This window comes from Saccharopolyspora indica, from assembly GCF_027853965.1.
GTDB classification, from domain to species: Bacteria; Actinomycetota; Actinomycetes; order Mycobacteriales; family Pseudonocardiaceae; genus Saccharopolyspora; species Saccharopolyspora indica.
In genome coordinates this window covers 57,672-112,170 of sequence record NZ_JAQGLB010000012.1, presented here as the reverse complement: position 1 = coordinate 112,170, position 54,499 = coordinate 57,672, and the positions used below count along the sequence as shown (strand labels likewise).

69 protein-coding genes (2 of these 69 only partly in view) are annotated in these 54,499 nt (G+C 68.5%); 10 read left to right on the top strand and 59 right to left on the bottom strand.

Features of this window, described 5'->3' with window-relative positions; translation table 11 throughout:
- The 15 genes from OU416_RS24895 to OU416_RS24825 form a co-directional block, all read right to left on the bottom strand.
- Positions 1-17: the beginning of a hypothetical protein gene (locus OU416_RS24895; RefSeq protein WP_270929431.1), read on the bottom strand. The gene continues 118 nt to the left of window position 1, outside the view; 17 of the gene's 135 nt are visible here — the first part of the coding sequence; it begins with the start codon at positions 15-17; its stop codon lies beyond the left edge, outside the window.
- A 7-nt stretch (positions 18-24) separates the two neighbouring features.
- Entirely contained in the window at positions 25-183 is a 159-nt protein-coding gene (locus tag OU416_RS24890; RefSeq protein WP_177247585.1) for a hypothetical protein, read from the bottom strand.
- A 52-nt stretch (positions 184-235) separates the two neighbouring features.
- Positions 236-1,570: a phosphoglucosamine mutase gene (glmM, locus tag OU416_RS24885; protein ID WP_270929430.1), complete on the bottom strand. Its 1,335-nt coding sequence runs from the start codon at positions 1,568-1,570 to the stop codon at positions 236-238.
- A gap of 450 nt (positions 1,571-2,020) precedes the next feature.
- A complete protein-coding gene (gene rpsI / locus OU416_RS24880; protein WP_372907265.1) occupies positions 2,021-2,521 on the bottom strand; it encodes a 30S ribosomal protein S9 in 501 nt (166 codons plus the stop codon).
- Between the two features lie 26 nt (positions 2,522-2,547).
- Positions 2,548-2,994 carry a 50S ribosomal protein L13 gene (gene rplM, locus OU416_RS24875; protein ID WP_093155151.1) on the bottom strand — a complete coding sequence of 149 codons (447 nt, stop codon included), beginning with the start codon at positions 2,992-2,994 and terminating at the stop codon, positions 2,548-2,550.
- Positions 2,995-3,349: 355 nt separating this feature from the next.
- Positions 3,350-3,640: a WXG100 family type VII secretion target gene (locus tag OU416_RS24870; RefSeq protein ID WP_270929429.1), complete on the bottom strand. Its 291-nt coding sequence runs from the start codon at positions 3,638-3,640 to the stop codon at positions 3,350-3,352.
- Positions 3,641-3,695: 55 nt separating this feature from the next.
- A complete protein-coding gene (locus OU416_RS24865) occupies positions 3,696-4,007 on the bottom strand; it encodes a WXG100 family type VII secretion target (protein WP_270929428.1) in 312 nt (103 codons plus the stop codon).
- A gap of 138 nt (positions 4,008-4,145) precedes the next feature.
- The gene (locus OU416_RS24860) at positions 4,146-4,577 is read right to left on the bottom strand and encodes a hypothetical protein (RefSeq protein ID WP_270929427.1); all 432 of its coding nucleotides are present in this window, start codon (positions 4,575-4,577) and stop codon (positions 4,146-4,148) included.
- Between the two features lie 18 nt (positions 4,578-4,595).
- Entirely contained in the window at positions 4,596-6,383 is a 1,788-nt protein-coding gene (locus OU416_RS24855) for a type VII secretion-associated protein (RefSeq protein ID WP_270929426.1), read from the bottom strand.
- 186 nt (positions 6,384-6,569) lie between these two features.
- Positions 6,570-7,391: an ESX secretion-associated protein EspG gene (locus tag OU416_RS24850; RefSeq protein ID WP_270929425.1), complete on the bottom strand. Its 822-nt coding sequence runs from the start codon at positions 7,389-7,391 to the stop codon at positions 6,570-6,572.
- Between the two features lie 12 nt (positions 7,392-7,403).
- Positions 7,404-8,786 (bottom strand): hypothetical protein, encoded by a 1,383-nt coding sequence (locus tag OU416_RS24845; RefSeq protein WP_270929424.1) that lies wholly within the window; start codon positions 8,784-8,786, stop codon positions 7,404-7,406.
- Between the two features lie 22 nt (positions 8,787-8,808).
- Positions 8,809-9,372 (bottom strand): DUF3558 family protein, encoded by a 564-nt coding sequence (locus OU416_RS24840; protein ID WP_270929423.1) that lies wholly within the window; start codon positions 9,370-9,372, stop codon positions 8,809-8,811.
- Positions 9,365-9,775, bottom strand: coding sequence for a hypothetical protein (locus OU416_RS24835; protein WP_270929422.1), 411 nt, complete (start codon positions 9,773-9,775; stop codon positions 9,365-9,367). The genes OU416_RS24840 and OU416_RS24835 overlap by 8 nt, the downstream gene beginning before the upstream one ends.
- A 134-nt stretch (positions 9,776-9,909) precedes the next feature.
- Entirely contained in the window at positions 9,910-10,098 is a 189-nt protein-coding gene (locus OU416_RS24830; RefSeq protein ID WP_270929421.1) for a DUF397 domain-containing protein, read from the bottom strand.
- Positions 10,095-10,937 (bottom strand): helix-turn-helix domain-containing protein, encoded by an 843-nt coding sequence (locus OU416_RS24825; RefSeq protein WP_270929420.1) that lies wholly within the window; start codon positions 10,935-10,937, stop codon positions 10,095-10,097. The genes OU416_RS24830 and OU416_RS24825 overlap by 4 nt, the downstream gene beginning before the upstream one ends.
- 117 nt (positions 10,938-11,054) lie before the next feature.
- Between OU416_RS24825 and OU416_RS24820 the strand changes: the two genes are divergently transcribed.
- Positions 11,055-11,270, top strand: a complete 216-nt coding sequence (locus OU416_RS24820; protein ID WP_270929419.1) for a zinc finger protein — start codon at positions 11,055-11,057, stop codon at positions 11,268-11,270.
- Positions 11,271-11,408: 138 nt separating this feature from the next.
- The gene (locus OU416_RS24815; protein WP_270929418.1) at positions 11,409-11,738 is read left to right on the top strand and encodes a hypothetical protein; all 330 of its coding nucleotides are present in this window, start codon (positions 11,409-11,411) and stop codon (positions 11,736-11,738) included.
- 190 nt (positions 11,739-11,928) lie between these two features.
- Here the strand turns inward: OU416_RS24815 and OU416_RS24810 are convergent, their stop codons facing one another.
- Positions 11,929-13,107 (bottom strand): MFS transporter, encoded by a 1,179-nt coding sequence (locus OU416_RS24810; RefSeq protein ID WP_270929417.1) that lies wholly within the window; start codon positions 13,105-13,107, stop codon positions 11,929-11,931.
- A gap of 96 nt (positions 13,108-13,203) precedes the next feature.
- On the opposite strand from OU416_RS24810, the gene OU416_RS24805 reads away from it, so the two are divergent.
- Positions 13,204-13,533 (top strand): ArsR/SmtB family transcription factor, encoded by a 330-nt coding sequence (locus tag OU416_RS24805; RefSeq protein WP_270929416.1) that lies wholly within the window; start codon positions 13,204-13,206, stop codon positions 13,531-13,533.
- A gap of 110 nt (positions 13,534-13,643) precedes the next feature.
- On the opposite strand, the gene eccCa is transcribed toward OU416_RS24805, so the two are convergent.
- On the bottom strand, positions 13,644-17,756 hold the full coding sequence (gene eccCa / locus OU416_RS24800) for a type VII secretion protein EccCa (protein ID WP_270929415.1): 4,113 nt from the start codon (positions 17,754-17,756) through the stop codon (positions 13,644-13,646).
- A 292-nt stretch (positions 17,757-18,048) separates the two neighbouring features.
- On the opposite strand from eccCa, the gene eccD reads away from it, so the two are divergent.
- Complete coding sequence (gene eccD, locus OU416_RS24795; RefSeq protein ID WP_270929414.1) at positions 18,049-19,488, top strand: type VII secretion integral membrane protein EccD; 1,440 nt, start codon at positions 18,049-18,051, stop codon at positions 19,486-19,488.
- Between the two features lie 11 nt (positions 19,489-19,499).
- The gene (gene mycP, locus OU416_RS24790) at positions 19,500-20,897 is read left to right on the top strand and encodes a type VII secretion-associated serine protease mycosin (protein WP_270929413.1); all 1,398 of its coding nucleotides are present in this window, start codon (positions 19,500-19,502) and stop codon (positions 20,895-20,897) included.
- A 62-nt stretch (positions 20,898-20,959) separates the two neighbouring features.
- Here mycP and OU416_RS24785 read toward each other — a convergent pair whose 3' ends face one another.
- From OU416_RS24785 to eccB, 3 genes are all read right to left on the bottom strand, one after another.
- Positions 20,960-22,336, bottom strand: a complete 1,377-nt coding sequence (locus tag OU416_RS24785) for a hypothetical protein (protein ID WP_270929412.1) — start codon at positions 22,334-22,336, stop codon at positions 20,960-20,962.
- Between the two features lie 2 nt (positions 22,337-22,338).
- Positions 22,339-22,650 (bottom strand): hypothetical protein, encoded by a 312-nt coding sequence (locus OU416_RS24780; RefSeq protein ID WP_270929411.1) that lies wholly within the window; start codon positions 22,648-22,650, stop codon positions 22,339-22,341.
- A gap of 154 nt (positions 22,651-22,804) precedes the next feature.
- Complete coding sequence (gene eccB, locus OU416_RS24775; RefSeq protein ID WP_270929410.1) at positions 22,805-24,391, bottom strand: type VII secretion protein EccB; 1,587 nt, start codon at positions 24,389-24,391, stop codon at positions 22,805-22,807.
- A 174-nt stretch (positions 24,392-24,565) separates the two neighbouring features.
- On the opposite strand from eccB, the gene eccE reads away from it, so the two are divergent.
- Together eccE and OU416_RS24765 are read left to right on the top strand one after the other, a co-directional pair.
- Complete coding sequence (gene eccE / locus OU416_RS24770; RefSeq protein WP_093155180.1) at positions 24,566-25,888, top strand: type VII secretion protein EccE; 1,323 nt, start codon at positions 24,566-24,568, stop codon at positions 25,886-25,888.
- A complete protein-coding gene (locus tag OU416_RS24765) occupies positions 25,885-26,616 on the top strand; it encodes a hypothetical protein (protein ID WP_270929409.1) in 732 nt (243 codons plus the stop codon). Before eccE ends, OU416_RS24765 begins: the two co-directional genes overlap by 4 nt.
- Positions 26,617-26,825: 209 nt before the next feature.
- Here the strand turns inward: OU416_RS24765 and OU416_RS24760 are convergent, their stop codons facing one another.
- Together OU416_RS24760 and OU416_RS24755 are read right to left on the bottom strand one after the other, a co-directional pair.
- Positions 26,826-27,281 carry a VOC family protein gene (locus OU416_RS24760; RefSeq protein ID WP_270929408.1) on the bottom strand — a complete coding sequence of 152 codons (456 nt, stop codon included), beginning with the start codon at positions 27,279-27,281 and terminating at the stop codon, positions 26,826-26,828.
- Positions 27,278-27,844: a DinB family protein gene (locus OU416_RS24755; RefSeq protein ID WP_270929407.1), complete on the bottom strand. Its 567-nt coding sequence runs from the start codon at positions 27,842-27,844 to the stop codon at positions 27,278-27,280. The genes OU416_RS24760 and OU416_RS24755 overlap by 4 nt, the downstream gene beginning before the upstream one ends.
- A 198-nt stretch (positions 27,845-28,042) precedes the next feature.
- Here OU416_RS24755 and OU416_RS24750 point away from each other — a divergent pair, with 198 nt between their 5' ends.
- Entirely contained in the window at positions 28,043-29,005 is a 963-nt protein-coding gene (locus OU416_RS24750) for a helix-turn-helix transcriptional regulator (RefSeq protein ID WP_270929406.1), read from the top strand.
- 56 nt (positions 29,006-29,061) lie between these two features.
- Here OU416_RS24750 and OU416_RS24745 read toward each other — a convergent pair whose 3' ends face one another.
- The 9 genes from OU416_RS24745 to infA form a co-directional block, all read right to left on the bottom strand.
- On the bottom strand, positions 29,062-29,955 hold the full coding sequence (locus OU416_RS24745; protein WP_270929405.1) for a type IV toxin-antitoxin system AbiEi family antitoxin domain-containing protein: 894 nt from the start codon (positions 29,953-29,955) through the stop codon (positions 29,062-29,064).
- Positions 29,956-30,180: 225 nt separating this feature from the next.
- A complete protein-coding gene (gene truA, locus OU416_RS24740) occupies positions 30,181-31,059 on the bottom strand; it encodes a tRNA pseudouridine(38-40) synthase TruA (protein WP_270929404.1) in 879 nt (292 codons plus the stop codon).
- Between the two features lie 17 nt (positions 31,060-31,076).
- Positions 31,077-31,598 (bottom strand): 50S ribosomal protein L17, encoded by a 522-nt coding sequence (gene rplQ, locus OU416_RS24735; RefSeq protein ID WP_270929403.1) that lies wholly within the window; start codon positions 31,596-31,598, stop codon positions 31,077-31,079.
- A gap of 47 nt (positions 31,599-31,645) precedes the next feature.
- On the bottom strand, positions 31,646-32,731 hold the full coding sequence (locus tag OU416_RS24730; RefSeq protein ID WP_270929402.1) for a DNA-directed RNA polymerase subunit alpha: 1,086 nt from the start codon (positions 32,729-32,731) through the stop codon (positions 31,646-31,648).
- A gap of 145 nt (positions 32,732-32,876) precedes the next feature.
- A complete protein-coding gene (gene rpsD, locus OU416_RS24725) occupies positions 32,877-33,482 on the bottom strand; it encodes a 30S ribosomal protein S4 (protein ID WP_093155192.1) in 606 nt (201 codons plus the stop codon).
- 27 nt (positions 33,483-33,509) lie between these two features.
- Positions 33,510-33,914 (bottom strand): 30S ribosomal protein S11, encoded by a 405-nt coding sequence (rpsK, locus tag OU416_RS24720; RefSeq protein ID WP_093155193.1) that lies wholly within the window; start codon positions 33,912-33,914, stop codon positions 33,510-33,512.
- Between the two features lie 25 nt (positions 33,915-33,939).
- On the bottom strand, positions 33,940-34,317 hold the full coding sequence (gene rpsM, locus OU416_RS24715; RefSeq protein WP_093155195.1) for a 30S ribosomal protein S13: 378 nt from the start codon (positions 34,315-34,317) through the stop codon (positions 33,940-33,942).
- A gap of 146 nt (positions 34,318-34,463) precedes the next feature.
- Positions 34,464-34,577, bottom strand: coding sequence for a 50S ribosomal protein L36 (rpmJ, locus tag OU416_RS24710; RefSeq protein WP_010315372.1), 114 nt, complete (start codon positions 34,575-34,577; stop codon positions 34,464-34,466).
- 54 nt (positions 34,578-34,631) lie between these two features.
- Entirely contained in the window at positions 34,632-34,853 is a 222-nt protein-coding gene (gene infA / locus OU416_RS24705; protein WP_009948665.1) for a translation initiation factor IF-1, read from the bottom strand.
- Positions 34,854-35,218: 365 nt separating this feature from the next.
- Between infA and OU416_RS24700 the strand changes: the two genes are divergently transcribed.
- The gene (locus OU416_RS24700) at positions 35,219-35,881 is read left to right on the top strand and encodes a class I SAM-dependent methyltransferase (RefSeq protein WP_333779652.1); all 663 of its coding nucleotides are present in this window, start codon (positions 35,219-35,221) and stop codon (positions 35,879-35,881) included.
- A gap of 221 nt (positions 35,882-36,102) precedes the next feature.
- Positions 36,103-36,705 (top strand): class I SAM-dependent methyltransferase, encoded by a 603-nt coding sequence (locus OU416_RS24695; protein WP_270929401.1) that lies wholly within the window; start codon positions 36,103-36,105, stop codon positions 36,703-36,705.
- 71 nt (positions 36,706-36,776) lie between these two features.
- Here the strand turns inward: OU416_RS24695 and map are convergent, their stop codons facing one another.
- The 28 genes from map to rpsL all read right to left on the bottom strand — a co-directional run.
- Positions 36,777-37,568 carry a type I methionyl aminopeptidase gene (gene map, locus OU416_RS24690; RefSeq protein ID WP_270929400.1) on the bottom strand — a complete coding sequence of 264 codons (792 nt, stop codon included), beginning with the start codon at positions 37,566-37,568 and terminating at the stop codon, positions 36,777-36,779.
- Positions 37,569-37,613: 45 nt separating this feature from the next.
- On the bottom strand, positions 37,614-38,168 hold the full coding sequence (locus tag OU416_RS24685) for an adenylate kinase (RefSeq protein ID WP_270929399.1): 555 nt from the start codon (positions 38,166-38,168) through the stop codon (positions 37,614-37,616).
- A gap of 173 nt (positions 38,169-38,341) precedes the next feature.
- The gene (secY, locus tag OU416_RS24680) at positions 38,342-39,652 is read right to left on the bottom strand and encodes a preprotein translocase subunit SecY (RefSeq protein WP_093155201.1); all 1,311 of its coding nucleotides are present in this window, start codon (positions 39,650-39,652) and stop codon (positions 38,342-38,344) included.
- Positions 39,653-40,013: 361 nt separating this feature from the next.
- Positions 40,014-40,463 carry a 50S ribosomal protein L15 gene (gene rplO, locus OU416_RS24675; RefSeq protein WP_093155202.1) on the bottom strand — a complete coding sequence of 150 codons (450 nt, stop codon included), beginning with the start codon at positions 40,461-40,463 and terminating at the stop codon, positions 40,014-40,016.
- Position 40,464: 1 nt separating this feature from the next.
- On the bottom strand, positions 40,465-40,647 hold the full coding sequence (rpmD, locus tag OU416_RS24670; protein WP_010315387.1) for a 50S ribosomal protein L30: 183 nt from the start codon (positions 40,645-40,647) through the stop codon (positions 40,465-40,467).
- 5 nt (positions 40,648-40,652) lie between these two features.
- A complete protein-coding gene (gene rpsE, locus OU416_RS24665; protein ID WP_270929398.1) occupies positions 40,653-41,264 on the bottom strand; it encodes a 30S ribosomal protein S5 in 612 nt (203 codons plus the stop codon).
- A gap of 35 nt (positions 41,265-41,299) precedes the next feature.
- Entirely contained in the window at positions 41,300-41,701 is a 402-nt protein-coding gene (gene rplR / locus OU416_RS24660; RefSeq protein ID WP_270929397.1) for a 50S ribosomal protein L18, read from the bottom strand.
- A 2-nt stretch (positions 41,702-41,703) separates the two neighbouring features.
- Positions 41,704-42,243, bottom strand: a complete 540-nt coding sequence (rplF, locus tag OU416_RS24655) for a 50S ribosomal protein L6 (protein ID WP_270929396.1) — start codon at positions 42,241-42,243, stop codon at positions 41,704-41,706.
- Between the two features lie 16 nt (positions 42,244-42,259).
- Complete coding sequence (rpsH, locus tag OU416_RS24650) at positions 42,260-42,658, bottom strand: 30S ribosomal protein S8 (protein WP_010315396.1); 399 nt, start codon at positions 42,656-42,658, stop codon at positions 42,260-42,262.
- A gap of 227 nt (positions 42,659-42,885) precedes the next feature.
- Positions 42,886-43,071 (bottom strand): type Z 30S ribosomal protein S14, encoded by a 186-nt coding sequence (locus tag OU416_RS24645; RefSeq protein ID WP_093155208.1) that lies wholly within the window; start codon positions 43,069-43,071, stop codon positions 42,886-42,888.
- A gap of 3 nt (positions 43,072-43,074) precedes the next feature.
- Positions 43,075-43,638 (bottom strand): 50S ribosomal protein L5, encoded by a 564-nt coding sequence (gene rplE / locus OU416_RS24640; RefSeq protein WP_093155210.1) that lies wholly within the window; start codon positions 43,636-43,638, stop codon positions 43,075-43,077.
- A gap of 2 nt (positions 43,639-43,640) precedes the next feature.
- Positions 43,641-43,955: a 50S ribosomal protein L24 gene (gene rplX, locus OU416_RS24635; protein WP_093155211.1), complete on the bottom strand. Its 315-nt coding sequence runs from the start codon at positions 43,953-43,955 to the stop codon at positions 43,641-43,643.
- Positions 43,955-44,323: a 50S ribosomal protein L14 gene (rplN, locus tag OU416_RS24630; protein ID WP_093155213.1), complete on the bottom strand. Its 369-nt coding sequence runs from the start codon at positions 44,321-44,323 to the stop codon at positions 43,955-43,957. The genes rplX and rplN overlap by 1 nt, the downstream gene beginning before the upstream one ends.
- A gap of 155 nt (positions 44,324-44,478) precedes the next feature.
- The gene (rpsQ, locus tag OU416_RS24625; RefSeq protein ID WP_093155214.1) at positions 44,479-44,757 is read right to left on the bottom strand and encodes a 30S ribosomal protein S17; all 279 of its coding nucleotides are present in this window, start codon (positions 44,755-44,757) and stop codon (positions 44,479-44,481) included.
- Positions 44,754-44,996 (bottom strand): 50S ribosomal protein L29, encoded by a 243-nt coding sequence (rpmC, locus tag OU416_RS24620; protein WP_270929395.1) that lies wholly within the window; start codon positions 44,994-44,996, stop codon positions 44,754-44,756. Before rpmC ends, rpsQ begins: the two co-directional genes overlap by 4 nt.
- Entirely contained in the window at positions 44,996-45,415 is a 420-nt protein-coding gene (gene rplP / locus OU416_RS24615) for a 50S ribosomal protein L16 (RefSeq protein WP_093155217.1), read from the bottom strand. The genes rpmC and rplP overlap by 1 nt, the downstream gene beginning before the upstream one ends.
- 3 nt (positions 45,416-45,418) lie before the next feature.
- Positions 45,419-46,255, bottom strand: a complete 837-nt coding sequence (rpsC, locus tag OU416_RS24610) for a 30S ribosomal protein S3 (protein WP_270929394.1) — start codon at positions 46,253-46,255, stop codon at positions 45,419-45,421.
- Entirely contained in the window at positions 46,255-46,671 is a 417-nt protein-coding gene (gene rplV, locus OU416_RS24605) for a 50S ribosomal protein L22 (RefSeq protein WP_177242009.1), read from the bottom strand. The genes rpsC and rplV overlap by 1 nt, the downstream gene beginning before the upstream one ends.
- A 43-nt stretch (positions 46,672-46,714) precedes the next feature.
- Positions 46,715-46,996, bottom strand: coding sequence for a 30S ribosomal protein S19 (gene rpsS / locus OU416_RS24600; RefSeq protein ID WP_093155222.1), 282 nt, complete (start codon positions 46,994-46,996; stop codon positions 46,715-46,717).
- A gap of 18 nt (positions 46,997-47,014) precedes the next feature.
- Entirely contained in the window at positions 47,015-47,848 is an 834-nt protein-coding gene (rplB, locus tag OU416_RS24595; RefSeq protein WP_270929393.1) for a 50S ribosomal protein L2, read from the bottom strand.
- A gap of 29 nt (positions 47,849-47,877) precedes the next feature.
- A complete protein-coding gene (rplW, locus tag OU416_RS24590) occupies positions 47,878-48,177 on the bottom strand; it encodes a 50S ribosomal protein L23 (protein WP_093155225.1) in 300 nt (99 codons plus the stop codon).
- Complete coding sequence (gene rplD / locus OU416_RS24585) at positions 48,174-48,857, bottom strand: 50S ribosomal protein L4 (RefSeq protein WP_093155226.1); 684 nt, start codon at positions 48,855-48,857, stop codon at positions 48,174-48,176. Before rplD ends, rplW begins: the two co-directional genes overlap by 4 nt.
- A complete protein-coding gene (gene rplC / locus OU416_RS24580; protein ID WP_093155228.1) occupies positions 48,857-49,507 on the bottom strand; it encodes a 50S ribosomal protein L3 in 651 nt (216 codons plus the stop codon). Before rplC ends, rplD begins: the two co-directional genes overlap by 1 nt.
- Before the next feature lie 33 nt (positions 49,508-49,540).
- Positions 49,541-49,846: a 30S ribosomal protein S10 gene (gene rpsJ, locus OU416_RS24575; protein ID WP_009948626.1), complete on the bottom strand. Its 306-nt coding sequence runs from the start codon at positions 49,844-49,846 to the stop codon at positions 49,541-49,543.
- A 513-nt stretch (positions 49,847-50,359) separates the two neighbouring features.
- Positions 50,360-51,553, bottom strand: a complete 1,194-nt coding sequence (tuf, locus tag OU416_RS24570) for an elongation factor Tu (RefSeq protein ID WP_093155229.1) — start codon at positions 51,551-51,553, stop codon at positions 50,360-50,362.
- 202 nt (positions 51,554-51,755) lie between these two features.
- Entirely contained in the window at positions 51,756-53,858 is a 2,103-nt protein-coding gene (gene fusA / locus OU416_RS24565) for an elongation factor G (RefSeq protein ID WP_270929392.1), read from the bottom strand.
- 77 nt (positions 53,859-53,935) lie between these two features.
- Positions 53,936-54,406 (bottom strand): 30S ribosomal protein S7, encoded by a 471-nt coding sequence (rpsG, locus tag OU416_RS24560; protein WP_093155232.1) that lies wholly within the window; start codon positions 54,404-54,406, stop codon positions 53,936-53,938.
- Positions 54,406-54,499, bottom strand: the 3' end of a protein-coding gene (gene rpsL, locus OU416_RS24555; RefSeq protein WP_093155402.1) for a 30S ribosomal protein S12. The gene runs 281 nt beyond the window's last position; the window shows 94 of its 375 coding nt (coding positions 282-375); the start codon falls outside the window, past its right edge — the gene reads right to left on this strand; the stop codon is at positions 54,406-54,408. The genes rpsG and rpsL overlap by 1 nt, the downstream gene beginning before the upstream one ends.

The window sequence follows — 54,499 nt, the reverse complement described above, 5'->3', positions numbered from 1 at the left end:
AAGAACTGCCCTCGCATGGCCGGGTCAGCTCCGGTTCCGCCGGTTCACGAACCAGGACCTGCCCTCGTGCGCGGCGTTCACGGCCTTGAGGCCGGCTACCGCGAGTGCGGAGAAGATCACGAGAGCGGCGACGAGCCCGACAGCGACGAGCCCGACGATCATGGCGACAACGATGGCACCCATGTGAGCATGGTCTCACAAAAGCCTCGATGACGAGAGATCTACATCACAAAGTTCACCGGATCGAGGCAACGATTTCGGCCAAACGCTCAGCAGCCGCTTGCGCGCTCTGCTCCGTTTGGGCCTCCACCATCACCCGCACCAGCTGCTCGGTGCCGGACTGGCGCAGCAGGACGCGGCCGGACTCGCCCAGCTCGGCCTCGGTCTGCGCTACCGCCGCGGCCACCTCGGGCGCCGCCACGGCCGCTGCCTTGTCGGCGACGCGGACGTTGATCAGCACCTGCGGCAGCCGCCGCATCACCTTGGCCAGGGACGACAGCGCGGTGCCGGTGGCCGCCACGCGGCCCATCAGGCGCAGCGCGGTGAGCAGGCCGTCGCCGGTGGTGGCGTGCGCGGGCAGCACCACGTGGCCCGACTGCTCGCCGCCGAGGGCGAAGCCGCCGGAGCGCAACTCCTCCAGGACGTACCGGTCGCCGACCGCCGTGGTGCGCAGGGACACGCCGTGCTCGCGCATCGCCAGGTGCAGGCCGAGGTTGCTCATGACCGTCGCGACCAGCGTGTTCTCGGTGAGCTCGCCGGCCTCGTGCATGGCCACCGCGAGGACGGCCATGATCTGGTCGCCGTCCACCACCGCGCCGGCGGCGTCCACCGCCAGGCAGCGGTCGGCGTCACCGTCGTGCGCCACGCCCAGGTCCGCGCCGTGCTCGACCACCGCGGCCTGCAGCACGTCGAGGTGGGTCGAGCCGACGCCGTCGTTGATGTTGAGGCCGTCCGGCTCGGCGTTGATCGCCACCACGTCCGCGCCCGCGCGGCGGTAGGCCTCCGGCGCCGCGGTCGAGGCCGCGCCGTTCGCGCAGTCCACCACGACCTTCAGCCCGTTCAGCGGCTGCGGGGCGGCTTCGAGCAGGTGGTCGACGTAGCGCTGCACCGCGTCGGGCACGTCGCGGACCCGGCCGACGTGGACGCCGGTCGGGCGCTCGACCTGCTCGGCGAGGCGCGCCTCGATCTCGTCCTCCACCACGTCCGGCAGCTTCTGCCCGCCTGCCGCGAAGAGCTTGATCCCGTTGTCGGGCATCGGGTTGTGCGAGGCGGAGATCATCACGCCGAGGTCGGCGCCGAGCTCGGCCACCAGGTGCGCCACCGCCGGGGTGGGCAGCACGCCGACCCGCAGCACGTCGGCACCGGCCGAGGTCAGGCCCGCGGTGACGGCCGCCTCCAGCATCTCGCCGCTGGCCCGCGGGTCGCGGCCGACCAGCGCCACGCGGCGTTTCGAATCGTCCCGGTCGTAGAGCACCCTGGCCGCCGCAGCGGCCACCGACATCGCCAGTTCCGGGGTCAGGTCGGCGTTGGCCAGTCCACGCACCCCGTCGGTGCCGAACAACCGAGACATCAGCAGCAAGTCCTCCTCGTACATCGGCGTGGCCGCGAGCCCAAGCCGGGGACCGTCAACACGTTCAGGTGAGCAGGTTCACGAAAGCGGAACTCTCCACGAGAGTCACCGCAGGTTTCCTCGAACATATTCATCTTGGTGGCAACCGCAGCCGCGACACCCAACCGGGGCACACCACAGGAGGTGTCGCATGCGCCGCCAGGCGCATAACCCACCCTCGCAACCCGCACCGCCGCGGGTTCTCAGGCGTCGTCTGGCGAGGACAGCCCGTTCGCCGTGTATTGGACATACATAAGAACGGGATTCCGCAGACCAGGCGGCGCCTGAGGTTCCGCTACCCGCACCGCTACGCAAAACGAGCCTGGAATCTCACACCCCGCAAATACGACTGCGGGAGCAGCCGCGTCCGGTGTGGACTCGACTGCTCCCGCAAATCGTGTGAGGTTCGCGTCAGCGCTTGCTGAACTGCGGCGCCTTACGGGCCTTCTTGAGGCCGTACTTCTTGCGCTCCTTCTCCCGCGCGTCGCGGGTGAGCATGCCGGCCTTCTTCAGCGCCGGGCGGTCGTCGCCGTCGTAGGCGACCAGCGCACGGGCGATCGCCATGCGCAGCGCACCGGCCTGACCGGACGGGCCGCCACCGCGCAGGGTGGCCAGCACGTCGAAGTTCTCCAGGCGCTCGACGGTCACCAGCGGTTCCTTGACGATCTGCTGGTGGACCTTGTTCGGGAAGTACTGCTCAAGGGTCTTGCCGTTGAGCTTGAAGCCGCCGTTGCCCGGCACCAGCCGGACGCGGACCACGGCCTCCTTGCGGCGACCGACGGTCTGCACGGGGCGACCGGTCGGCACCGGCAGCGGAGCCGGGGCGGCTTCCTCGGCCTCGGCCTCGACCTCGACCTCGGTCTCGACGACCTCCGCGGTTTCCTCCGCAGCGGTCTCCTCCGGGGCGTTCACTGCCTCTTCCTGCTGAAGTTCGTCAGTCACTTCTGGACCTTCGCCTTAATCTCGAACGGCTGCGGGTTCTGGGCCTGGTGCGGGTGCTCCGAGCCGGCGTAGACCTTGAGCTTCTTGCCCATGGCGCGGCCGAGCTTGTTCTTCGGGAGCATGCCCTTGATCGCCTTTTCCAACAGCCGCTCGGGGTGCTTCTCCAGCACCTCACCGAAGGACTGCTTGCGCAGACCACCGGGGTAGCCGCTGTGCCGGTAGTGGAACGCCTGGTCCCGCTTGTTCCCGGTGAGGGCAACCTTCTCCGCATTGATGACGACGACGAAGTCGCCGGTGTCCACGTGCGGTGCGTAGGTCGGCTTGTGCTTGCCGCGCAGCAGCGTCGCGGCCTGAGTTGCCAACCGGCCGAGCACAACATCCTCGGCGTCGATCACGTGCCAGGCGCGGGTCACCTCGCCGGGCTTCGGGCTGTACGTGCGCACGGGTCTACCTCGTCGTCGTTCGCGTCGGAATCGTCAGTGCGGAGCCCGTCTCGATCACGTCGGTCGGTCCCTTGTCGGGGAACCGGCACGTCCGTCAGCACCGGCGCCGGGACCGTGATCCGCAGATCCGATCCTCTTGCGCGAGCTGCAGCCGCGCACCGCACAACAAAGAATGAGGGTACTTGGTGGCTTCTGGCCCGGTCAAAACGGGTCCTCGGTAGCGGGGGACGAGGATGCTGACCTGGCAGATCGCCGACTACAGGATAGCAATGCCCGGATCCCGCCTCGGCAGGGCCCGGGCACAGCACGCGGCCCCGGCGGATCGCCGGGGCCGCGGAACGCTCAGCGCGTGAACTCAGCCACCGAAGCGGCCGGCGTTCTTCTTCTCACCGGCCTGGAAGGCCTCGTTGGCGGCGCCAACGGCCATGCCCATCTTGGCGGCGGTCTCCTGCATCTTGGCGGCTTCCTGGTCCCACTCGCGCTGCGCGGTGTGGTAGGACTCCTGCGCCTCGCCCTCCCAGGTGGCGATCAGCTTCTGGATCTTGCTCTCCAGGTCGTCCAGCTCGCCCTGGATCTTCTGGGCAGCCTGCTGCAGGTCGTCGGAAGCCTGCTGCAGCTCCGCGAAGTTGACGTTAATCTCGCTCATTGCGTTATCCCCTCAAATGCCTCTGAAGAATGTGGAGTGTGCGTCTGCGGAAGCGTCAGCCGTCGAGCAGGCTGGTGATCTTGGAGATCTCCTGGGCCTGGTCCTCCTGGGTCTGCGCGTAGTCCTGACCCGAGGACTGCACGTTCTGGCCCAGCTCGTCGAGCTTCTGGATGATCTTCTTGCCGCTCGCCTCGTACTGCTCCATCAGCTTGCGGAAGACGTCCGCAGCCGCGCCCTTCCAGTTCGCGACCGGGCCCTCGAGCTGGCCCTGCAGCTGCTGGAGCGCCTGCTCGACAGCGTTGCGAGCCTCGTCGATGTCAACGGACGCCTGCTGGATCGCCTCGACGTCTGCACCAATTCCAGCCATCTCTGGATGACCCCCTTCAAACTCGTCAGCAAGTTCGGATGAACCTACGACGCAGACATTGCCACGATCGGTTCCACGTTGTCCTGGATTTCCGGGGAACCCGTTGCTGATGTAAACGCCGCGCGCGGAACCCGCAGGTCATCGCATGATTTGCGCTTGTGAAAAGTCGAGATCGCTACCGTCGGACGGCGTTTGCTCTTGCGATTTCCCGGTCTTCGGCGTCTTCTCGTCGGCAACGGCGGTCTCTTCGGCGGGAATCGGTCCGGTCAGCTCCGGCACTTCCAGGCCCATCCGGTTGCGGTGCGCCAATGCCTCAGCGCGCTGCTCGCCGTCACCGGTCCGCCCGGCGCGCTCGGCGAGTTCTTCGGTGTCCCGCCGGAAATCGGCGGTGCGGCGGTGCGCATCGGCGCGGGCGCGCTGCCCGCGGCCCACCGCGGCGGCGAGCTCGGTGCGGAATTTGCGGACGGATTCTGCTGCTGCGTCCATGTCAAAGCGCCTTCCCCGCCCGGCTTTGCGCGAGCGAATTCCTTTTGCGCGCCGGAGCTGGAAAGCGAGCGGCGTGATCGACACCGCGATTTGCGCTTCTGCTCAGCCGACCGCCAGCGTTCGGACGACCTGCTCGCACGCGCTGCGCACGTCGTCCCGGCCCGCCGGGCTGTACTTGCAGCCGACGCTCATCTTGTACTGCCCGCGGTAGAGCGTGAACCACTCGACGGTCGTCTCCGGCAGGTTTTCCTGGTAGTACACCACTGTCTGGCCGCCGAAACTGGCAGATGCGTCGAATTTGGCGAACGGCTTGCCCTGCGCGACGGACTGCTCGTACTCGGTGCGCAGCATCTGCACCGCGCGGGCCCGCTCGGTGTCGGTGTCGAAGCCGAGGCGGCCTTCCTCGACCGCGATCATCGAGCCCTGCACGCCGTCCGCGGGCTGGAGCAGCGTCTGGAACTTCGACGCGTCGCCGCCCGCCTGCTCCCAGTCCCCGGGGTAGCTGAACGCGTAGTCGTAGGCGGTCACCTGCTGCGCGGCGACCGCGTCCGTCCCGTTGCTGGTGAGCAGCAGGGCGACGACGGCGCCGACGGCGAGCACCGCGACGGCACCAGCGCCGATCAGCCACGGCAGCTTGTTCTTGGCGCCGCGCTGCGGCTTGGCCACCGGCAGCGTGGTGTCGCTGCCGCCGATCACGACCGTGCGGGCGCGGCTGAGCGAGTCGCTCGTGGTGACGACACCGGGCGCCGCGGAGTGCACGGGCATCGAGCGGACGGTCGTCGTCCCGGCCCAGGCGCCTGCGGGCGCCAGGCCTCCGGTGCGCTCCGGGTCGAGCCGCACCGCGCGCAGCGCACCTCGCGCGACGACGGTCTCCGGCTGGTCCAATGTGGTCGGCACGACGCCGGTTCGCTCGTGGATCAGCCGCGATACCAACGGGATTCGGCTCGATCCGCCGACGAGGAACACCCCGGCCAGCTGCTGGCGCTGCACCTGGCCCTCGCGCAGCGTGGTGAGCAGCAGGTCGGCGGCCTTGCCCAGCGGGGCGGCGATCAGGGATTCGAGGTCGACGCGGGTGACGTGCGCGTCGGAGAACGGCGGCGGCATCGGCACGTCGGTGTAGGTGTGCCGGGACAGCGTCTCCTTCGCACCGCGCACGTCCTGGCGGACCACCCGGCGGCGCCGCCGGTCGGCCATCTCGCGGCCCTCGACGAGCTTGGCCCAGGCCTCGGGATCGGCGCCGGAGACGAGGTGGCCGATGTGCTCCAGCAGCGCCTGGTCGATGTCCGCGCCGCCGAAGTTCGGCTCGCCGCGGGTGGCCAGCACCTGGAAGGACGCGCCCTGCTTGCGCACCACGCTGGCGTCCACGGTGCCGCCGCCGAGGTCGAGCACGGCGAGCGCGCCGCCGTCGGGCAGGCCGTGGCCCGCGGAGTGGAAGACCGCGGCGGCGACCGGCTCCGGCACGAGCACGATCTCCTTGCCGAGACCGGTTGCGGCCTGGCGCAGTTCGCCGGTGCGCACCGATCCCCAGTCCGCCGGGTGGGTCAGGACCAGCAGGTCCACGGCGGCACCACCGGCGAAGCGGCGGGCTTCGTTCACCGCGCGCTGGAGCACCGAGCGGATCACCTCGCCGACCTTGAGCACGGTGCTGCCCAGCAGCAGCTCGCCCTCGTCGATGCGGCGCTTCGGGTGCGGCTCGAAGCGGGCGGGGTCGACCGCCGCCTGGCGCTCGGCCTCGTGACCGACGAACAGCGTGCCGTCGGCCGCGGCGAACACCGCGGACGGGACCAGCGGCTGGCCGTCGATGACCACGACCTGTGGTTCAGCGCCGCCGACCGAGACCACCGTGCATGTGCTCGACGTGCCGAAGTCGATCGAGACGTGCAGGGACACCCAGAACTCCTTCACCGTCGCCGGAGCACCGCCCCGGCGACGTCGTCGTCCGACCGCCGATCGCTCGGCGCGCCGACTCCCCCAGATCACCCTAGAGGTTAAGGGTGCGAACGCACCAACAGTGCGCCACCGGATGCGACGCGGCCGCCCCGGAATCTACCGGACATTCCGGACGAGGTGCAGGTGTCAGGCCGCGGTGCGGACCTCCGCGACGCGGTTCTCCAGCGCCTTGCCCAGGTCCGGCGGCGCGAGCGGGGCCAGCACCAGCTCGGCCCCGACGCCGGGCCGCTGCTGCTGGGTCATGCCGTAGCGGCCGTCGGGCTCGCGCGCGTCGAACCACTTGAGCACCTGGGAGCGGCGCATCCGGCCGTTGCGGTCCCGCATGTTCACGGTGAACTGCCCGTCCCGGAGGTGCTGCTCGGCGAGGAGGGAGCGCAGCGCATCGGCAGCCGACTGATTGCGCCTGACCGGCGCTGCCGACTGCATCATGTCCACCTCGTCGAAGCTCTCGTCCGACGCGGCTTTCTGCTCCGCGAGCTCGGCGCACGGAACGGCCAGGCGCGGGCGCTTCCCGGGCGGAGCCGGCGGCATGCCCTGCAGCGCCGCCGCGACCAGCGAAGTCCGCGGGTGCACGGAGATGCGCAGGTCACCGCCGTAGCTCTGGGACTCGCCGGAGTCCTGCACCAGCAGCAGCGCACCTTCCTCGCTGGCCACCGACATCAGCCGCACCGGCGAATCGGTGGTGTCGTCGGGCAGCCAGAGCCCTTCGATCCACAGCCCCGGCTTGGCCAGCTGCGCGAGCACCTGACCGAAACGCGGCGCGAGACCGGTTCCGGCGATCAGCCCCGCCGCCTGCATCTCGGGCAGCGCCCGCTGGCGCAGCACGGCCCGCTCCTCCAGCGTCGCGCCGTGCGAGCGCACCGCGATCGGGAACGGGTACTCGTCGAAACGCCCGATCTCCCAGCAGAAGTCGAACCACAGCGGTGGCAGCAGCCAACGCTCGGACACGCTTTACCCCCGTCAGTTGCCCCAGTCGCCGAAGACCGGCGGAGCGGTCCTCGGCATGTCGTCCAGCCAGATGTCGTCCTGCTCTTCGAGCCAGCTCGGCCGGTCGTGCTCCTGGTCCTCGCTGCCCTGCCCGCGCTGACCGGCACCGGCGCCCATCCCGCCACCGGCACCACCACGCGCACCAGCGCCGCCCGCGGCAGCGCCACCGAAGCCGGCACCGGCTCCGGCACCGAGACCGCCCATGCCCGCACGGCCTCCTGCGCCCATGCCGGGACCACCGGCACCGGCACGACCGCCAGCACCCATGCCACCGGCACCGCCGGGCCCACGGCCGCCCGGGCTGCCGAGGCCACCGGGCCCGCGACCACCAGGGCCGCCAGGCCCGCCACCGGGCGGCATCGCGCCGAGGAAACCGCCGCCACCACCGGGCGGAGTGCTACCGGGCGGCGGAACGTTCAGCCCCGGCCCGGGGAGGTTCGGCTGCCCGGCCCACTGCGAGCTGCTCTGCGCCGGAGGCGTGTAGCCACCACCCGGCAGGCCACCGCCGCCGGGAATGCTGCCGCCACCCGGAACGCTGCCACCGCCGGGAACGCTCCCGGTGGGCTGCCCGGAAATCCCGGACGGCGTGGAGGAAATCGCCTGCTGGTTGCTCCGCCCCTGATCCGGCGGCGGAGGAGGGTTCAGCGGATCGACCGGCGGAGGGAACGTCGGAGTGCTGGAGTCGACCGACTCGTAACCGGAGGCGTAGACGTTCTGCACGAGCTGACGGGCCTGCTGCGTGGCCTCCCGCTGCTCCATCATCTGCTGAGCGCCATCGACCAGGCCGCCACCGGGCATGATGGCGGTCCGAAACCCGTTCCGGAGCCCGTCGAACTCCTTCGGAGGTTCCAGGGTGGCCTTCGTCTGCCCAGCAGCGTTCCCGGCTTCCTGGATCTTCAGCCCGGTACCGCGAACGGCATCGCCGAACTGCTGTCCCCACTCTTGGAGCGGCTTGGCAGCGCTGAGGCTGGCCTCCGCTGCCTCACCTTGCAGCTCATCACCAGCAGCCTTGCGGGTCTCCGGCTCCAGATCAGCGAAGATCTCGGCGAGCTCCTCGCCGAGTTTCACCCAGTCCTGACCGTTGGTGTTGATGTCCCCAGGCATCAACGACTGCCCGAGCTGGTTGTACAGCCGGGCGTGATCCCAGTCGTTCCAGTTGTCGCGCTGGGCGATCGAGGCCGGGTCCGTGCCCTGAATGTTCAGACCCTGCTGCTGCTCGGCCAGCTGCTGCCCGCGCTTCTGGCTGGCAGCAGTCGCGGCCTCCGAGATGAGACGTCGCTGCTCCTCAGCCCGCGTCTCACCTATCCCCGTGACTCTGGAGAAGCCATCTCCAACAGCCCCGAAAACGTCAACCATGCCGTTCCCCCTCGGCTAACCCCTACTGCGGAAGCTTCTTCTCGACGACCTGCGCGATCTCGGTCGCCTGGGCACAGGTCTCTTCGTCGCTGCCAGGAATCGTGTTGGAGCTATAGGTGACATCGACGATCACGGATCCGCTGCCGAGGTACATCATCTGGCGGCAGACGCCCTGTCCCTTACCGCTCAGCGCGATACCGGTGAAGCCCTTGTGCGATCCAACCTGGTTCGGCGTGAACACGTCGAAGCTGTTCTTCCGCTGTTCCCAGTAGGCTTCGTCCGAGTCCATGCCCTTCAACACGCCGAACATGAACTTCTCGCCCTGGTAGTCACAGCCCTCCTCCTTCGAGGAGCCACTGGCGGGTTCACCATTCGGGTCTCCACCGAACGAACGGATCTCCTCCGGCGTGAGAGCCGTGCACGGATCAAAGCTCGCCAATGGGTTCGAACCGGACCCATCGGACGTGGGCTCTCCCTGCCCACCACCGCCCGGGGTTCCACACCCGGCGAGCATGACACCAGCGATCGCCAACGCGGATACGGCTGCGATTCGTGTTTTACGCATACCCACCATCAGATCAGACACTCCGCCTCACGTTGTGAGCGCTCTCGTCGTCGGCGTTCGTCATCTCACGTGCCGAATCACGGAACGCTTGCGCCATGTTGCGCAAGATCTCCTCCGTCTTACGAAGGATCGGGAGCAGCCCGGCATCCGGCGCACTCTCCGGCCCGGTCACCTTCTCGTTGAACTTCCGCTCAAGATCCCTGCCGATGAAGCAGTCGCCGTAAATGCCGTTGACGATCAACCGCTGCGCATCGCTGGTCTTTCGCCGAAGGTCATCGGCCTTGTCGTCGTAGATCTTGGCCACGCGCTCGGCGGCGTCCGGCGTCATCCTGACCTTGCCGCTGTCGACTGCAGCGCGCAGGCCTGCGGCCTGTCCTGCGAGCGCGCTGGCGCCGGCGGCGAAGCCTTCCATCCCCGTCGTCACGGAGTCCCCTCCCCGTTCGTGATCAGTGCACGTCACACGCTGGTGTGATCACGACAGCAGAGAGTACAAGAGGCCCACCCTGAAGTGGACACCGTTCGCGGAACTTCCCTCACGAACGACTCAGACAGCCCACCTCACCAGCGACGATCCCGCAACCCTGAGACGAACGTCGCCCACTGCCTCCGAGGAAACGCCAACACAGCCCCACCGGGATCCTTCGAGTCCCGAACCCCAACAACCTCAACCCCACCAGCCACCTCAACGCAGTTGCCTTGCGGGCCGCTGTAACTCGACACCCGCCAGCCAGCTAACTCAGGCGTCATCCTGCCTCGCTCTCATACCGATTCGCGTACTCACGCAGTATCTCGCGCGAATCAGCTTCAGAGGAGGCCACCTTCACCACACGTTCAACAGCATCCGAGAACAACGCGACGTCGTCAGGCTCGTCGAGGAAGGCACCAGAACTACGGGCCTCGACGTACACGACCGGCCTTGCCTTAACGAACTCGAACAAGACGAAGGTCCCGGCCAGGCCTGCATGAGCTCCCAAGGCCAAGGGGATGACCTGCACGCTGACGTTCGGCTGCGCACTTGCCGATGCGATGTGAAGCAGCTGGTCAGCCATCACGCTCGGGCCACCGACCGGTCGCAGCAACGCTGCTTCATCGATGAAGCAGCGCAAGTCGGCAGGATCGCGTTTACTCAAGATCCCCTGGCGCACCTGCCGAATCGAGACCAGGTCGTCGACCTCATCGGGGTCCACGCCCGCCGCTTCCATGATCGCCCTTGTATACGCACGGGTTTGAAGCAACCCGGGAAGCATGCTCAGTGTTACGTCGGTGATCCGCGTGGCTCGTTGCTCCGCATCGATGAGCGCCGTCAATTGCTGCGGAAGCTCGCGACCTAGTTCCCACCATGCAGGTTGATCTATTTCGCGGGCCATCTTGAGCAGGCGTTCGCGATCCGAACCCGTAACCCGGAGGACGGCGAGGATCGCCGACACGTCGGACTCGGAGACCCCCTGCTTGGCATTCTCAACGCGGCTGACCTTCGCCTCGGACCAGCCGATCTGCTGTCCGACGAGCTTCATCGACAGACCGACTTCGTTCCGCGCAGCGCGGAGTTCCTTGGCTAGGGCGCGAGCTCTCGGCGTATTCGACACGCGAACACCTTACGGCTCCCCACCTGGGTTTTCGATCCACCCAATCGTGGATCTTGCAAGACTTGCACCACCAACGACAGACTCTAAGTATCGCCGAAAGACCGAAGGGAGCCGAGGATGTCGGGCTACTTGAAGTACGTGTGGCGCCCGGTCACAGGAGGCCGCCACGCTTTCCCCATCGCAGCAACGAAAACCCCACCGGACGAGCAGGCCGAGGCCTACTGCGGAGCGAAGACCCCAGCCGCCGAACTCCACGACCGCTCCGAAGTGGACTGGGTCCGAGAGAAGTCCTGCATGAAGTGCTGGCACCACCTCGCCGACAAAGGCCCCTGACCCCACACCCCTCCCACGACAGCCAGGCCGCACACAGGCCCCGCGTCAATTTCGTACGAAATTGACCGTCACCCGGGTGAACGTCAATTTCGTACGAAATTGACCACCGCCCCCACCACGGAAGGACACCCACCCGCCATGTTCTGGATCCAGCTCAGCACGTTCCTGCTGTTCAACGTCTTCCTGATCGCCCTCATCGCTACCCAGGTCCCGTTCGGGGGCTTGAGATTCGCCACCGGCCAGCACGCCGGGACAGGGGACGGTGAGTACACGGTGTGGCACCTCATCGCCGACGTCGAAGCCGAACGCCACCGCACCACCACCGACAGCGGTGCTCATGCACGTCGCCGCGAGCAACCACCCATAACGCTCGAACCACCAGCACAACCCGGAACCGGGCCCGAGCTTCAGTTCCCCGACATCGACCCCGACGACCAACCCACCGGACGCCACCACCTCCGCAGGTAAAGGCTCGTGAGTGCGTAACAGCGTTCGAACACTGTTACGCACTCACGACCCCCACCACCTCACAGAACCCCGACCCCGAAGCCGGGTCGGTGCGGCACGACATCCCCCGGCCACCGCCGCACCGGCCCACCCCGGCGGCCGGGCGCGAACCCCTCCCCGCGCCCGGCCGCCGCCCCCGAGGTGGCCGAACTTATTGCGTCTTGGCCGGGAGGGGTCCCGGTTGTGCCAGATTTGGGGTTTTCGCCGGTGAGGTGGTGGTTTTGACGGCTACGAGGAGGCCCAACAGGGCGATCGCCGCTGCTGTTGGGGCCAGCCAGGGCGTGCCCGCTGTTGCCAGGACCGTTCCGCCGATCGCCGAGCCGAGGCCCGCTCCGACGTAGATCGCCGAGCCGTTCAGGCCGAGGGCCACCGTCGGGGCGTCCGCGGCCAGCTCGAACAGTCGGTGCTGCTGGGGCACCATCAGCATTCCGCTGAAGGCTCCCGCGCCGAAGCCGATCAGCAGGGTTGTCGGGAGCGCCAGCGCGGCCCAGTTGAGCAGGGCGAACATCAGGGCCATGCCCGCCAGCGCGAGCAGCAGGACCCGCTTCGGGCCGAAGCCGTCGGTGCCGCGGCCCGCCAGCGAGTTGCCCGTCACCTGGCCGATGCCGAAGGCCACCAGCACCCAGGACAGCATCGCTCCCGGTGCCGCGGAGCCGAGCAGCACCGGCAGGTAGGCGAAGACGGTGAAGCTGGCGAACATGCCGACGACCGTGATCAGCAGGACCTTCACCACCGCCGGGCGCACCAGGACCGCGAGCCGCTCGCGCAGTCCGACCACCGGTAGCCGCACCTGCGGCAGGACCGGGATCGCGACGGCCACCAGCACGCCGACCACGCCGATCGCCCACATCACCGCGCGCCAGCCGAACCACTGCCCGCCGAGCACTCCGAGCGGCACCCCGAGCACCGTCGAGGCGGTCATCCCCGCGGCCACCGTCGCCAGCGCCCGGCCGCGCTGCTCCGGGGCGGCGAGCGCGCCGGCCACCGCGTAGGCGTTCGCCTGGAACGCCGCCGCGCCGAGCGCCGCCAGCACCCTGGCCACCGCCACCACCGCGAAAGTCGTGCCGAGCGCCTGCCCCGCCATGCCGACCGTGAACAGCGCGAGCCCGCCGCCGAGCAGCACCCGCCGGTCCCAGCTGCCGGTCACCGACGCGATGACCGGCGAGCCCACCGCGTAGGTCACCGCGAACAGCGTCGTCAGCTGACCCGCCATCGATTCGGAAACCCGGAGATCCCGGGCGATTTCGGACAGCAGCCCGTTGAGGATGAAGCCGTCCGCGCCGACCGCGAAGGTGCCCACGGCGAGGACGAGCAGCGTGCTGAGGCGCAACCGATCGTTTGATGATCGTCGAATCGTCACGGGGGTCGATCATGCTGAACCATTCGATGCTTGTCAAACAATCGAAGGGAAGTAGGCTCGGCGCTCGTGACCCGCACGCTCCCGCAACCCGGCCGCAACGATCTCGACATCCTGAAGGTGCTGCACGCGCTGGCCGATCCGGTGCGGCTCGAACTGCTCCACACCCTCAGCCGCGAGACCGAACCGTCGGTCTGCTCGCTGGACGCCTACGACGTCGACGTCAGCGCACCGACGCTCTCCCACCACTGGCGAGTGCTGCGCGAAGCGGGCCTGACCACGACCTTCGTCAACGGCCGAAACCGCTGGGTGGAGCTGCGCCGCGACGACCTGGCCGCGCGCTTCCCCGGCCTCCTCGAAGCCGTCCTCGCAGGCTTCGAGCTCCGTCAAGAGCCGTGAGTGGTTTGTGGGGCTATAGCACCACAAACCACTCACGGACCCACCGCCGAACGCAAGGAGCCCTCCCCAGCCGAGGCCGGGAAGGGCTCCTTGCGATCAGACCGTGACGATCACTCCGGCGGGATGAACGCCGTCTGGATCATCTGCGGGCCACCGCGCAGGCTGCGGGACACCAGGGTGCCCCGGCCCGGCGGGAGCTGGCGGGACTTGATGTTCGCCACCAGCTGGCCGTCGTCCTTGTTCGCGCTCATCGCCAGGCCCGGGGCCGACGTCTCGCGCATCTTGCCGATCAGCGGTTCGTACAGCGCACGTCCTGCACCACCGGAGTTGCGGGCCAGCACGATGTGCAGACCCACGTCGCTGGCCGTCGGGATGAACTCCGCCAGCGGCGCCAGCGGGTTGTTGCCCTGCGGTGCCACCAGCTCGTAGTCGTCGACGATGACGAACAGCTCCGGACCCTTCCACCAGGAGCGGTTCTTCAGCTGCTCCTGCGTCACGTCCGGGCCGGGCAGGCGCTTCTTCAGCGATCCCACCACGTCCTTGACGTTGCCCTTGAGCTGGTCGGCGCCCACCGCGTACTCCAGCAGGTGGCCGGTGTTGAGGAAGCCCAGCATCGTGCGCCGGTAGTCGACCAGCAGGATGAGCGCTTCCTTCGGCGTGTACCGCTCGGTGATGCCCCGCACGATCGTGCGCAGCAGGGCCGTCTTACCCGATTCCCGCTCACCGAACGCGTAGAAGTTCGGCTCGGCGGCGAAGTCCAGGTAGACCGGGTGCAGGCCGTCCTCGTTGATGCCGATCGGCACCAGCTTCGGGTTCGGCTGCTGCTCCGGACGCGGCAGCTGCTGGTGCGGCAGCATGTCGGGCAGCAGGCGGACCTGCGGCGCCGGGCGGCCCTTCCAGGAGCTCTTGACGCGGTTGACCATGTCCGCGACGCCCTCGGAGACGTCGTCGTTGTACAGCTCCCAGCCCATCCGCGGGTTGCGGAGCGGCTTGCCCTCGTCGGCCTCGCGCTTGACCTGCTCGAGCTCGGCACCGACGCGGTCACCGATCTTCTCGCTGTCCACTCGGGGCAGCGCGGTGAGGAAGTGCAGCTTGGAACCGTGCATACCGCGACCCGGTCGGCCCTGCGGCACCTTGACCGCGAACTTGCGGTCCACCTCGGACTCGCTCGGGTCACCGAGGCGGAGCTCGATGCGGGTCTGCATCAGGTCCTTCATCGCCGGGCGGATCTCCGCCCAGCGAGCCGCGGTCACGAACACGTGCACGCCGTAGGCCAGACCGTTGGCGGCCAGGTTCAGCACGTCCTGCTCGAGGGCCTCGAACTCCTCGCGGAAGGTCCGCCAGCCGTCGATGATCAGGAAGGCGTCGCCGAACGGGTCGTCCTCGAACTCACCGCGACGGCGCTTGTTCCGGTAGTCGTTCATGCCCTCGACGCCGTGCTGGGCGAAGCGGCCTTCGCGCTCGGCCAGCATCGTCTTGAGCTCGGCGATCGACCGGCGCACGGTGTCCTGGTCGCGGCGGGTGCCGTAGCCACCCATGTGCGGCAGGTTGCGCAGCGCACCGATCGAACCACCACCGAGGTCGATGCAGTAGAACTGCACTTCCTGCGGGGTGTGGGTCAGCGCCATCGAGGCGATCATCGCGCGGACCGTGTTCGACTTGCCCGCACCGACACCGCCGACGATCGCGCCGTGACCGCCCTGACCGCTCAGGTCGAGGATCATCGGGTCCTGGCGCTGGTTGTACGGCACGTCGATCAGGCCGACCGGCACCTGGAGCCGGCCGCTGCCCGCGTAGCCCGCCGCGGTGTAACCGCGGTCGTCGGTCTGCTGCAGCGGCGGCAGCAGGGTGTCCAGCGTCGGCGGGGTGTCCAGCGGCGGCAGCCAGACCGCGTGCGCGGGCGGGCCCTGGCCGTGGACCTTGTCGATGACGATCTGGAAGTCGGTCGGGTCGAGGTCGCTCTTCTTCTCCTCCTTGACCTCTTCGACGACCGGCTTCTCCGGCTCCTTCGGCTTCTCCACGTAGTCCGGGATGAAGAAGCGCGGCATCTTGTCACCGGTGACCGGCGACGCGCCGCCCTTGAGCGCCGGGCGGCGACCGCTGGTCTGGTGCAGGTGCCCGGACACGAACGCGGCGCGGAACCGCTCCATGCCGTTGGGGTGCTTCAGGTAGCCGTGACCACCGGTGGCCGGCAGGTCAGCGGCGTCCGGGACGCCGATGGCCGCGCGGGATTCCGCCGCGTTGAAGGTCTTCAGACCGATCCGGTACGACAGGTGCGAGTCCAGACCGCGCAGCTTGCCCTCTTCCAGCCGCTGGGAGGCCAGCAGCAGGTGGACCTGCAGCGAACGGCCCAGTCGACCGATCATCACGAACAGCTCGGCGAAGTCCGGCTGCTGCGAGAGCAGCTCGGAGAACTCGTCGATGACGACGAACAGCGCGGGCAGCGGCTCCTGGCAGCGCTCGTCGCCGGCCTCGCCCATCTTCCGGTAGTCCCAGACGTTCTTCGCGCCCGCCTTGTTCAGGACTTCCTGGCGGCGGTTCATCTCACCGGCCAGCGCGTCCGACATGCGGTCGATCAGCGAGCCGTCGCCCTCGAGGTTCGAGATGTTCGCCGACACGTGCGGTGCCGGGTCGAACCCGTTGAAGGTCGCACCACCCTTGAAGTCGACCAGCACGAAGTTGAGCATCGAGGAGGAGTGCGTGGCGATGAGGCCGAGCACGATGGTGCGCAGGAACTCGGACTTACCGGAACCGGTCGCACCGATGCACAGGCCGTGCGGGCCCATACCGCCGGAGGCGGTCTCCTTGATGTCCAGGTGGACGATCTCGCCCTGCTCGCCGGGGCCGATCGCGACGCGGTAGAGGTCGTCGCGGGACCGCGGCCGCCAGGCCTCGTTGAGGTCGAAGGTGACGACGTCACCGGCCAGGCCCAGCTGCTCGATGTAGTTCAGCGGCGTGGTCAGCGGCTCGTAGCCACCGCTGTCGGCGTCGGCCGAAGCACCGGCGCCACCGGCGACCCGGTACGGGGCCATCTGGCGGGCCAGCGCGGCGGCTTCCTCCATGGTCAGCGAGTCCGGCTTGCCGAACCACTCGACACCGCTGCCACCGCGGGCACCGATGCGGTCCTCCTCGACGACCATCCGCATGCCGCGGCGCGCGGTGAGCTGGCCGAGCAGGTCGGACAGGTCGATCATGGTGACGCCGGCCAGGCCGCCCTCGACGTAGAGCGCCTCCTCACGGCTGATCTCGGCGTCGTCGATGATGATCACGATGTGCGGCTGGCCGTCCGGCGGCGCCGCGTTGCGCTGGAAGCGCGGCCGCTCGGCGAGCTGCTCGGAGAGCATCTGCTCCAGCGCGGCCAGCGAACCGGCCATCAGCCGCATCTGGCCGATGCCGTCGGTCTCGGTCGGGTGCTGGGCGTGCGGCAGCCACTTCACCCACTCCCACTCGGTGCGCGCGCGACCGCTGCTGGCGACCGCGATCATCACGTCGTCGGGGGTATGGAAGGTGGCCAGCTGGCACACCATGGCGCGGGCCAGCGACCGCACGAGCTCCTTGTCGCCCTGCAGGCCGACCGCGGCGAAACCGCGCAGCGAGGTGGCGATCGGCAGCTCCGGCACCAGCGAGTGCGCGCGGACGAAGCGGCGCAGCGCCAGCGTGGTGATCGGCTCCAGCTCGTCGACCGGGCCGGTCTGCGGCGGCACCAGGCGGGTTTCCAGCCGCTGGGAACCGCGACCCACGCGCACCTGGCAGAAGTCGTTGTCGTTCGGGCGTCGCTCCCACATGCGCCGGCTCGGGCCGGCCGCCAGCGACCACAGTGTCTGCGGGTCGGGGTGCACCCACTCCCGCGCCAGCCGCTGCTCGTCGGCGGCTTCCCTGGCGCGGTCGCGCATCTGACCGAGGTACCGCAGGTAGTCCTTGCGGTCCTCGTTCATCTCGGCCTTCTTCTGGCCGCCTTCCTTGCCACCCCCGGCCATCATCCCGAACGTTGAGATGAGCATCATCATCGGCATCATCATCATCATCGGGTTGTTCTGCGCCCGCTGGAGCATGAAGACCATCATTCCCAGCGAAGCGACGATCATGACGGCCGGCAGGACCTTCTGGACGATGTTGCCCGGAATCGTCCGCGGGATCTCCGGCGGTGGTTCGAGGTGCACCTCCCCGCCCGGTGGCCTGGGAGCGGCCAGGCGTGGCGTTCGCTTGAACTGCAGCGTGCTCACCGGACGCAACAACCTTTCCGTGTCAAACGTGCTCTCGATGTCGCGCCCAGCATTCTGCACAGCTGCGGCGCCACCGGCGGCGGGGTGGGAGTCGGACGTGACCAAGCAGATATCAAGTCGTTGGCACGAGTTCCGCCAAACCCGTCACCCCTCGACGGTCGGTGTGGCCATACTAGGGGCGCTCTCCGGCCAGGCGGGTCGGTTTCGCAAAGAAAAACTCGCCTTGGTTGGATCGAGCCCCAGACGACAAATGAATGCACGGCAATCAACCTTCAGGGAGTAGGGGGCCCAAGTGGCGACCGGGACCACGGTGTTCAGCCGCGTGACGGTGGTGGCACCTACAACTCGCATCGACCTGGCGCTGCCTTCCGACGTGTCGGTGGCAGACCTGCTGCCGATGCTGCTGGAAATGGCCCGCGAGACGACGCCCGACGGCGGTTCGCGGCACGGGGGCTGGGTCCTGGCACGGCTTGGCGACAGCCAGGCGCTCGAACCGAACCAGTCGCTGTCCGCGCAGGGCATCGTGGACGGCGACATGCTCCAGCTGCGGCGCGGCGCGGACAACCCGCCGCCGCCGCTGTACGACGACGTCGTGGACGCGCTCGCCGAGGCAGAGCCCGGTAGCTACCGGCCCTGGACCAAGGAGACCGCGGCGAAGGTCGGGCACACCGCGGGTGCGCTGGCGCTGATCGGCGCGGCCGCGGCGATCGGGCTGGCCGGCCCGGCCGGGCTGCTGCACAACAACATGGACCTCACCACCGCGGTGGTGTACCAGATCGTGGCCGCCGTGCTCGGCGGGATCGTGGCGGTCTTCGCGACCGGCGTCGGGTCCATGGTGACCCGCGCGTACGCCGCGCCGACCACCGGAACCGTCATCGCGGCGGCGGGCGGTCTGCCGTTCGCCTTCGTGGCCGGTTTCAACATCGTGCCCGGCAACGCGCTGGAACCGAGGCTGCTGCTGGCCAGCGCGCTGATGCTGATCTTCGCGTCGGTGTCGATCATGATCATCGGCGCGGGCATCGTCACGTTCATCGCGGCGGCCACCGCGGGCGCCTTCGGCACCGTGGCCTTCATCATCGGCACCCTGGTGCCGCAGGCCAACACCGCGGGCATCGCCGCCGGTGTCGCGGCCGTCGGCCTGGCGGGCATCTCGCTGCTCCCGCGCATCACCATCCAGCTCGCGAAGCTGCCGCTGCCGCACGTGCCGGGCAGCGCCGAGGACCTGAAGGAAGACACCGGGTTCCCGGACTACCGGATGATCGAGCGGCAGACCGGCCTGGCGCACCAGTACATGACCGGCCTGATCGTCGGCTGCGGCATCGTCGCCGCCCTCGGCGCGGTGGTGGCCGCGGTGTTCAGCCCGATCTGGGGCGCGGCGTTCGCCGTCGTGGTCTCCGCGGTGCTGCTGCTGCGCGGCCGCAACTACGCCAACGGCAGCCAGGCGATCGCCCTGCTGTTCAGCGGTCTGCTGTCCTCGCTGGGCGTCACCATCGGCCTGCTCGCGCAGGTCGGCTCGATGCCGATCGCGGTGGCCTGGGTGTTCCCGCCGCTGCTGCTGCTGGGCGTGCTGTCGATCATCTTCGGCGTGGTGTTCCCGAACCGCCGGTTCTCGCCGGTGCAGCGCCGCATGGTGGACATCCTGGAGGCGGTCCTGATCGCCCTGGTGCTGCCGCTGGCGCTGGCCGCGATGGACCTCTACATGTACATCCGCGACCTCAACATCAACTTCTGAGGGACGGCTCGATGCGCTCAAGGTTCTCCCGCAGCACGCTGCGCACCTCCGCGCTGCTCGCCGCGGTCGGTGTGTTCGCGTTCAGCGGGCCGACAGCACCTGCCGCGGCGCAGTCCCTCGTACCGCCACCCCTGGACCTGTCCCAGCGGACCGGCAGCGAGGTGGCACAGCGCAACTACCCGCAGAAGCAGGCCTGCATGCAGGGCAACCCCGGCGGCGGCATGATCGAGGAGAAGCCGTGGAGCCAGCGGGTGCTGGGCTACGAGCGGGCCCACGAGCAGGGCTTGCTGGGGCAGGGCAAGACCGTCGCGGTCATTGACACCGGCGTGAACACCCACCCCCGGTTGCCGAACTTGCGCGACGGCGGAAGCAGCGTTCCCAAGGGCGGAGCGCTCACGGACTGCGACGGCCACGGCACGATCGTGGCGGGCATCATCGCGGCCGCTCCGGACCCGACGAATCAGACCGCCTACGTCGGGGTCGCGCCGGAGGCGTCGATCCTGTCCATCCGGCAGTCCTCCAGCCTCTTCATCGAGGACGAGACCAACAAGACGATCGGCGACACCGAGACGATGGCGCAGGCCATCAACAAGGCGACCAAGGAAGGCGCGGATGTCATCAACATCTCGCAGTCGTCCTGCCAGCCGATCTCGCAGGCTGCCGACGCCAGGAACCGGGGCAACCAGCAGCTGCAGACAGCGGTCAAGGAGGCCTACGAAGCGGGCATCGTGATCGTCGTCGCGGCTGGCAACGTCGGTGGCACGTGTCAGAAGAACCCGACCGGCAGCCCGACGACCGCGGTGCTTCCGGCCTGGTTCGACGACTACGTGCTCACCGTCGCCTCGGTGAACGAGCAGGGTGCGCCCTCGGAGTTCACCGTGCCAGGGCCGTGGGTGGATGTGGCTGCGCCGGGTCAGAACCTGATCACGCTCGACCCAGGTGCGAACGGCACGGGTCTGGCCAGTCAGATCGCGCACGGCCAGGACGGCCAGATGGGCCCGATCGAGGGCACCAGCTTCGCCGCCCCGTACGTGGCCGGTCTCGCTGTGCTGATCAAGGAGAAGTTCGAGAAGGAGGGCAAGCCCCTCACGGCCGAGCAGATCATGGACCGGATCAAGGAGACGGCGCTGCCCGCAGGTGGCGCCGGGGGCCGCAACGACATCGTCGGCTACGGCACCGTCGATGCGGCGGCGGCGCTGGGCGAAGTGGTTCCGTCCGAATGGCCGGGCTACAAGGAGCCGCAGCAGAAGCAGGCGCGGCTGGGTGCCGACGTGATCCCGCAGAAGGACTACCCGGCGCTGATCATCGCCATCGGCGGTGCGGGTGCGGGAATCGCGGCGATCGTGTTCACGGCGTTCCTGACCAACGCGGTCCGCAACGTCCGAGCCCGGACCCGCGGCAACCGCTAGCAGTCCCGAACGCAGAACGGCCCGGCGTCCGATGTGGATGCCGGGCCGTTCTGCGTTCCGGGTCAGCCTCGCCGCTTGGGCGGCGGGGCGTCGCCGACCGAGGCGGTGCCGGTCTTCGGCTTGGGCGGCGGCGCGTCACCGACTGATGCCGTGCCGGTCTTCGGCGGCGGCGCGTCGCCCACGGATGCGGTCTTCGGCTTCAGCGGTGGCACGTCGCCGACCGCGGCCGTCCTGGGCTTGGGTGGCGGGGCGTCGCCGACCGCTGCCGACTTCGGCTTCTCCACGCCGGGCGCCTTCGGGTGGAGGGCGTCGTCGATGGACTTGCGCGGCTTGTCCGATTCGAAGATCGACGGGATGTCCAGCTTCCCCTTGCGGGCCACCGGTTCCGCGGGCTTCTGGTCGCCCGGGGGCGCGCCGAAGACCGCCGGGGCCGTCGTCGGCGGCGTGCCGAACAGCTCCTCCGGGTTGGACTTCAGCCGGGACTGGTTCTTGCGCTCCTGGCCACCGCCCTGAGCGCCGCCCATCATCCCGCCCATCATGCCCATGGGCATCATGCCGCCCATCATCCCGCCACCAGCGGCGACAGCACCGCCCGCGGCGACCGCGCCACCGGCAGCGGCAGCCGCGGCAGGCGGGGACGCCATCGAGGGCTCCCCGGCCGCGGTCCGGCCGCCCGGCTCCAGCGGCGGCGCTTCGGCGGCAGCGGTTCCAGCACCGCCACCACCGACCGCACCAGCCCCGGCTCCGGCACCACCGCCGCCACCGGCACCGCCGCCTGCGGAGCCACCCGCCGATGCCGCGTCCGTCTTCGCCGGTTGCTCCGGCGCGGCGGGTGCGGTGAAGTCCCAGGCCTGCGCGGGCATCCGCTTGTCGAACTGGACCGATCCCGTCGAGCGACCGGCCTCCAGATCCTCGCAGAACCGGGCGAAAGCCCGATAGGTGTCCGAAATGGACTCCGCGAGCTCCAGCGCGGGTCTGGCCAGCTCGCCCAAGTGCTTGCGGGCCCGCTCCGGGCCGCCCTCGGGCGCCAGCAGCGCCGACGTCACCGAGTCCGCCGCCTCCGCGATCAGCTCGCCGAGGTCGTCCACCTGCTCCTGCACGCCCTCGACGGTGTGCTCCATCACCTCGGCCAGCGCGCGCATCGCGTCGATCAGGTCGTTGCCCGCCAGGCCGACCTCGCGGATGTGGCCGAGGAAGGCATCGGCGTCCGCGCCCTGCCAGGACGAGTCGATACCGCCGAGCCGGCCCTGCACGTCGGCGGTCGTCCGCTCCAGGACGTCGGCGTTCTCCCGCCAGACGCGGGCCGCTTCGCGCAGGTCCTCGTGGTGGCCGACCAGATCCGCCAGATCGGCGGGGATGGAGTTGGCGAACTCCAGCTCGCGCGCGATGCGCGCCAGGTAGTCGAGGTGCTCGGCCACCGCGTTCTTGTCGCGCACCATGCTCAGCTCCCCTGCTTCCGGATCTCCACGGCACCGTCGTCATCGCCACCGGAGTGGAAGTCCACGACCTCGCGCAGCTCGTCGCCCGCGCGGGTCAGCGCCTCGCCCGCGCGGCGGCTCTCGTCCACCAGCAGCTGGAACAACCGCTGGTAGGACTCGGCGGCACCGGCGTTGCGCCCGAGCTCGCCGAACGCCTCCGGGGCCAGCTCCGCGGCGGCCAGCTTCTGCGGTGCGGTAGCGATCTCCTCACCGGCGGTGCGCACTTCCCGCGCGTAGGTCGCCAACCATTCGACATCGACCCGGATCCCCGCCATCCGGTACCTCCCGCTCACTCGCTGCTCAGCGGCCCGCAGCCTCGGGCCCTTATAGCAATCCGCCCGCAGCTACCGTTGCTGCGGGCGGATCGCTTGTTCTCTCGGACGTTGGAGCGTGCCTGTTCGGTTCCCTTCCTCCGGTGGTGCCGGAGGATCAGCTACCGGCCTGGGCCACTCCTGCTTGCTGCTGCCCCGGCTTCTGCGGCGGGCGGTTGACGCCCGGACCGACCGGAACCGCGTCGTAGGTCATGCTCGCGTTGGCCGGGTCGAGGAAGTCGCCCTTGGGCAGCACCCGCGTCAGCCAGGACGGCCCCGCCTTGATGTCCCCGGCACCGCCGATGACGCCGAGCCCCTGGGCGGTGCCGACGTCCTTGATGCCGTACTGCACGCCCTGGTCGGCGACCAGGAAGATCGGGCCGCTGTCCGCGCCGGCCTCGTTCGAGGCACCGCGCACCACGGCCGCCTTGCCCGCGGGCATGTAGAAGTAGTCGACCTGCGGGCCGGTGCCGTCGTACTGCGCGAGCTTGACGGCCGCCTTGGCAGCCGGCGTGCCCTTGTTCAGGGTCGCCGTGATGTTCTGGTTGCCGTTGACGTTCTTCCAGCTCAGGCACGAGGTGTCGGACTGCTGGAAGGTGACCGGGGAGGGCACCGCCACCGGGAAGCCCGACAGGTTGAGCTGTTCCTCCGAGTCGGCCTCGGAGGCGTCGGTGACCGCACCGGTCATGTTCGGGATGTCCTGGCGGCTGGTCTTGCTGGCGTGCAGCACCGCCGCCGCGCCCTCGCTGATCTTCTGCTTGCCGCTGGGCAGCAGCAGGTAGAACTCGTCGGGCTGGCCCGGAACGGTCCGCGCGACCACGTCACCGACCTTGCGGTTGCCCATGTAGCTCAGCGGCTGGCCGTCGTTGGGGACGTCCGGCACCTGCAGCGCGGGCACCTCCGGGATCGCGTTGAGCATGTTGGTGCTGATGGTCCGCGGCGTCGCGCCCCGCAGCCCGTACATGTCGAGCACGGTGGTCTCGTTCTGGCGGATCAGCGACTTGACCACGTGCGTGTGCGGCTGGCCGGGCAGGTTCTCCACCCGGTAGATCAGGTAGTCCCGCTTCGAGGTCTGGTCCCTGACGTACAGCGACTGGTCCAGGCCCAGCTCGGTGCCGTGGTTGCCGTCACCGCCGATCACCGTCGTCTGGACCTTCGTCTCCGCCTCGACACGGGCGTCGTTGAGGGTGTCCTTGACCTGGCCGACGTCGCAGATGGCCCACGACGGCTCGGCGATGTTCTTCGCGTCCGGCAGGTAGGTCGGCGCGTTGACCAGGCCGGTGAGCGAACCGCGCGGGAAGTCCCCCAGCGCCGATTCCTTCACCACCGTGGTCGGGACCGCACCACCGCCCTGCGAACCGCCCTGGGCCATCACCAGCAGTTTCGCCGATGCCACGTTGAGCATCGGGATGAGCCGCTTGTCCGCCTGCTCGTCCGAGGTGACGACGAAGACGGCGCCGGTCTCCTTGCCGATGATGATGGAACCCGGTTCCGGCACTGATCCCTTGCCGCCGAACAGGCCCCACACCAGGAACCCGATGCAGCCGATGGCGGCGAGCACAGCTCCGGCGACCGTGGCCCGCTTGTGCGAACCCATCGGATCGTGGAGCATCACCGCGTCTTTTCGGACCAGCGCCGACTCCATGCGGCGCAGCACGAACCGATACGCCTGAACCTGTGACTTCGTTGTGGGTGTTGATGCCATTCTTCGCCTACAGCTCTCCCGTCCGAGGTACGGTTTCGCAGGATAGTCGCAGAGAGATGCCGAATGGGTGCGGTTCGACCGAGTCCGTCAGTATTCTCTTCACGCGGCGATCGAAGATTCGCGTCCCAGCGCGCCGAGTGCCGCACCTACCTGCGAGGGGGAGAGACCGAACGGATGTCCGTGACCACGCAACATCCGGCCCAGCCGAAAGCTCCCGGGCCCGCCAATCCGCCCCGCGCACGCATCCGCGCGCGGCGGCGGCGCATCAACGGCGTAACGCTCGGCGGCATCCCTGCGGCCAACATCGTGCTCATCGAGGTGGGCCTAGCCGTCGGGCTCATCCTGACGATCATCGGCGCGAAGCTGAACCTGGTGCAGGTGCTGCTCCCGGTCGGCGGCGGATTCGCGCTGCTGTGCCTGATCATCGCGCTGCTGCGGCGGCGCGGTCGCTGGTTCACCCAGTGGTTCGGGCTGGTGCTCGAGTACCGCGGGCGCAACCACACCCGGGTCTCGCACCCGGCCGACGTCGACGCCATGGAGCCGGCGGAGGACAAGAACGGCGACGGCATCATCGGCCCCGACGAGAACCACCGCGTGGCGCTGCTGCGGCTGGTCGTCGAGGACCTGGTGATCGCCCGCAGCCAGGACCACGACCGCAACCCGGTCGGCATGTCCTGGCACAACGGCAAGTGGACCGGCGTGCTGATGGTCGAACCGCCGCCGTCGCTGCTGAACCCCGTTGACAGCGCGCCGAACCTGCCGCTGGGCGTGCTCGCGCCGTGCCTGGAGGACCGCGGCGTCGTGCTCGACGCGATCCAGGTCATCTGGCACTGCTACCCGGGCAGCGCGGCGCTGCCGTCGAACTCGCCGGCGCTGAACTCCTACCTGGAGGTCCTGGGCCGGCTGCCCGCGGCGGCGCGGCGCACCACCTGGATCGCGGTGCGGCTGGACCCGCAGCGCTGCGCCAAGGCGATCGGCGAGCGCGGTGGCGGCATCCTGGGTGCGCAGCGCGCGCTCATCGGTGCGATGTCCCGCGTGCGCAACGCGTTGGAGCGGCAGGGAATCCCGAGCCGCCCGCTGGACCCGGACGAGCTGCTGCAGGCCGGCATCTCCTCGGCGGAGCTGCACAACGTGCTCGGTTCGCAACGCCCGGTGGGCCTCAAGGAGCGCTGGGACGGCGTGACCGCCGGTGGCGTCGGCCACTCCAGCTACGCCATCACCGGCTGGCCGAACCAGATGAACGACAGCCTGAACGCGCTGACCGGCATCCGCGCGCTGTCCACCAGCATCGCGCTGTCCATCTCGCCGGTCGGCGAGGAGAACGAGGTCGGGCTGCGCGGTCTGGTCCGGGTCAGCGCCCGCACGCCCGCCGAGCTGGACACCGCCGACGAGCGGCTGAAGGCGATCAGCAACCGCCTCGGGCTGACCCTGACCCCGCTGCGCGGCTCGCAACTGGCCGGCTACGCAGCGACGCTGCCGCTCGGAGGTGCGGCATGAGCCGAAGCAGAACGATCGATGTTCCCGGAAACAAGGCGGCGGCACCGGAGTTCCTGGTCACCCCGGAAACCCTGGACGCCATCAGCCCGTCCGGCGACCGGGGCGGGGTGATCATCGGCTCCAACCCGCAGAACGAGGCGGAAGCGGCGTCGATCCTCCGCCCGCACCCGACCCGCATGGTCACCGTCGGCGGCCTGTACCTCGCGCGGCAGCTGGCGCTGCGCGCGATGGCCACCGGCGCGTGGGTGATCGTGGCCACCGGGCGCCCGGGCGCGTGGAAGGCGCTGGAGCGGGCCGCCGGGCAGACCCCGGACGGCAAGCCGGTGCCGCTGGTGCAGATCCGCAGGCTGGCCCCGTTCGACCTGCCGCGGTCCTCTGAGGACACCCCGCTGCTGGTGATCCACGACGGCGGTGCGGTGCCGCAGGAGCTGTTCCCGCCCCGCGCCCCGTGGCAGACCACCATGTACGTGCTGCCCTACCTGCACCCGCAGGTGAGCAGCGGCACGGCGGCGAACACGGCGGACCTGGTGCTGTTGCAGCGCCTCCCGCTGAACCAGGCGCAGCTGGCGCAGCGCATCTGGAGCCTGATGAACAACCAGGTGCAGCAGATGACCCAGCTCAAGGACGACCAGGTGATCGCCCTCGGCAACATGACCTGGACGCTGATCCGCCTGGTGACGAACAAGAAGGAGCAGGAGATCCTCGGCCCGATCCGCCGCGGCGACTGACCTTCCGCACCGAACGACGAGGAGCCCCGACCGCACCGGTCGGGGCTCCTCGCTTTGCACCCACCACGACGACCACCCGCTCCGCCGTCCGCACGCTCCGTCGTCGGAGGTGACGCGATTTCAATGGAAATTCGACGTCCGATTTCCATTGAAATCGCGGAAGTTCACGACACGCACCGGTGTGTCGGTGGTCCCAGCGGGAACCGCGGTCAGTCGAGGCAGAACTCGTTGCCCTCCGGGTCGGTCATCACGATGTGGCCGTACTCGAACGGCGGGGCGGGCTCCTGGCGGGCGACCCGGCTCGCACCCAGCGCGACGAGCCGGTCGCACTCGGCTTCCAGCGCCGACATCCGCTCCTCGCCCTGCAATCCGGGCGCCGCGCGGACGTCGAGGTGCACACGGTTCTTGGCGACCTTGTTCTCCGGCACCTGCTGGAAGAACAGCCGGGGGCGGCGGCCCTCCGGGTCTTCGGCCGCCGACCTCGAATTGCGCTGCTCGGCCGGGACGCCGGCCCGCTCCAGGAACTCGTCCCACGCGGCCAGCGGGTCCGCGGCCCGTTCGGCGCCGGGCGGGCCGGGGATGACGTAGCCCAGCGCGTCGCGCCAGAAGACCGACAGCGCACGCGGGTCGTGGGCGTCGAAGGTGATCTGGAACTCGTGGCTCATCGGGTCGATCCGTTCTCGTGCAGGTAGAGGTCGCGCAGCAGGCTCACCTCGGACAGGTGGTGGATGAGTTCTCGGTTGATGTGCAGCACCAGCTCCGCCATCGAGCGCTCCGCGAACGGCCCTTCCGCCGGACCGCACGGTTCGGCGAGGCCCGCCTCGCCGAGGGATTCGACCCCGGCCAGCCAGGCGGCGACCTCCGCGTCGAGCTGGTCCAGCGCTTCGGCGGCGGTCGTCGCGTACTCGAACGACTCGTAGTCGGTGGGCGTGCGGCCGAAGTGCGAGGCGTTGCGCATCGCGAGGACGCCGACGATCACGTGCCCGAGCCGCCAGGCGATGGTGGTGAACGGCACCGGCACGGGTTCCGGGAAGGCGAAGTCGATGGTCATCGCGCCCGAACCGGCCTGCATCTGCGCGGTGCCGGTACCGCGCGGGCGCACGTTCCAGCAGTCGGCCACGGGCTCCCAGAAGTACTCCTCGTCGGTGAGCCCGTCGAGACGCGGCCGCAGCTGCGCGTTCCAGTGCCAGGTCAGCTGGTCGCGCAGGAGAGGGTTCCAGTCGGTCATGGAGGAATGGTCGCCGATATCACGGACAGGTGCTGTCCGTGATACGTGCGAGGATTTGCACATGGCACCCCACGTGTCAGCCCGAGTCGTGCTCAACCGCACCTCAGGGGACCGTGACGCGACCCAGCCCCAAGAAACCGCAAAACGCGAGATCGATCCAGACGCGACCACCACTGAAAATCGCGGAGAGGCGGGACTGTGACGACCGAGCGGGTGTTGCGGTTGCTGGGGCTGCTCCAGCGGCGGCCGTCGTGGACCGCGACCGAGCTGGCCGCCGAGCTCGGCGTCACCGATCGCTCGGTGCGGCGCGACGTGGAGCGGCTGCGGGCGCTCGGCTATCCCGTGCACGCCACGGCAGGCGTCGGCGGCGGCTACCAGCTCGGTGCGGGAACCCGGCTGCCGCCGCTGCTCTTCGACGACGAAGAGGCGATCGCAACGGCGGTTTCGCTGCGCCTGGCCTCGGGCGGCACGGTCGCGGGCACCGGTGAGGCGGCGTTGCGCGCGCTGACGAAGCTCGACCAGGTCATGCCGCCGCGGCTGCGCGCCGAGGTCCGAGCCGTGCACGGCGCGACCGAGACGCTCGTCGGGCCCGGCGCCGAGATCGACGCGGAACTGCTGGTGACCCTCGCCCGCGCCTGCCGCGACGCGGTCCGCGTGCGGTTCCGCTACACCGGCCGCGGTGGCGATGACAGCGAGCGCACGGTGGAGCCGGTGCGGATGGTGGCCACCCGTCACCGCTGGTACCTGATGGCCTTCGACGGCGACCGCGACGACTGGCGCACCTTCCGCCTGGACCGGATGCGCGACGTGGCGGCGACGACCTGGCGCTTCCGCCCGCGGGAGCACCCGGACCCGGCGGCCTACGTCCAGCACTCCACCTCCGAAGCGCCGTACCGCCACCTGGCGCGGGTGCGCCTGCGGGCCACCGCCGCCCAGGTCCGCGAACGGGTGCCGCCCCAGGTCGCGAAGGTCGAGGACGCCGAGGACGGCTGGTGCACCCTCACCGCGGGCGGCAACGACCTCAACTGGCTGGCCATGCACATCGCCTCCCTCGGCCTAGAAACCGAAGTCCTCGACCCGCCAGAACTCCGCGAAGCAGCCGCACGCCTGGCCCACCAGCTGACCGCCATGGCCGCCAACCCGCACTCCCCAACCAGCTGACCGGCGTCATCGGTGTGGCAGTTCTGCCTAAAACTGCAACACTTACTCGGCGTGTTTCAGGTGCCAGTTTCAGGCAAAACTGACGGCTCACGAGCACGGACCGCGGCAGTGACCTGCTGGATGATGCGATCCGCCGCGTTCGCCAGGTCATCTGCGGTCACCACGATGACGTGCCAACCGCTGTCCCGCAGCCACCGGCGTCGACGTTGGTCCCGCTGAAACTGCACCGGGTCGGCATGCCAAGCACCTTCGTACTCAACCACCACTCGAGCCTCCTCGAACCCGAGATCGGCCCTCAGCTCGGTGCCGCCCGGTCCCGAGATGGGCAACTGCGGAACCGGATCGAGCCCAGCGAGGACGAACATCACCCGGAGCACCGACTCCGGTATGGACTCAGCTCGCCCATCCAACAGTTCGAAACCTTTTCTGGCGAGTACGATTCCGTCGTCGCGCCTTCCTCCCAGGAACCTGCCCACAGCTCTTTCCGTGATCAGACCTGAATGCAGCAATGCATCGCAAAGGGCGACTCCCTGATGCAACGAATTCCGCGCGAGAAGGTCGAACGCGGTTCGCTCCAGGGTAGCCAAACGGACTCCTGCCCACGGAAAGTGCTCGAATGGGTAGCGGCGTACGTCCCAGGTTCTGACCCCGTGAAGGCGCTTGCAGCCCTTGACCAGGACCTCGACCGGATCGTGCGGGCGCGCCAACGCCACGCCGTGCAACGTCGCTGCTGAGCGCCCGGTGATCACAGCTTCGGGCGGAAGCATCATCGCCGCGGCCTTGCATCGGAGCTCATGCGTGAGCGGCGTGTCAGCTGTCCGGTAGACGCCGTGCAAGACGCGCCGGAACGGCCCCTTTCTCAGATCCCTGTCCGTAAGACCGGCCTCGATTGCCTCAGCGCGAGTGAACAATCCACGGGTACGGCCGATTGCCGTCGTGTTGATAGCCATGCAGGCCAGAGTCCACGAATTTCAACAACAGCGCGACGACCTTTCGCGAATCTGTGGACTACCTGCCCCTCTGTGGATAACTCGCAATACTCGAACGGGTCACACAAACAGTTTTGCCTAAAACTGCCACCCCAGCATCCCGCTAGTGCACCCGCAGTTTTGCCTGAAACCGACCGCAGACCCCGCCTCGGGGCCTGCGGCAGTTTCGGGCAAAACCGGCTGCCGTCAGGGGCGGGTGCGGACGGCTCGGGTTTGGGTGGCTCGGGACTCGAGGTCTTCGTCCGGGGGGTAGTCGACCGCGGTGAGGGTCAGGCCGTGGGCCGGGGCCACCGCCGTGGTGCGGGTTTCCGCGCCGAGGACCTCGGCCGGCCAGGGGGTGTTGCGGCGGCCGTCGCCGACCATCAGGAGGGTGCCCACCAGGCTCCGGACCATCGAGTGGCAGAAGGCGTCCGCGCTCACGTGCGCGACGATCAGGTGGTCGTCGACGCGCTCCCACTCGAAGCGCTGGAGCTCGCGCACCGTGGTCGCGCCTTCGCGCGGCTTGCAGTACGCCGCGAAGTCGTTGAGGCCCAGCAGGTCCTGGGACGCCGCGTTGAGCGCGGAGACCTCCAGCGGGCGGTTCCAGGCGAGGGTGTCGCGGCGGCGCAGCGGGTCGACGCCCCAGGGCGCGTCCGACACCTGGTAGCGGTAGTGGCGGCGCAGCGCCGAGAAGCGGGCGTCGAAGGCGGTCGGCACCACGCGCGCGCCCAGCACCCGCACGTCCGCGGGCAGGATCCGGTTCCACCGGTGCACCATCCGCGCCAGGTCCGGAACGCCTCGCGCGTCAACGGGAACCCGGCTGGCACCGGGCTCGTGCGGGACCACGTCGAGGTGCACGACCTGGCCCGAGGCGTGCACGCCGGAGTCCGTGCGGCCGGCCACCACCACCGAGCGCGGCACCGAGCGCCCAGGCGGCTGCTTCGCCAGCGCGTCCTCCAGCAGTCCCTGCACGGTGCGCTGGCCCGGTTGCTTGGCCCAGCCGCAGAAGTCCGTGCCGTCGTAGGAGACGTCGAGGCGCACGCGAACGAGCCCGCCATCCCCAGCGGGGACGACGGGCTCGTTCACAGCACTGCGTGCCGGAATCAGGACTCGTCCTTCTTCTCGGCAGCGGTGTCCTCGGCCTTGGCCTCGGTCTCGGCGGTCTCCGCCGGAGCCTCGGTGGCCTCGGCCGCGGGGGCCTCCTCCACCTTCGGCTCGTCCTTGGCGAACTTCGTGCCGCGAGCGGCCTCCGCCTCGGTGGTGACCAGCTGCTCGGTCACCAGCGCGATGACGGCCATCTTCGCGTTGTCACCCTTGCGCGGCATCGCCTTGACGATGCGGGTGTAACCGCCGGGGCGGTCCGCGAAGTGCGGGCCGATCTCCGCGAAGAGCTTGTGCACGACGTCCTTGTCGCGGACGGTCTTCAGGACCTCGCGACGGTTGTGCAGGTCACCCTTCTTGGCCTTGGTGATCAGCCGCTCGGCGAGCGGCCGCAGCCGCTTCGCCTTCGCCTCGGTGGTGGTGATCCGGCCGTGCTCGAACAGCGCGGTGGCCAGGTTGGCCATGATGAGCCGCTCGTGGGCCGGCGACCCGCCGAAACGCGGACCCTTGGTCGGGGTGGGCATCGGTTGCTCCTCTCAGGGCGCGCCGGAACCCCGGACGCGCAACACAGCTACAGCTGCTCTGTCTCCGCGTAGTCCTGACCGTCGTCGAAGCCGTTGTCCTCGACGGCACCGCCGACCGAACCGATGGTGGTCTCCTCCTCGGAGGACCAGCCCTCGGCCGGGTACTCGGCAGCCGCGGCGGACGGGTCGAACCCGGGCGGGCTGTCCTTGAGCGCGAGCCCAAGGCCGGCCAACTTCATCTTGACCTCGTCGATGGACTTCGCACCGAAGTTGCGGATGTCCAGCAGGTCGGCCTCGCTGCGCGAGACCAGCTCGCCGACGGTGTGGATGCCCTCCCGCTTGAGGCAGTTGTAGGAGCGCACCGTCAGGTCGAGGTCCTCGATCGGCATCGCGTAGGCCGCGATCGTGTCCGCCTCGGCGGGCGACGGGCCGATCTCGATGCCCTCGGCATCGACGTTGAGCTCGCGGGCGAGCCCGAACAGCTCGACGAGAGTGCGACCGGCCGACGCCACCGCGTCACGCGGGGTGATGGACGGCTTGCTCTCGACGTCGAGGACCAGCTTGTCGAAGTCCGTGCGCTGCTCGACACGGGTCGCCTCGACCTTGTAGGTCACCTTCAGCACCGGCGAGTAGATCGAGTCCACCGGGATGCGGCCGATCTCGGCGCCGGTCTGCTTGTTCTGCATCGCGGGGACGTAGCCACGACCGCGCTCGACGACGAGCTCGATCTCCAGCTTGCCCTTCGCGTTCAGCGTGGCGATGTGCAGATCGGGGTTGTGCACCGTGACACCCGCCGGCGGCACGATGTCCGCGGCGGTGACCTCACCCGGCCCCTGCTTGCGCAGGTACATGGTCACCGGCTCGTCTTCCTCGGAGCTGACGACCAGCTCCTTGATGTTCAGGATGACGTCGGTGACGTCCTCCTTCACACCCGGAATCGTGGTGAACTCGTGCAGCACACCGTCGATGCGCAGGCTGGTGACCGCCGCCCCCGGGATGGAGGAGAGCAGCGTGCGGCGCAACGAGTTGCCCAGGGTGTAGCCGAAGCCCGGCTCCAGCGGCTCGATGACGAACCGGGAACGGGTCTCCGACACCACCTCTTCGGACAGTGTGGGTCGCTGGGAGATGAGCACTTGACTTTCCTTTCCTCACGGCGCCCGCTATTTGACGCCGATGGAATGGCGTGCCCGCGAAGTGCGGGCCGGTGGCGGATTCCTGCACCGCCACCGCTGGCTGCGAGCCGCCGACGACCGCAGCGGCGGTCGTCGGCGGGACGCGTCACTTCGAGTAGAGCTCGACGATGAGCTGCTCGGTGACCGGGGTGTCGATCTGCGCGCGCTCCGGGCGCTGGTGCACCAGGATCCGCAGGTTCGAGGGCACGACCTGCAGCCAGGCCGGGACCGGACGGTCGCCCAGGGTTTCCTTGGCGATGATGAACGGCGTGGTGCCCATGGACTTCGACTTGACGTCGATGATGTCCCACTTCGAGACCTGGAAGCTGGGGACGTTCACGCGCTTGCCGTTGACCGTGAAGTGGCCGTGGCTGACGAGCTGCCGCGCCATCCGGCGGGTGCGGGCGAGTCCAGCGCGGTACACGACGTTGTCCAGCCGGGACTCCAGCAGCTGCAGGAGGTTGTCACCCGTCTTGCCCGGGCGCCGGTTGGCTTCCTCGTAGTAGTTGCGGAACTGCCGCTCCAGCACGCCGTAGGTGAACCGCGCCTTCTGCTTCTCCTGGAGCTGCAGCAGGTACTCGGTTTCCTTGATGCGCGCGCGCCCGTGCTGCCCCGGCGGGTACGGACGGCGTTCGAACGCCTGGTCACCGCCGACGAGGTCAACCTTCAGACGGCGGGACTTGCGGGTCGCGGGACCGGTGTAACGAGCCATCTTTGTTCCTTACTCCTTTCCCGCGACTCAGACCCGACGACGCTTCGGCGGGCGGCAACCGTTGTGCGGCTGCGGGGTGACGTCCTGGATGGTGCCGACCTCGAGACCGGCCGCCTGCAGCGACCGGATCGCCGTCTCGCGACCCGAACCCGGGCCCTTGACGAAGACGTCGACCTTCTTCATGCCGTGCTCGGCGGCCTTGCGGGCCGCGTTCTCGGCGGCCATCTGCGCGGCGAACGGGGTGGACTTGCGGGAGCCCTTGAACCCGACGTGGCCGGCGGAGGCCCAGCTGATCACCGCACCGGTGGGGTCGGTGATCGAAACGATCGTGTTGTTGAACGTGCTCTTGATGTGCGCCTGGCCGTGAGCGACGTTCTTCTTTTCCTTGCGCCGCACCTTCTTGACGGCACCAGCGCGCTGCTTGGGTGGCATAGCTTTAGCTGACTCCTAGCGAGGCTTACTTCTTGGCCTTCTTCTTGCCGGCGACCGTCTTCTTCGGGCCCTTGCGGGTGCGGGCGTTGGTCTTGGTCCGCTGCCCGTGCACCGGCAGGTGACGGCGGTGACGCCATCCCTGGTAGCACCCGATCTCGATCTTCCGGCGGATGTCGGCCTGGACCTCGCGGCGGAGGTCGCCCTCAACCCGGTAGTTGTTCTCGATGAAGTCGCGCAGCTGGGTCAGCTGCTCGTCATCGAGGTCGCGCGGCTTGGCGTCGGGCGAGACACCGGTCGCGGAGAGAATCTCCTTCGCGCGGGTCTTGCCGATGCCGAAAATGTAGGTGAGCGCGATCTCCATGCGCTTGTCGCGCGGGAGGTCGACTCCAACGAGCCGTGCCATGCGGCTCCTTCTCCTTTGTCCGTCCAGGTCTGCTCCCACCCCATCCCCGCGCAGCGGGGCCCCGGCCTGGTCCGGGGGTCAGCCGACCCACTCACGGGCCGACAGGTGGAGGGAGATCCTCGATTGTCGTTGTGCGACTGGTGCGCTCAGCCCTGACGCTGCTTGTGTCGGGCGTTGTCGCAGATCACCAGCACCCGCCCGTGACGGCGGATGACCTGGCACTTGTCGCAGATTCGCTTCACACTCGGCTGGACCTTCACGGTCGTGCTCTCCTGCTCGAACGCGTGTCCGGGATCCCCCGGACACCGTGGAGGTCACTTGTAGCGGTAGACGATGCGCCCACGGGAGAGGTCGTACGGCGAGAGCTCCACCACGACCCGGTCCTCGGGCAGGATGCGGATGTAGTGCTGGCGCATCTTGCCACTGATGTGTGCGAGGACCTTGTGGCCGTTCTCCAACTCGACGCGGAACATCGCGTTGGGGAGTGGCTCGATCACCCGGCCCTCGACCTCAATGGCCCCGTCTTTCTTGCCCATGTCCTCCGCGTTTCGTGACGGTGACGGTTTGCGGACCTAAGTCCCTGCCGCCGATACCGGAGGCCCCGGCACCCGCGACGGACGCACACCCGCCCCCGGTCCGCAAACACCGCAGAAGCCCCCGTCCCGCACACGTGGGAACGGATACCCGGGCACAACGAACCGACGCCAGGAGCGCGCCGATGTTCCATCGTACGCGCCGCCGATTCACCCCTCACATCGGGGCAGCTCAACGCGGCTGCATGCACTCTGCGTCACCATCCCGTGACTCGTCGTCGCGACGACGGCTTGCGGGGGCGCTCCCGGTCTCACTACGTTCGATCAGTCGTCGACACCGCGGTCGAGCCCCGGACCCGAGGAGCAGCGTGACACCCCAGCAGGACCGACACGACCCGCGCACCGCGCCGTGGCTGGACCGGGCCGCGCAGACCGCCAACCACAAGCTCGGCGAGTACCGGACGTTCCTGCGCACCGCGGTGCGCAACCCCAGGATGGTCGGCGCGGCCACCCCGACCTCGGCCGCCGTCGCGGCGACCGTCGCCCAGGTGGTGCCCACCACCGGCACGCCCGTGGTCGTCGAGCTCGGCCCCGGCACCGGCTCGCTGAGCAACGGCATCCACGCCCGCCTGCCGCGCGGAGCGCGGCACCTCGGCATCGAGCTCGGCGAGGACATGGTCGAGCACCTGCGGGAGCACAAGCCGTGGCTGGAGGTCGTGCACGCCGACGCCGGCGACCTGCTGGCCCTGCTGGACAAGCTCGGCATCGCCCAGGTCGACGCGGTGATCAGCAGCATCCCGTGGTCGCTGATGCCCGGCGAGGCCCAGGACCACGTCCTGCACCAGGCCGCGGAGGCCCTCTCCCCGCAGGGCGCCTTCACCGCGCTCACCTACCTGCCCGCCGACCAGACACCCGGCGGTCGCCGCTTCCGCAACCGCCTGGAGCACGTCTTCGACGAGGTGCTCACCCACACCACCTGGCGGAACCTGCCCCCGATCCTGCACTACATCTGCCGCCGCCCGCTGCGGTGAACGCCGCCCGGGCAGGGCACGTCCCCGGGCGCGGTGCGGGATGACCCGGATGTTCGCGGGTACCCATCAGCGCATGCTCGAAGGACGCCCCGGACGCCGAACACGCACCGCGAGGGACCGACTCCGCTCCGCCATCCCGAGCGACTGGCCGCGTGCGGTTGCACCGCGCGGAGCCCAAAAGGGTTAACGTCGCGGCGTTCCACTGGATGGTAGGAGTAGGCGTGAGCAAGCGTAAGAAGCTGCGCGAGTACTGGACGTTCCTGAACAGCGCAGCTCGTCAGCCGGCCACGGTGGGCGCGGTGCTGCCGACGTCGCGGTACGTCGCGGAGGCGGTGGCCGCCGTGGTGCCCAGCTCGGGCACCCCGACCGTGCTGGAGCTCGGGCCGGGCACCGGCGCGCTCAGCGGGCCGATCCAGCGGAGGCTGTCCGAGGGCGCCCGCCACCTGGCCGTCGAGATAGACCCGAAGATGGTCCGGTTCCTGGAGCGCACCAAGCCGTGGCTGGAGGTGATCGAGGGCGATGCCACCCACCTGCGCAAGATCCTCGACGCGGCGGGCGTCGACAAGGTCGACGCGGTGATCAGCAGCATCCCGTGGACGCTCCTGCCGCCGGAGAAGCAGCGCGAGCTCCTGCACGAAGCGGCCTCGGTGATGTCGGCGGACGGCGTGTTCACCACGGTCACCTACCTGACGACCCTGTGGCGCCCGCCGACCAAGGCGTTCATCGACGCCCTGCACGACACGTTCGACGAGGTCATGCCCCGCTCGACGGTCTGGCGCAACGTCCCGCCGGCCCGCGTCTACGCCTGCCGCCGCCCGAAGTGAACCCGCGGCCCCGCGATTTCAATGGAAATCGGACGTCGAATTTCCATTGAAATCGCGGGGAGGCGGAACTGTCAGTTCTCGGGGGCCGTGAGGACCCAAGGGCCGTCGTCGGTGATCGCCACCGTGTGCTCCCAGTGCGCCGCGCGGGAGCGGTCGGCCGTCACCACGGTCCACTCGTCGTCGAGCTCCTCGGTCTCGGCCGTGCCGAGGGTGAGCATCGGCTCCACCGCGATCGCCATCCCGACGCGCAGCTTCGGGCCGCGGCCCGGCTTGCCGAGGTTCGGCAGGAACGGCTCCATGTGCATCTGGGTGCCGATGCCGTGACCGCCGTACTCGGCGATGATCCCGTACTCCCGCCCGTCGGCCTTCGCCGCGGCGCGCGCCGCGGTCTCCACCGCGTGCGAGATGTCGGTGAGCTTGTTGCCCGCCCGGACCTGCTCGATCCCGGCCCACATCGACGCCTCGGTGGCCGCCGACAGCGCGCGGTCGTCCTCCCCGACCTCGCCGATCGCCAGCGTCACCGCGGAGTCGCCGTGCCAGCCGTCCAGGATCGCGCCGCAGTCCACCGAGAGCAGGTCGCCCTCGGCCAGGACCTCGTCGCGCGACGGGATCCCGTGCACGACCTTCTCGTTCAGCGAGGCGCAGATCGACGCCGGGAAGCCGTGGTATCCCTTGAAGGAGGGCACCGCGCCCGCATCGCGGATCGTCTGCTCGGCGAGCTCGTCCAGCTCACCGGTGCTCGCCCCGGCCTTGGCCTGCGCGGTCACCGCGGCCAGCGTGCGGGCGACGACGAGTCCCGCCGCGCGCATCGCCTCGATCTCGCCACGAGACTTGAGCTCGATGCCCTTCCCCCGACGCAACAACGCACTCACCTTCACAAAGAGTCTTCGGATCGCCTTCGACCCGGTTCAGCTGCGGTCGCGGAGCGCTTCCAGCGCGCGGGCGGTGATCTCCTCGATCGAGCCCACCGCGTCGATCTTGATGATCCGGTCCCGGTAGTAGTCCAGCAGCGGCTCGGTCTCCGAGCGGTAGACCGCCAGCCGGCGGCGGATGACGTCCTCGGTGTCGTCGGAGCGGCCGCGCGCCAGCATGCGCTTGACCAGCTCCTCCTCCGGGACGTCGAACTGCAGCACGGCGGTCAGCTCGGTGCCGTCCTCGGCCAGCATGTCCCGCAGCACCTCGGCCTGCGCGGTGTTGCGCGGGTAGCCGTCGAGCAGGAAACCCTTCGCGGCGTCCTCGTCGGCCAGGCGGTCGCGCACCATCTCGTTGGTGACCTCGTCCGGCACCAGCTCACCGACGTCCATGTAGCTCTTGGCCTTCTGGCCGAGCGGCGTCTCGTTGCCGATGTTGGCGCGGAACAGATCTCCGGTGGAGATGTGCGGAACGCCGAGCTGCTCGCTCAGCACCGCGGCCTGGGTGCCCTTGCCCGCACCGGGCGGGCCCACGAGAACCAATCGCACCAAGGGTCTGCCTCCGAATCAATCCGATCGCACGCCAACTCCTGACGAGCGCTGCGCGGCGCCCACCTGCCTGCGAGCGACCGCTGCTCAACTCCGCGCACGGGCCGGCACGGCACCGGGCCATGCCGGAAACTGCGGTATCCGGGCACGACAAAGTCGTGCCCGGACCGCTCAGCTTACCGGAGGAATCCCTCGTACTTGCGCTGCGTGAGCTGGCTCTCGATTTGCTTCACGGTGTCCAGACCGACGTTGACCATGATCAGCACCGCGGTGCCGCCGAACGGGAAGTTCTGGTTCTGGCCGCTACCGGTGATGCCGAGGAAGAAGTTCGGCAGGATCGCGATGATGCCCAGGTACAGCGCACCGGGCAGGGTGATCCGGGAGAGCACGAAGTTCAGGTACTCGGCGGTCGGCCGGCCCGGGCGGATGCCCGGGATGAAGCCGCCGAACTTCTTCATGTCGTCCGCGCGCTCTTCGGGGTTGAACGTGATCGACACGTAGAAGTACGCGAAGAACACGATCAGCGCCATGTACAGCAGGATGTGCACCCAGCTGGACGGATCGACGATGTAGGTCTGGATGAAGCGCGCCCACCAGCTGTCCTGGTTGCCGGCCAGCTGACCGATCAGCTGCGGCAGGTACAGCAGGGAGGAACCGAAGATGACCGGGATGACACCCGCCTGGTTCACCTTCAGCGGCAGGTAGGTGGAGGTGCCGCCGTACATCCGGCGGCCGATCATGCGCTTGGCGTACTGCACCGGGATCCGGCGCTGGGCCTGCTCGATGAAGACCACGGTGCCGATGATCACGACCGCGAAGCAGCAGACCACCGCGAACACCAGGCCGCCGTGCGACTGCAGGATCGCGCCGCCCTCGGCCGGGATGCGGGCCGCGATGGAGACGAAGATCAGCAGCGACATGCCGTTGCCGATGCCGCGCTCGGTGATCAGCTCGCCCATCCACATCAGGACGGCGGCACCGGCGGTCATCACGACCACGATGGTGATCAGGTTCAGCACCGAGTCGTCCGGGATCGGCGAGACCGAGCAGCCCTGGAACAGCTGGCCGCGCACGGCGAGCGCCACCACGCCGGTGCCCTGCAGGACCGCCAGCGCGATCGTCAGGTACCGGGTGTACTGGGTCAGCTTCGCCTGGCCGGACTGGCCTTCCTTCTTCAGCTGCTCGAAGCGCGGGATGACCACCTGCAGCAGCTGGACGATGATGCTCGCGGTGATGTAGGGCATGATGCCCAGCGACAGCACCGAGAGTTGCAGCAGCGCACCACCGCTGAAGAGGTTGAGCAGGGAGTAGACGCTCTGCGAGCCGCTGCCCTCGATCTGCTCGATGCACTGCTGGATGTTCGGGTACGACACCCCCGGCGACGGGATCGTGGCGCCGAGTCGGTAGAGCACCACCATGCCGAGGGTGAACAGGATCTTGCGGCGCAGGTCCGGCGTCGCCAGAGCCGAGCGGAAGGCGCCGAGCACGCGAACCTCCTGTACGCGAGCCGGTCGAAACCGGCCGGGGAAAGATGCGGCAATTTCCGCAGCACCCGTTCATCACGGCACTGCCGGGGCGACTCTAGCAGGCCTGAGCCCTGCCACGTTCGGCGACCGAAGCCTCACGCGTGATCACTGCGTCCGCCCACGGCGAACATCATCACCGGACACGCCGCGAACGGGGGAAAACCCTGCGCCCCAACGGCTTCCGATGCGGTCCGGAAGCGCGGGAAAGGCACTTCCCCGCCGAGAGCGCCGGGAAGAAACACCTTTCGCACATCACCTGTTCGGGAAAAACGGTGAGGGCCGGTCGACTTCTCGTCGACCGGCCCTCATCGTCGTTGCTGCGTCAGCGGTCCAGCTTGGTGGCCGAGCCGCCCGCGGCGGTGATCTTCTCCTGGGCGCTGCCGGTGAACGCGTGCGCGGTCACGTCGAGCTTGATGCCCTCGAGGTCCCCGTCGCCGAGGATCTTCACCAGTTCGTTCTTCTTGACCAGGCCCTTGGCGACCAGCTCGGCGATGCCGACGGTGCCGCCCTCCGGGAACGCCTCGGCCAGCCGCGCCACGTTCACACCCTGGTACTCGGTGCGGAAGCGGTTCTTGAAGCCGCGGAGCTTCGGGAGCCGCATGTGGATCGGCATCTGCCCGCCCTCGAAGCGCGGGGAGACGTTCTTGCGGGCCTTGGTGCCCTTGGTACCGCGACCGGCGGTCTTGCCCTTGGAGCCCTCACCGCGGCCGACGCGGATCTTGTCCCGCTTGGCACCCGGGGCCGGACGCAGGTCGTGCAGTTTGATGACCATGTCAGTCGACCTCCTCGACCGTCACCAGGTGACGGACGGCATTGATCATGCCGCGCACGTTCGAGTCATCCGGACGCACGACGGACTGACGGATCTTGCGCAGCCCGAGGGAGCGCATGGTGTCGCGCTGGTTCTGCTTGGTGCCGACCAGACCACGCACCTGAGTGATCTTCAGCTGTGCCATGTCGATCAGGCCCCCTGCTGCGCAGCACGGGCACGCAGGATGAACGCCGGAGCGACGTCCTCGAGCGGCAGGCCGCGGCGAGCCGCGACCTCCTCCGGCCGCTGCAGCTGCTTCAGCGCGTCGACCGTGGCGTGCACGATGTTGATCGGGTTGTCGCTGCCCAGCGACTTGCTCAGCACGTCGTGGATGCCGGCGCACTCGAGCACCGCGCGCACCGGGCCACCGGCGATAACACCGGTACCGGCGCTGGCCGGACGCAGCAGCACGACGCCGGCCGCCTCCTCGCCCTGCACCGGGTGCGTGATGGTGCCGCCCAGGCGCGGGACGCGGAAGAAGTTCTTCTTCGCCTCCTCGACGCCCTTGGCGATGGCCGCCGGAACTTCCTTGGCCTTGCCGTAGCCGACACCGACCATGCCGTCGCCGTCGCCGACGACGACCAGCGCGGTGAAGCTGAAGCGCCGACCACCCTTGACGACCTTCGCGACGCGGTTGATGGTCACGACGCGTTCGAACTGCGGGGTCTTCTCTTGGGCCGCCCCGCCACGGCCGCCGTCGCGGCGGTCCCGGCGGTCCTTGCCGCCGGACTCCCCGCCCTCACGCCGAGTGCGTCCAGGCATCAGGCGTCCCTTCCGTTCTCGTTCTTACCCACTTGTCAGAACTCCAGTCCGCCGTCACGCGCGGCGTCCGCCAGCGCAGCGACCCGACCGTGGTAGTCGTTGCCGCCGCGGTCGAAGACGACCTTCTCCACGCCGGCTTCCTTGGCGCGGGCTGCGACCAGTTCGCCGACCTTGGTGGCCTTGGCCTTCTTGTCGCCCTCGAGCGCGCGGACGTCGGTCTCCAGGCTGGTCGCCGACGCCAGGGTGTGACCCTTGGTGTCGTCGATGACCTGGGCGACGATGTGGCGCAGCGACCGGGTCACGACCAGCCGCGGGCGCTCGGCGGTGCCGAGGATCTTCTTGCGGATGCGCGTGTGCCGCTTGGCGCGGGCAAGCCGACGCTTGGTCGAGATGTCCTTGCCCACCGGCTTGCGCTTGGTAGCTGTCGTCTCGCTCATGGTCACTTACCCGTCTTCCCGACCTTGCGGCGGATGTTCTCACCTGCGTAGCGGACACCCTTGCCCTTGTACGGGTCCGGCTTGCGCAGCTTGCGAATCCTGGCCGCGATCTCGCCGACCAGCTGCTTGTCGATGCCCTTGACCGAAATCTTGGTCGGGCCGTCGACCGCGAACTGGATGCCCTGCGGCGGTTCGATCACGATGGGGTGGCTGTAGCCGAGGGAGAACTCGAGGTTCGATCCCTTCAGCAGCACGCGGTAACCGACGCCGTGGATCTCCAGGCCCTTTTCGTAGCCCTGGCTGACCCCGATGACCATGTTGTTCACCAGGGTCCGGGTGAGCCCGTGCAGCGACCGGCTCTCCCGCTCGTCGTTCGGGCGCTTGACCAGAACCGCGCCATCCTCGTCCCGCTCGACGATGATGGGTTCCGCGACCTGGTGCTCAAGCGTGCCCTTGGGGCCCTTCACCGTCACCGACTGGCCGTCGATGGTCACCTCGACGCCGGAGGGGACGGTGATCGGCAGCTTTCCGATGCGCGACATTGCCGCTCCTCCTCCCTTACCAGACGTAGGCGAGGACTTCCCCGCCCACGCCCTTCTTCATGGCCTGCCGGTCGGTCAGCAGACCGCCGGAGGTCGAGATGATGGCGACGCCCAGGCCACCCAGCACCTTGGGCAGGTTGGTGGACTTGGCGTAGACCCGCAGACCGGGCTTGGAGACCCGGCGCAGGCCCGCGATGCTCCGCTCGCGGTTCGGGCCGTACTTGAGCTCGACAACGAGCTGCTTGCAGTTCTCGCCCTCTTCGACGCGGGAACCGGACACGTAGCCCTCGCGCTTGAGGATCTCGGCGATGTTCGCCTTCAGCTTGGAGTGCGGCATCACGACCTCGTCGTGGTATGCCGAGTTTCCGTTGCGCAGACGCGTCAGCATGTCTGCGATCGGATCGGTCATCGTCATGACCTGCTCAACCTTTCTCGTCTGGTTCCGATGGACCCCGACCGGACACCGCCCGGGGGCGGAGTGTCTGGATCCTGGCCTGGACGAAGTTCTGGGTCTCCGACCGCGGTGGTCGGCCCCTTGTCATTTCGCGTGCAAGCACGGCTCACGCCGCGGAGCGTGGGCATCAGCCCTGGTAACGCCTGCTGAGGGTACCGGTAGCCGGCATCACCCCAGCAGGCGGGCACTCACCAGGAAGACTTGCTCACACCGGGCAGCTCGCCGGCGTGCGCCATCTCGCGGAAGCACACGCGGCACAGGCCGAACTTGCGGAACACCGCGCGCGGACGCCCGCAGCGCTGGCAGCGGGTGTAGCCGCGAACGCCGAACTTCGGCTTCTTCGAAGCCTTGATAACCAGCGCCTTCTTGGCCATCGCTCAGTTCTCCTTGAACGGGAAGCCCAGGTGCTTCAGCAGCGCCCGGCCCTCCTCATTGTTGGTGGCCGTGGTAACGACGGTGATGTCCATGCCGCGCGGACGGTCGATGCTGTCCGGGTCGATCTCGTGGAACATCGACTGCTCGTTCAGGCCGAACGTGTAGTTGCCCCGGCCGTCGAACTGCTTCGGCGACAGCCCGCGGAAGTCGCGGATACGCGGCAGCGCGATGGTGACCAGGCGGTCCAGGAACTCCCACATGCGGTCGCCGCGCAGGGTCGCCCGCGCGCCGATCGGCATGCCCTCGCGCAGCTTGAACTGCGCGATGGACTTGCGGGCCCGCCGGATCTCCGGCTTCTGACCGGTGATGATCGTCAGGTCGCGGACCGCGCCCTCGATCAGCTTGCTGTCCCGAGCGGCGTCGCCAACACCCATGTTGACCACGACCTTGACCACGCCCGGCGTCTGCATCACGTTGGAGTAGTTGAACTCCTCGTTCAGCGCCTGGCGGATCTCCTCGCGGTAACGGGTCTTGAGCCGCGGGACGATCTTCTCAGCGGTAGTCATGATCAGATGTCCTTACCGTTACGACGAGAGATGCGAACCTTCTTGCCGTCCTCACCGATGCGGTAGCCGACTCGGGTGGGCTTGCCGTCGGAGTCCACGACCATCACGTTGCTCACGTGGATCGGCGCTTCCTGGGTGACGATGCCGCCGGACTGCGCGCCACGCTCGGTCCGCGAGACCTTGGTGTGCTTCTTGATCCGGTTGACACCCTCGACCAGAACTCGCTGCTCCTGCGGCATGGCCTTGATGACCTTGCCCTTGGCGCCCTTGTCCTTGCCGGAGATGACGACGACCGTGTCGCCCTTCTTGACCTTCATCACAAGACCTCCGGCGCGAGCGAGATGATCTTCATGAACTTCTTGTCGCGCAGTTCGCGGGCCACCGGCCCGAAGATGCGGGTACCGCGGGGCTCGCCGCCCGGCTTCACCAGCACCGCAGCGTTCTCGTCGAACCGGATGTACGAACCGTCCGGACGACGGCGTTCCTTCTTCTGCCGGACGATGACGGCCTTGACCACATCGCCCTTCTTCACGTTGGCACCGGGGATGGCTTCCTTGACGGTCGCCACGATGATGTCCCCGAGGCCCGCGTAGCGGCGACCCGACCCACCGAGGACACGGATCGTGAGGATCTCCTTGGCCCCGGTGTTGTCGGCGACGCGCAGTCGCGACTCCTGCTGGATCACGTCTTTCTCCTGACCCTAAGTACCCGGGCTCGGTTGCCCGAGCACACTCTGGCGCGCCAAATTGCCGACCTGACGCGCGCGGTCAACTTCCGGCACGAAGCCCGGCCGGCCACTGGGTTGCCCCAGGCGGCCGACCGGGCCGCGAACCTTCGTCTTTACTTGGCCTTCTCCAGGATCTCGACCAGTCGCCAGCGCTTGCTGGCCGACAGCGGCCGGGTCTCCATCAGCAGCACGCGGTCGCCGACACCGGCCGAGTTGGCCTCGTCGTGCGCCTTGACCTTGCTGGTCTGCCGCATGACCTTGCCGTAGAGCGCGTGCTTCTTGCGGTCTTCGAGGGAGACCACGATCGTCTTGTCCATCTTGTCCGAGACGACGTAGCCCTCGCGCACCTTGCGGCGGTTGCGCTCCACGCCCTGTCCTTCTTTCTCGCTCATGCCGCGCCCTCCTCAGCGCCTTCGGGGGAAACCGTCAGGCCCAATTCGCGCTCGCGCATGATCGTGTAGATCCGGGCGATGTCCTGCCGGACCGTGCGCAGCCGCCGGTTGTTGCTCAGCTGACCGGTGGCCATCTGGAAGCGAAGGTTGAACAGCTCCTCCTTCGCCTCCTTCAGCCGCTGGACGAGCTCCTCGTCGTTGAGTTCGCGGAGCTCGGAAGCGGTGACACCCGCTGCCATCAGAAGTCACCACCCTCGCGGGACACGATCTTGCACTTCATCGGGAGCTTGTGCGCCGCACGGGTCAGCGCCTCGACCGCCGTCTTCTCGTTCGGGAAGGTCAGCTCGAACATGATGCGTCCGGGCTTGACGTTGGCGACCCAGGACTCCGGCGAACCCTTACCGGAACCCTGACGGGTTTCGGCGGGCTTCTTGGTCAGCGGGCGGTCCGGGAAGATGTTGATCCACACCTTGCCGCCACGCTTGACGTGCCGGGTGATCGCGATACGGGCCGACTCGATCTGGCGGTTGGTCACGTACCCGTGCTCGATCGCCTGAATGCCGTACTCACCGAAGCTGATCTTGGTGCCACCCTTGGCGAAGCCCTTGCGCTTCGGTGCGTGGCTCTTGCGCCACTTCACCCTGCGTGGGACGAGCACTTCTCAGCCCTCCGTCTTCTCTTCAGCCGCCGGAGCCTGCTGCTGCTCGCCCTCCGCGGCCTTGTCGGCCTTGGCGGACTTGTCAGCCGCGCCGCGGTCCGCACCGGCACCCCGGCGACGACCGCCGCGGTCGGAACGGCCACCGCGGTCACCGCGGTCGCCGCCGCCGCGCGGCGGACGAACCTCGGACTGCTCCTGCTTCTGCTTCAGGCCACCGACCAGCTCGCCCTTGTAGATCCACACCTTGACGCCGATGCGCCCGAAGGTGGTGCGGGCCTCGAAGAAGCCGTAGTCGATGTCCGCGCGCAGCGTGTGCAGCGGAACCCGGCCCTCGCGGTAGAACTCCGAGCGGGACATCTCCGCGCCGCCCAGGCGACCGCCGCACTGCACCCGGATGCCCTTGACCTGCGGCGAGCGCATGGCCGACTGGATGGCCTTGCGCATCGCGCGCCGGAAGGACACGCGGTTGGACAGCTGCTCGGCCACGCCCTGCGCGACCAGCTGGGCGTCCGCCTCGGGGTTCTTGACCTCGAGGATGTTCAGCTGGACCTGCTTGCCGGTCAGCTTCTCCAGCGCACCGCGGATGCGGTCCGCCTCAGCACCGCGGCGGCCGATGACGATGCCCGGCCGAGCGGTGTGGATGTCCACGCGGACCCGCTCGCGGGTGCGCTCGATCTCGACCTTGGAGATCCCAGCGCGCTCCATGCCGCGAGACAGCTGCCGGCGGATCTTGACGTCCTCCGCCACGTACTCCGAGTACTGCTTGTCGGCGTACCAGCGGGACTTCCAGTCCGTGGTGATGCCGAGTCGGAAGCCGTGCGGGTTGATCTTCTGACCCACTACCGGGCACTCCCCTTCTGGCTCTTTCGGGACTTCGCCGCCGCCTTCGGCCGGGACTCGACCTCGACCGTGATGTGGCTGGTCCGCTTGCGGATCCGGTACGCGCGACCCTGCGCACGCGGCTGGAACCGCTTCAGCGTCGGCCCCTCGTCCACGTACGCGTGGCGCACGACCAGCGTCTCCGGGTCGAGGGAGAGGTTGTTCTCCGCGTTGGCGATCGCGCTGGCGAGCACCTTCGACACCGGACCGCTGGCGGTCTGCGGCGCGAACTGGAGCACGGCCAGGGCATCGGCGGCACTCCGGCCCTTGATGAGCTCGACCACGCGGCGCGCCTTCATCGGCGACACGCGGACGAACCGGGCCCGCGCCACTGCGTGCGGGAACTCCGCAGCAGTGGAGTCGGTACGGGCTGTCATCCTGCTACCCCTTGCTCTTACTCGTTCGTGTCACAGACCCGCCTCAGCGGCGGCGCGACTTCCGGTCTTCCTTGACGTGGCCCTTGAAGGTTCGGGTCGGGGCGAACTCGCCCAGCTTGTGCCCGACCATCGCCTCGGTGACGAACACCGGGACGTGCTTGCGGCCATCGTGCACCGCGAAGGTGTGCCCCAGCATGTCCGGAATGATCGTGGACCGGCGGGACCAGGTCTTGATCACGGTCTTCTTGCCCGACTCGTTCAGCGCGTCCACCTTCTTGAGCAGGTGGTCGTCCACGAACGGGCCCTTCTTCAGGCTGCGTGGCATGTTTGCTTACCTCCCTGCTCAGCGCTTCTTGCCGGTACGGCGGCGGCGGACGATGAGCTTGTCACTGGGCTTGCGGAGGCGGGTACGCCCCTCCGGCTTGCCCTTCGGGTTGACCGGGTGGCGACCACCGGAGGTCTTGCCCTCACCACCACCGTGCGGGTGGTCCACCGGGTTCATGACCACACCGCGGACGGTCGGGCGCTTGCCCTTCCACCGCATGCGGCCGGCCTTGCCCCAGTTGATGTTGGCGTGCTCCGAGTTGCCGACCTCGCCGACGGTGGCCCGGCACCGCGCGTCCACGTTGCGGATCTCGCCCGAAGGCATCCGCAGCTGGGCGTACGGACCGTCCTTGGCCACCAGCTGCACCCGGGTACCGGCCGAGCGAGCGATCTTCGCACCCTGTCCGGGGCGGAGCTCGATCGCGTGGATCACGGTGCCGGTCGGGATGTTGCGCATCGGCAGGTTGTTGCCCGGCTTGATGTCGGCCTTCGGGCCGCTCTCGATCCGGTCGCCCTGCTTGATGTGGTTCGGCGCGATGATGTAGCGCTTCTCGCCGTCCGCGTAGTGCAGGAGCGCGATGCGCGCACTGCGGTTCGGGTCGTACTCGATGTGCGCGACCTTGGCCGGCACACCGTCCTTGTCGTTGCGGCGGAAGTCGATCAGGCGGTAGGCCCGCTTGTGGCCGCCGCCCTTGTGCCGCGTGGTGATCTTGCCCTGAGCGTTGCGGCCCGCCTTGCGGTTCAGCGGCCGCACCAACGACTTCTCCGGCTCCGACCGGGTGATCTCGGCGAAGTCGGACACGCTCGAGCCACGACGTCCCGGCGTCGTCGGCTTGTACTTGCGAATGCCCATGGTTAACGCAACCTCGTCCTAATCAGCCCTCAGGCGGCCGGTCCGCCGAAGATCTCGATCGGCTTGCTCTCCGGCGAGAGCGTGACGATCGCCCGCTTGGTGTTCTTGCGCTTGCCGAAGCCGGTCCGGCTCCGCTTGCGCTTGCCTTCGCGGTTGATCGTGTTGACGCTGGTGACCTTGACGTCGAAGATCTGCTCGACCGCGATCTTGATGGCGGTCTTGTTCGAGCGGGGGTCCACCAGGAAGGTGTACTGGCCCTGCTCGAGCAGCGCGTAGCTCTTCTCCGAGATCACCGGCGCAAGGATGATGTCTCGCGGGTCGGCGCTCACTGCTGTGCCTCCTCTGCGGAAGACGCGGCGGCCTTGACCGACCGGCCCTTGACCGGGCCAGCGACGAAGCGCTCGAACGCGGCCTTGGTGAACACGACGTCATCGCTGTTCAGCACGTCGTAGGTGTTCAGCTGGCCGGGGTCGATCAGGTGCACGTTCTGCAGGTTCCGCAGGCTCAACCAGGAGTTCTCCTCCTCGTTGCGGTTGAGCACGACCAGAACCTTCTTGGCCTCGGTCCAGGTCCGCAGCGCGGTCTTGGCCGACTTGGTGGACGGCTGCTCGCCGCCGACCACGCCGGTCACCACGTGCAGCTGGCCGGCGCGGACCCGGTCGGAGAGGGCACCGCGCAGGGCGGCGACCTTCATCTTCTTCGGGGTCCGCTGGGAGTAGTCACGCGGCTGCGGGCCGTGGACGACGCCACCACCGGTGAACTGCGGGGCGCGGATCGAGCCCTGGCGGGCGTTGCCGGTGCCCTTCTGGCGGTACGGCTTCTTGCCGCCGCCGGACACCTGACCGCGCGTCTTGGTGGCGTGGGTGCCCTGGCGCGCGGCGGCCAGCTGGGCCACCACGACCTGGTGCATCAGCGCCACGTTGGCCTGCACGTCGAAGATCTCGGCGGGCAGTTCGACGGTGCCGTCGGTCTTACCGTCCGGGGTACGGACGTCGAGCGTCAGGCTCATCACGCACCACCCTTCGCAGGACTCTTAACCAGGACCAGTCCGCCCTTGGGGCCGGGGACTGCGCCCTTGATCAGCAGCAGGCCGGTCTCGGCCTCCACCTTGTGGACGGTCAGGTTCTGGGTGGTGACGCGGTCCCGGCCCATGCGACCGGCCATCCGCATGCCCTTGAACACGCGACCGGGGGTGGCGCAGCCACCGATGGAACCGGGCTTGCGGTGCACCGCCTGGGTACCGTGGCTCGCGCCCTGGCTGCGGAAACCGTGGCGCTTGATGGTGCCCGCGAAGCCCTTGCCCTTGCTGGTGCCGACGACGTCGACCACGGCGCCCGACTCGAAGAGGTCGGCGCTGATCTCCTGGCCCAGCTCGTACTCACCGGCGTCCGCGGTGCGCAGCTCGACGATGTGGCGGCGCGGGGTGACACCGGCCTTGGTGAAGTGGCCGCCTCGCGGCTTGTTCACCTTGCGCGGGTCGATGGCGCCGAACGCCAGCTGCACGGCCGAGTAGCCGTCCTTCTCGGGGGTCCGGATCTGGGTGACCACGTTCGGCCCGGCCTGCACGACGGTCACCGGGACGACCCGGTTCTTGTCGTCGAAGACCTGGGTCATGCCGAGCTTGGTGCCCAGAATCCCCTTGATCTGCCTGTCAGACATAGGTCTCGTTCTCTCCAGCTACCTCGTCGCCGCTTACTGGATGTTCACGTCGACGCTGGCCGGCAGGTCGATGCGCATCAGCGCGTCAACCGTCTTCGGCGTCGGTTCGAGGATGTCGATGAGCCGCTTGTGCGTCCGCATCTCGAAGTGCTCCCGCGAGTCCTTGTACTTGTGCGGGGAGCGGATGACGCAGTAGACGTTCTTCTCCGTGGGCAGCGGCACCGGCCCAACGACCCGAGCGCCGGTGCGCGTCACGGTCTCGACGATCTTGCGCGCAGACGCGTCGATCGCCTCGTGGTCGTAGGCCTTGAGCCGGATGCGGATCTTCTGTCCCGCCATAGTGGCTTGCCGTTCCTCTAGTCTCGTGCCGCGGTTTGGTCTTGGGTGCGGGTGCACCGCACCCGGTGCCCCACGCGGCCTCAGCCTGGTGTGGTCCCCGATCCCGGGAGCCGCCACAGCTCTCAGTCCGCCCCTGTTCAGGTATCTGGTGCCCGGTACACGCGGTCGGGCGTGTCGCCCGGCTACCGCACACCGGTCCCCTCGAACGTCGCCGATGGGGTGGGCCTTGCGGCCCGTACACCTTCTAGCGCCCCGTTCGGTCCGCCTACCGGGAACCGGTGGCATCAGCACCGCCAGAGAGCAGTCCTGAACCGGAACAAGGGCCCGAGGCCCTCGCAGCAAGGCGGCTGGACCCTCGAAGTGCTTCGAATTTCCAGCCGCCCTGAACGAGCAACCCATACAGGATGACACACCCGCTGTGCCAGCCAAAATCGGGGGTGCGTTTGGGCGACCGAGGTCACCCGCAACGCAGAGGGCCCGCCTCCGCCGGAGCGGAAGCGGGCCCTCGCCACGTCACTTGTGGATCTTGGTGACGCGACCGGCACCGACGGTGCGGCCACCCTCGCGGATGGCGAAGCGCAGACCCTCGTCCATCGCGATGGGCTGGATCAGCTGCACCGACATCGCGGTGTCGTCGCCCGGCATGACCATCTCGGTGCCCTCGGGGAGGGTCACCACACCGGTCACGTCGGTGGTCCGGAAGTAGAACTGCGGACGGTAGTTGTTGAAGAACGGCGTGTGACGCCCGCCCTCGTCCTTGGACAGGATGTAGACCTGCGCGTCGAACTCGGTGTGCGGGGTGGTGGTGCCGGGCTTCACGACGACCATGCCGCGCTCGACCTCTTCGCGCTTGATGCCGCGGATCAGCAGACCCACGTTGTCGCCCGCCTGGCCCTGGTCGAGCAGCTTGCGGAACATCTCAACGCCGGTGACGGTGGTCTTCAGCGGCTTCTCCTTGATGCCGACGAGCTCCACCTCCTCGTTGACGTTGATGACGCCGCGCTCGATGCGGCCGGTCACCACGGTGCCGCGGCCGGTGATGGAGAAGACGTCCTCGATCGGCATCAGGAACGGCTTCTCGACCTCGCGCACCGGGTCCGGCACGTTCTCGTCGACCGCGTCCATCAGCTCGACGATCTTGGCGCCCCACTCGGCGTCGCCCTCCAGCGCCTTCAGCGCGGAAACGCGGATCACCGGCACGTCGTCGCCCGGGAACTCCTGGGCGGACAGCAGCTCGCGGACCTCCATCTCGACGAGCTCGAGGATCTCCTCGTCGTCGACCATGTCGGACTTGTTCAGCGCGACCAGGATGTAGGGCACGCCGACCTGGCGGGCCAGCAGCACGTGCTCGCGGGTCTGCGGCATCGGGCCGTCGGTCGCGGCCACCACCAGGATCGCGCCGTCCATCTGCGCGGCACCGGTGATCATGTTCTTCACGTAGTCGGCGTGACCCGGAGCGTCGACGTGAGCGTAGTGACGCTTCTCCGTCTGGTACTCGACGTGCGCGATCTGGATGGTGATACCGCGCTCGCGCTCCTCCGGCGCCTTGTCGATCTCGTCGAACGGCGTGAAGGGGTTCAGGTCCGGGTACTTGTCGTGCAGAACCTTGGTGATGGCTGCGGTGAGCGTGGTCTTGCCGTGGTCAACGTGACCGATGGTCCCGATGTTGACGTGCGGCTTGTCCCTCTCGAACTTCGCCTTCGCCACTGGATTGTCCTCCTGGACTTGTTAACTTTCCGCCGTACGACTTGGTGTGCCAGGCGGAGTCCTGTCGGGTAGGTGACGTGCGGACCGCTGTCCTAGCGGATGGCGGTCCGCACGCCGCCGAACTGGAGGGGATTGCTCCCCGGTCGCCTTCGCGAGGCGTCGCCGTCGCCCGGTCCCGGTCACCCGGGGGCCGGGCAGCGGGTCACTCGCCCGTTGCCTTGGCGATGATCTCCTTAGCCACGTTCGAAGGAACCTCGGCGTAGGAGTCGAACACCATCGAGTAGTTGGCACGACCCTGGGTCTTGGACCGCAGGTCGCCGACATACCCGAACATCTCCGACAGCGGCACGAGGGCCTTGACGACGCGGGTACCGCTGCGCTCCTCCATGGCCTGGATCTGGCCACGGCGGGAGTTCAGGTCGCCGATGACATCGCCCATGTAGTCCTCGGGCGTGGTCACCTCGACCGCCATCATCGGTTCGAGCAGCGCGGGAGACGCCTTGGCGGCGGCTTCCTTGAGCGCCATCGAACCCGCGACCTTGAAGGCCATTTCCGAGGAGTCGACCTCGTGGTACTGGCCGTCGAGCAAGGTCACCTTCACGCCGACCAGCGGGTAGCCGGCCAGCACGCCGTACTGCATCGCGTCCTGCGCACCCTGGTCGACCGACGGGATGTACTCCCGCGGGACCCGACCACCCGTGACCTTGTTCGCGAACTCGTAGGTCGGGGCGTCGGAGGTCTGCTCGATCGGGTCGACGGCGATGATCACGCGCGCGAACTGACCGGAACCACCGGTCTGCTTCTTGTGCGTGTACTCGTGCTTCTCGATCGACTTGCGAATCGTCTCGCGGTAGGCCACCTGCGGCTTACCGATGTTCGCCTCGACCTTGAAGTCGGTCTTCATCCGGTTGACCAGCACCTCGAGGTGCAGCTCACCCATGCCCTTGATGATGGTCTGACCGGTTTCCTCGTCCAGCTTGACCTGGAACGTGGGGTCTTCCTCGGCGAGCTTCTGGATCGCCGTGGAGAGCTTCTCCTGGTCGGCCTTCGTCTTGGGCTCGATGGCCACCTCGATGACCGGCGCCGGGAAGGTCATCGACTCCAGCACGATCGGGTTCGCCGGGTCGCACAGGGTGTCACCGGTGGTCGTGTCCTTGAGACCGATCACCGCGTAGATGTGACCCGCCTGGATCTCCTCGACCGGGTTCTCCTTGTTGGAGTGCATCTGGAACATCTTCCCGATGCGCTCCTTCTTGCCCTTGGTCGAGTTGATGACCTGGGCACCGGAGGCGGCCTTGCCGGAGTAGACGCGGACGTAGGTCAGCTTGCCGAAGAACGGGTGAACCGCGATCTTCGAGACCAGCGCGGCGAACGGCTCGTCGGTGCTCGGCTTGCGCTCCGCCGGGGTCTCGCCGTCCTGCAGGGTGCCCTGCACCGGCGGGACGTCCAGCGGCGACGGCAGGTAGTCCACCACCGCGTCGAGCATGGGCTGCACGCCCTTGTTCTTGAACGCGGTACCGCACAGGACCGGGAAGGCCTCGCGGGTGTTGGTGAGCTTCCGGATGCCGGCCTTGATCTGCTCCTCGGTCAGCTCCTCGCCGCCGAAGTAGGCCTCCATCAGGGACTCGTCGGACTCCGCGACGGCCTCGACCAGCTTCTCGCGGTACTCGGCGGCCTTGTCGGCGAGATCGGCCGGGATGTCCTCGACCGCGTAGTCCGTGCCCTTCTGGACCTCGCCGCGCCAGGTCAGCGCCTTCATGCGGACCAGGTCGACGACGCCCTGGAAGTCGGACTCGGCGCCGATCGGCAGCTGCAGCACCAGCGGCTTGGCGTGGAGGCGGTCCTCGATCGTCTTGACCGTGAAGTAGAAGTCCGCACCCAGCTTGTCCATCTTGTTGACGAAGCAGATGCGCGGAACCTCGTACTTGTCCGCCTGGCGCCAGACCTGCTCGGACTGCGGCTCGACACCTTCCTTGCCGTCGAACACCGCGACCGCACCGTCCAGCACGCGCAGCGAGCGCTCCACCTCGACGGTGAAGTCGACGTGCCCGGGGGTGTCGATGATGTTGATCTGAGTGTCGCCCCAGAAGGTGGTGGTAGCAGCCGAGGTGATGGTGATACCCCGCTTCTGCTCCTCCTCCATCCAGTCCATCGTCGCGGCGCCGTCGTGCACCTCGCCGATCTTGTACGTGATCCCGGTGTAGTACAGGATCCGCTCGGTCGTGGTGGTCTTGCCCGCATCGATGTGGGCCATGATGCCGATGTTGCGGACCTTGGTCAGGTCAGTCAGCACGTCGCGTGCCACGAGTTTCTTCCCCGTTCCCTACAGCAGGTGCAAGCTGTTGAATCGGTGGGCCAAGGTGGGCAAGAGCCGACCCGACGTCACCAGCGGTAGTGCGCGAAGGCCTTGTTGGACTCCGCCATCTTGTGCGTGTCTTCGCGCTTCTTGACGCTCGCGCCGAGACCGTTGCTCGCGTCCAGCAGCTCGTTCATCAGGCGCTCGACCATGGTCTTCTCGCGGCGCGCCCGCGAGTAGCTGACCAGCCAGCGCAGCGCGAGGGTCGTGGAACGACCGGCACGCACCTCGATCGGCACCTGGTAGGTCGCGCCACCGACGCGGCGGCTGCGGACCTCCAGGGTCGGCTTCACGTTGTCCAGGGCACGCTTGAGCGTGACGACCGGGTCGGTGCCGGTCTTCTCCCGGCAGCCTTCCAGCGCCGCGTAGACGATCCGCTCGGCCAGCGAACGCTTGCCGTCGACCAGGACCTTGTTGACCAGCTGCGTGACCAGCGGCGACCCGTAGACGGGGTCGGCGTGCAGCGGCCGCTTCGGGGCCGGACCCTTGCGGGGCATCAGCTCTTCTCCTTCTTCGCACCGTACTTGCTGCGAGACTGCTTGCGGTTCTTCACACCCTGGGTGTCAGCGGAACCGCGGAGGATCTTGTAG

Bases quoted from the DNA above. Each gene is read 5' to 3' on its own strand.
- OU416_RS24890 (WP_177247585.1), bottom strand. From the start codon at position 183: ATGGGTGCCATCGTTGTCGCCATGATCGTCGGGCTCGTCGCTGTCGGG.
- rplC (WP_093155228.1), bottom strand. From the start codon at position 49,507: ATGTCTGACAGGCAGATCAAGGGGATTCTGGGCACCAAGCTCGGCATG.
- rplB (WP_270929393.1), bottom strand. From the start codon at position 47,848: ATGGGCATTCGCAAGTACAAGCCGACGACGCCGGGACGTCGTGGCTCG.
- rpsS (WP_093155222.1), bottom strand. From the start codon at position 46,996: ATGCCACGCAGCCTGAAGAAGGGCCCGTTCGTGGACGACCACCTGCTC.
- OU416_RS24755 (WP_270929407.1), bottom strand. From the start codon at position 27,844: ATGACCGACTGGAACCCTCTCCTGCGCGACCAGCTGACCTGGCACTGG.
- rplF (WP_270929396.1), bottom strand. From the start codon at position 42,243: ATGTCGCGCATCGGAAAGCTGCCGATCACCGTCCCCTCCGGCGTCGAG.
- OU416_RS24815 (WP_270929418.1), top strand. From the start codon at position 11,409: ATGTTCTGGATCCAGCTCAGCACGTTCCTGCTGTTCAACGTCTTCCTG.
- rplO (WP_093155202.1), bottom strand. From the start codon at position 40,463: ATGGTCATCAAACTGCACGACCTGCGTCCGGCCCCGGGTGCCAAGCGG.
- OU416_RS24845 (WP_270929424.1), bottom strand. From the start codon at position 8,786: ATGGTTGACGTTTTCGGGGCTGTTGGAGATGGCTTCTCCAGAGTCACG.
- OU416_RS24785 (WP_270929412.1), bottom strand. From the start codon at position 22,336: ATGGTGCGCGACAAGAACGCGGTGGCCGAGCACCTCGACTACCTGGCG.
- OU416_RS24765 (WP_270929409.1), top strand. From the start codon at position 25,885: ATGAGCCGAAGCAGAACGATCGATGTTCCCGGAAACAAGGCGGCGGCA.
- eccE (WP_093155180.1), top strand. From the start codon at position 24,566: ATGTCCGTGACCACGCAACATCCGGCCCAGCCGAAAGCTCCCGGGCCC.
- rpsJ (WP_009948626.1), bottom strand. From the start codon at position 49,846: ATGGCGGGACAGAAGATCCGCATCCGGCTCAAGGCCTACGACCACGAG.
- rpsQ (WP_093155214.1), bottom strand. From the start codon at position 44,757: ATGAGCGAGAAAGAAGGACAGGGCGTGGAGCGCAACCGCCGCAAGGTG.
- OU416_RS24865 (WP_270929428.1), bottom strand. From the start codon at position 4,007: ATGGCTGGAATTGGTGCAGACGTCGAGGCGATCCAGCAGGCGTCCGTT.
- rplR (WP_270929397.1), bottom strand. From the start codon at position 41,701: ATGAGCGAGACGACAGCTACCAAGCGCAAGCCGGTGGGCAAGGACATC.
- OU416_RS24645 (WP_093155208.1), bottom strand. From the start codon at position 43,071: ATGGCCAAGAAGGCGCTGGTTATCAAGGCTTCGAAGAAGCCGAAGTTC.
- OU416_RS24820 (WP_270929419.1), top strand. From the start codon at position 11,055: ATGTCGGGCTACTTGAAGTACGTGTGGCGCCCGGTCACAGGAGGCCGC.
- rplD (WP_093155226.1), bottom strand. From the start codon at position 48,857: ATGAGCCTGACGCTCGACGTCCGTACCCCGGACGGTAAGACCGACGGC.
- OU416_RS24780 (WP_270929411.1), bottom strand. From the start codon at position 22,650: ATGGCGGGGATCCGGGTCGATGTCGAATGGTTGGCGACCTACGCGCGG.
- OU416_RS24830 (WP_270929421.1), bottom strand. From the start codon at position 10,098: ATGACGCCTGAGTTAGCTGGCTGGCGGGTGTCGAGTTACAGCGGCCCG.
- rpsH (WP_010315396.1), bottom strand. From the start codon at position 42,658: ATGACGATGACCGATCCGATCGCAGACATGCTGACGCGTCTGCGCAAC.
- rpsK (WP_093155193.1), bottom strand. From the start codon at position 33,914: ATGCCACCCAAGCAGCGCGCTGGTGCCGTCAAGAAGGTGCGGCGCAAG.
- rplX (WP_093155211.1), bottom strand. From the start codon at position 43,955: ATGAAGGTCAAGAAGGGCGACACGGTCGTCGTCATCTCCGGCAAGGAC.
- OU416_RS24760 (WP_270929408.1), bottom strand. From the start codon at position 27,281: ATGAGCCACGAGTTCCAGATCACCTTCGACGCCCACGACCCGCGTGCG.
- glmM (WP_270929430.1), bottom strand. From the start codon at position 1,570: ATGTCTCGGTTGTTCGGCACCGACGGGGTGCGTGGACTGGCCAACGCC.
- rplQ (WP_270929403.1), bottom strand. From the start codon at position 31,598: ATGCCCACCCCGACCAAGGGTCCGCGTTTCGGCGGGTCGCCGGCCCAC.
- OU416_RS24745 (WP_270929405.1), bottom strand. From the start codon at position 29,955: ATGGCTATCAACACGACGGCAATCGGCCGTACCCGTGGATTGTTCACT.
- rplV (WP_177242009.1), bottom strand. From the start codon at position 46,671: ATGACAGCCCGTACCGACTCCACTGCTGCGGAGTTCCCGCACGCAGTG.
- eccB (WP_270929410.1), bottom strand. From the start codon at position 24,391: ATGGCATCAACACCCACAACGAAGTCACAGGTTCAGGCGTATCGGTTC.
- rpsG (WP_093155232.1), bottom strand. From the start codon at position 54,406: ATGCCCCGCAAGGGTCCGGCCCCGAAGCGGCCGCTGCACGCCGACCCC.
- rpsM (WP_093155195.1), bottom strand. From the start codon at position 34,317: ATGGCACGGCTCGTTGGAGTCGACCTCCCGCGCGACAAGCGCATGGAG.
- OU416_RS24870 (WP_270929429.1), bottom strand. From the start codon at position 3,640: ATGAGCGAGATTAACGTCAACTTCGCGGAGCTGCAGCAGGCTTCCGAC.
- rpmD (WP_010315387.1), bottom strand. From the start codon at position 40,647: ATGGCACAGCTGAAGATCACTCAGGTGCGTGGTCTGGTCGGCACCAAG.
- rpsD (WP_093155192.1), bottom strand. From the start codon at position 33,482: ATGGCTCGTTACACCGGTCCCGCGACCCGCAAGTCCCGCCGTCTGAAG.
- rplE (WP_093155210.1), bottom strand. From the start codon at position 43,638: ATGACTACCGCTGAGAAGATCGTCCCGCGGCTCAAGACCCGTTACCGC.
- infA (WP_009948665.1), bottom strand. From the start codon at position 34,853: ATGGGCAAGAAAGACGGGGCCATTGAGGTCGAGGGCCGGGTGATCGAG.
- mycP (WP_270929413.1), top strand. From the start codon at position 19,500: ATGCGCTCAAGGTTCTCCCGCAGCACGCTGCGCACCTCCGCGCTGCTC.
- rpmC (WP_270929395.1), bottom strand. From the start codon at position 44,996: ATGGCAGCGGGTGTCACCGCTTCCGAGCTCCGCGAACTCAACGACGAG.
- rpsE (WP_270929398.1), bottom strand. From the start codon at position 41,264: ATGCCTGGACGCACTCGGCGTGAGGGCGGGGAGTCCGGCGGCAAGGAC.